General features: G+C 47.9%; 48 protein-coding genes. 15 read left to right on the top strand and 33 right to left on the bottom strand.

Annotated features, from left to right (window positions below):
* Positions 1 to 221: 221 nt before the first annotated feature.
* From OM95_RS14200 to OM95_RS14215, 4 genes are read right to left on the bottom strand one after another with little or no spacing between them, the layout of a single operon-like run.
* Entirely contained in the window at positions 222 to 992 is a 771-nt protein-coding gene (locus tag OM95_RS14200) for a TatD family hydrolase (protein ID WP_041875156.1), read from the bottom strand.
* A gap of 14 nt (positions 993 to 1006) precedes the next feature.
* The gene (locus OM95_RS14205) at positions 1007 to 1951 is read right to left on the bottom strand and encodes a DNA polymerase III subunit delta' (protein ID WP_041875158.1); all 945 of its coding nucleotides are present in this window, start codon (positions 1949 to 1951) and stop codon (positions 1007 to 1009) included.
* Positions 1952 to 1957: 6 nt separating this feature from the next.
* Positions 1958 to 2593 (bottom strand): dTMP kinase, encoded by a 636-nt coding sequence (gene tmk / locus OM95_RS14210; RefSeq protein WP_041875161.1) that lies wholly within the window; start codon positions 2591 to 2593, stop codon positions 1958 to 1960.
* 12 nt (positions 2594 to 2605) lie between these two features.
* A complete protein-coding gene (locus tag OM95_RS14215; RefSeq protein WP_041875163.1) occupies positions 2606 to 3769 on the bottom strand; it encodes a hypothetical protein in 1164 nt (387 codons plus the stop codon).
* Between the two features lie 223 nt (positions 3770 to 3992).
* On the opposite strand from OM95_RS14215, the gene OM95_RS14220 reads away from it, so the two are divergent.
* Both OM95_RS14220 and OM95_RS14225 read left to right on the top strand, forming a co-directional pair.
* The gene (locus OM95_RS14220) at positions 3993 to 4214 is read left to right on the top strand and encodes a hypothetical protein (protein ID WP_041875165.1); all 222 of its coding nucleotides are present in this window, start codon (positions 3993 to 3995) and stop codon (positions 4212 to 4214) included.
* 59 nt (positions 4215 to 4273) lie between these two features.
* Complete coding sequence (locus OM95_RS14225) at positions 4274 to 4975, top strand: hypothetical protein (protein ID WP_041875168.1); 702 nt, start codon at positions 4274 to 4276, stop codon at positions 4973 to 4975.
* Here the strand turns inward: OM95_RS14225 and OM95_RS14230 are convergent.
* Entirely contained in the window at positions 4972 to 5436 is a 465-nt protein-coding gene (locus tag OM95_RS14230) for a hypothetical protein (protein WP_291516494.1), read from the bottom strand. The two genes, OM95_RS14225 and OM95_RS14230, sit on opposite strands and share 4 nt — an antisense overlap.
* Positions 5437 to 5579: 143 nt before the next feature.
* Between OM95_RS14230 and secG the strand changes: the two genes are divergently transcribed.
* Positions 5580 to 5969 carry a preprotein translocase subunit SecG gene (gene secG, locus OM95_RS14235; RefSeq protein WP_041875171.1) on the top strand — a complete coding sequence of 130 codons (390 nt, stop codon included), beginning with the start codon at positions 5580 to 5582 and terminating at the stop codon, positions 5967 to 5969.
* Positions 5970 to 6010: 41 nt separating this feature from the next.
* Positions 6011 to 6817 (top strand): TonB family protein, encoded by an 807-nt coding sequence (locus OM95_RS14240; RefSeq protein WP_041875173.1) that lies wholly within the window; start codon positions 6011 to 6013, stop codon positions 6815 to 6817.
* 19 nt (positions 6818 to 6836) lie between these two features.
* Here OM95_RS14240 and OM95_RS14245 read toward each other — a convergent pair whose 3' ends face one another.
* The 3 genes from OM95_RS14245 to OM95_RS14255 are packed head-to-tail and all read right to left on the bottom strand — an operon-like array spanning position 6837 to position 10387.
* A complete protein-coding gene (locus tag OM95_RS14245; RefSeq protein WP_041875175.1) occupies positions 6837 to 7913 on the bottom strand; it encodes a phosphatase domain-containing protein in 1077 nt (358 codons plus the stop codon).
* Between the two features lie 32 nt (positions 7914 to 7945).
* The gene (locus tag OM95_RS14250; RefSeq protein ID WP_041875177.1) at positions 7946 to 9472 is read right to left on the bottom strand and encodes a penicillin-insensitive murein endopeptidase; all 1527 of its coding nucleotides are present in this window, start codon (positions 9470 to 9472) and stop codon (positions 7946 to 7948) included.
* A gap of 57 nt (positions 9473 to 9529) precedes the next feature.
* Entirely contained in the window at positions 9530 to 10387 is an 858-nt protein-coding gene (locus OM95_RS14255) for an alpha/beta hydrolase (RefSeq protein WP_041875254.1), read from the bottom strand.
* Between the two features lie 9 nt (positions 10388 to 10396).
* Here OM95_RS14255 and OM95_RS14260 point away from each other — a divergent pair, with 9 nt between their 5' ends.
* Positions 10397 to 11323, top strand: a complete 927-nt coding sequence (locus tag OM95_RS14260; protein ID WP_041875180.1) for a CorA family divalent cation transporter — start codon at positions 10397 to 10399, stop codon at positions 11321 to 11323.
* On the opposite strand, the gene OM95_RS14265 is transcribed toward OM95_RS14260, so the two are convergent.
* The 10 genes from OM95_RS14265 to OM95_RS14310 form a co-directional block, all read right to left on the bottom strand.
* Positions 11320 to 12141, bottom strand: a complete 822-nt coding sequence (locus OM95_RS14265; RefSeq protein WP_041875183.1) for a class I SAM-dependent methyltransferase — start codon at positions 12139 to 12141, stop codon at positions 11320 to 11322. The two genes, OM95_RS14260 and OM95_RS14265, sit on opposite strands and share 4 nt — an antisense overlap.
* 33 nt (positions 12142 to 12174) lie before the next feature.
* The gene (locus OM95_RS14270) at positions 12175 to 14097 is read right to left on the bottom strand and encodes a DUF4105 domain-containing protein (protein ID WP_291516496.1); all 1923 of its coding nucleotides are present in this window, start codon (positions 14095 to 14097) and stop codon (positions 12175 to 12177) included.
* Positions 14098 to 14227: 130 nt separating this feature from the next.
* Complete coding sequence (locus OM95_RS14275) at positions 14228 to 14719, bottom strand: DUF3015 family protein (RefSeq protein ID WP_291516498.1); 492 nt, start codon at positions 14717 to 14719, stop codon at positions 14228 to 14230.
* Positions 14720 to 14835: 116 nt separating this feature from the next.
* Positions 14836 to 15777 (bottom strand): DUF429 domain-containing protein, encoded by a 942-nt coding sequence (locus OM95_RS14280; protein ID WP_041875185.1) that lies wholly within the window; start codon positions 15775 to 15777, stop codon positions 14836 to 14838.
* The gene (locus tag OM95_RS14285) at positions 15723 to 16715 is read right to left on the bottom strand and encodes a galactokinase (RefSeq protein WP_041875188.1); all 993 of its coding nucleotides are present in this window, start codon (positions 16713 to 16715) and stop codon (positions 15723 to 15725) included. Before OM95_RS14285 ends, OM95_RS14280 begins: the two co-directional genes overlap by 55 nt.
* Positions 16715 to 17707, bottom strand: coding sequence for a DUF4340 domain-containing protein (locus OM95_RS14290; RefSeq protein ID WP_041875190.1), 993 nt, complete (start codon positions 17705 to 17707; stop codon positions 16715 to 16717). The genes OM95_RS14285 and OM95_RS14290 overlap by 1 nt, the downstream gene beginning before the upstream one ends.
* Complete coding sequence (locus OM95_RS14295) at positions 17707 to 19245, bottom strand: Gldg family protein (protein ID WP_041875192.1); 1539 nt, start codon at positions 19243 to 19245, stop codon at positions 17707 to 17709. The genes OM95_RS14290 and OM95_RS14295 overlap by 1 nt, the downstream gene beginning before the upstream one ends.
* A gap of 2 nt (positions 19246 to 19247) precedes the next feature.
* Complete coding sequence (locus OM95_RS14300; protein ID WP_041875195.1) at positions 19248 to 20021, bottom strand: ABC transporter permease subunit; 774 nt, start codon at positions 20019 to 20021, stop codon at positions 19248 to 19250.
* Positions 20018 to 20959 (bottom strand): ATP-binding cassette domain-containing protein, encoded by a 942-nt coding sequence (locus OM95_RS14305; RefSeq protein WP_041875198.1) that lies wholly within the window; start codon positions 20957 to 20959, stop codon positions 20018 to 20020. The genes OM95_RS14300 and OM95_RS14305 overlap by 4 nt, the downstream gene beginning before the upstream one ends.
* Positions 20960 to 21028: 69 nt before the next feature.
* Positions 21029 to 22291, bottom strand: coding sequence for a DUF814 domain-containing protein (locus OM95_RS14310; RefSeq protein ID WP_041875201.1), 1263 nt, complete (start codon positions 22289 to 22291; stop codon positions 21029 to 21031).
* Positions 22292 to 22372: 81 nt separating this feature from the next.
* Between OM95_RS14310 and OM95_RS14315 the strand changes: the two genes are divergently transcribed.
* Positions 22373 to 22642 carry a hypothetical protein gene (locus OM95_RS14315; RefSeq protein WP_041875204.1) on the top strand — a complete coding sequence of 90 codons (270 nt, stop codon included), beginning with the start codon at positions 22373 to 22375 and terminating at the stop codon, positions 22640 to 22642.
* Here the strand turns inward: OM95_RS14315 and OM95_RS14320 are convergent.
* The 5 genes from OM95_RS14320 to OM95_RS14340 form a co-directional block, all read right to left on the bottom strand.
* Complete coding sequence (locus OM95_RS14320; protein ID WP_041875207.1) at positions 22639 to 23517, bottom strand: RsmB/NOP family class I SAM-dependent RNA methyltransferase; 879 nt, start codon at positions 23515 to 23517, stop codon at positions 22639 to 22641. The two genes, OM95_RS14315 and OM95_RS14320, sit on opposite strands and share 4 nt — an antisense overlap.
* A 57-nt stretch (positions 23518 to 23574) precedes the next feature.
* A complete protein-coding gene (locus OM95_RS14325) occupies positions 23575 to 25005 on the bottom strand; it encodes an ATP-binding protein (RefSeq protein WP_041875210.1) in 1431 nt (476 codons plus the stop codon).
* Positions 25002 to 25703, bottom strand: a complete 702-nt coding sequence (locus OM95_RS14330) for a response regulator transcription factor (protein WP_291516500.1) — start codon at positions 25701 to 25703, stop codon at positions 25002 to 25004. The genes OM95_RS14325 and OM95_RS14330 overlap by 4 nt, the downstream gene beginning before the upstream one ends.
* The gene (gene phoU, locus OM95_RS14335; RefSeq protein WP_041875265.1) at positions 25696 to 26361 is read right to left on the bottom strand and encodes a phosphate signaling complex protein PhoU; all 666 of its coding nucleotides are present in this window, start codon (positions 26359 to 26361) and stop codon (positions 25696 to 25698) included. Before phoU ends, OM95_RS14330 begins: the two co-directional genes overlap by 8 nt.
* A 101-nt stretch (positions 26362 to 26462) precedes the next feature.
* Positions 26463 to 27518, bottom strand: coding sequence for a hypothetical protein (locus OM95_RS14340; protein WP_041875212.1), 1056 nt, complete (start codon positions 27516 to 27518; stop codon positions 26463 to 26465).
* A gap of 53 nt (positions 27519 to 27571) precedes the next feature.
* Between OM95_RS14340 and OM95_RS14345 the strand changes: the two genes are divergently transcribed.
* A complete protein-coding gene (locus OM95_RS14345) occupies positions 27572 to 28492 on the top strand; it encodes a hypothetical protein (RefSeq protein ID WP_041875213.1) in 921 nt (306 codons plus the stop codon).
* A gap of 2 nt (positions 28493 to 28494) precedes the next feature.
* Here the strand turns inward: OM95_RS14345 and sixA are convergent, their stop codons facing one another.
* Positions 28495 to 29001 carry a phosphohistidine phosphatase SixA gene (sixA, locus tag OM95_RS14350; RefSeq protein ID WP_041875215.1) on the bottom strand — a complete coding sequence of 169 codons (507 nt, stop codon included), beginning with the start codon at positions 28999 to 29001 and terminating at the stop codon, positions 28495 to 28497.
* A gap of 1 nt (position 29002) precedes the next feature.
* Positions 29003 to 31168 (bottom strand): polyphosphate kinase 1, encoded by a 2166-nt coding sequence (gene ppk1 / locus OM95_RS14355; RefSeq protein ID WP_041875218.1) that lies wholly within the window; start codon positions 31166 to 31168, stop codon positions 29003 to 29005.
* A 77-nt stretch (positions 31169 to 31245) separates the two neighbouring features.
* On the opposite strand from ppk1, the gene thiL reads away from it, so the two are divergent.
* Both thiL and OM95_RS14365 read left to right on the top strand, forming a co-directional pair.
* Entirely contained in the window at positions 31246 to 32196 is a 951-nt protein-coding gene (gene thiL, locus OM95_RS14360) for a thiamine-phosphate kinase (protein ID WP_041875221.1), read from the top strand.
* A gap of 82 nt (positions 32197 to 32278) precedes the next feature.
* Positions 32279 to 32818 carry a PilZ domain-containing protein gene (locus tag OM95_RS14365; RefSeq protein WP_041875267.1) on the top strand — a complete coding sequence of 180 codons (540 nt, stop codon included), beginning with the start codon at positions 32279 to 32281 and terminating at the stop codon, positions 32816 to 32818.
* Here the strand turns inward: OM95_RS14365 and OM95_RS14370 are convergent.
* Positions 32815 to 33714 carry a LysR family transcriptional regulator gene (locus OM95_RS14370; RefSeq protein WP_041875223.1) on the bottom strand — a complete coding sequence of 300 codons (900 nt, stop codon included), beginning with the start codon at positions 33712 to 33714 and terminating at the stop codon, positions 32815 to 32817. The two genes, OM95_RS14365 and OM95_RS14370, sit on opposite strands and share 4 nt — an antisense overlap.
* Positions 33715 to 33814: 100 nt before the next feature.
* Between OM95_RS14370 and OM95_RS14375 the strand changes: the two genes are divergently transcribed.
* Positions 33815 to 34414 carry a YceI family protein gene (locus tag OM95_RS14375; RefSeq protein WP_041875225.1) on the top strand — a complete coding sequence of 200 codons (600 nt, stop codon included), beginning with the start codon at positions 33815 to 33817 and terminating at the stop codon, positions 34412 to 34414.
* Between the two features lie 10 nt (positions 34415 to 34424).
* On the top strand, positions 34425 to 35186 hold the full coding sequence (gene ygiD / locus OM95_RS14380) for a 4,5-DOPA dioxygenase extradiol (protein WP_363228132.1): 762 nt from the start codon (positions 34425 to 34427) through the stop codon (positions 35184 to 35186).
* A gap of 46 nt (positions 35187 to 35232) precedes the next feature.
* Here ygiD and OM95_RS14385 read toward each other — a convergent pair whose 3' ends face one another.
* The gene (locus OM95_RS14385; protein ID WP_041875230.1) at positions 35233 to 38385 is read right to left on the bottom strand and encodes an efflux RND transporter permease subunit; all 3153 of its coding nucleotides are present in this window, start codon (positions 38383 to 38385) and stop codon (positions 35233 to 35235) included.
* Positions 38386 to 38588: 203 nt separating this feature from the next.
* On the opposite strand from OM95_RS14385, the gene OM95_RS14390 reads away from it, so the two are divergent.
* The 3 genes from OM95_RS14390 to OM95_RS14400 are packed head-to-tail and all read left to right on the top strand — an operon-like array spanning position 38589 to position 41722.
* Positions 38589 to 39362 (top strand): hypothetical protein, encoded by a 774-nt coding sequence (locus OM95_RS14390; protein WP_291516502.1) that lies wholly within the window; start codon positions 38589 to 38591, stop codon positions 39360 to 39362.
* Positions 39356 to 40816, top strand: coding sequence for a TolC family protein (locus tag OM95_RS14395; protein WP_041875232.1), 1461 nt, complete (start codon positions 39356 to 39358; stop codon positions 40814 to 40816). Before OM95_RS14390 ends, OM95_RS14395 begins: the two co-directional genes overlap by 7 nt.
* Positions 40817 to 40831: 15 nt before the next feature.
* Complete coding sequence (locus OM95_RS14400; RefSeq protein WP_041875235.1) at positions 40832 to 41722, top strand: hypothetical protein; 891 nt, start codon at positions 40832 to 40834, stop codon at positions 41720 to 41722.
* Between the two features lie 29 nt (positions 41723 to 41751).
* On the opposite strand, the gene OM95_RS14405 is transcribed toward OM95_RS14400, so the two are convergent.
* From OM95_RS14405 to OM95_RS14430, 6 genes are all read right to left on the bottom strand, one after another.
* Positions 41752 to 43566: an ABC-F family ATP-binding cassette domain-containing protein gene (locus tag OM95_RS14405; protein WP_041875236.1), complete on the bottom strand. Its 1815-nt coding sequence runs from the start codon at positions 43564 to 43566 to the stop codon at positions 41752 to 41754.
* 15 nt (positions 43567 to 43581) lie between these two features.
* Positions 43582 to 44445, bottom strand: a complete 864-nt coding sequence (locus tag OM95_RS14410) for a serine protease (protein WP_041875237.1) — start codon at positions 44443 to 44445, stop codon at positions 43582 to 43584.
* The gene (locus OM95_RS14415; protein ID WP_041875239.1) at positions 44445 to 46088 is read right to left on the bottom strand and encodes a hypothetical protein; all 1644 of its coding nucleotides are present in this window, start codon (positions 46086 to 46088) and stop codon (positions 44445 to 44447) included. The genes OM95_RS14410 and OM95_RS14415 overlap by 1 nt, the downstream gene beginning before the upstream one ends.
* A gap of 136 nt (positions 46089 to 46224) precedes the next feature.
* The gene (aat, locus tag OM95_RS14420) at positions 46225 to 46884 is read right to left on the bottom strand and encodes a leucyl/phenylalanyl-tRNA--protein transferase (protein ID WP_041875242.1); all 660 of its coding nucleotides are present in this window, start codon (positions 46882 to 46884) and stop codon (positions 46225 to 46227) included.
* The gene (locus OM95_RS14425) at positions 46884 to 47954 is read right to left on the bottom strand and encodes a PQQ-dependent sugar dehydrogenase (protein ID WP_041875244.1); all 1071 of its coding nucleotides are present in this window, start codon (positions 47952 to 47954) and stop codon (positions 46884 to 46886) included. The genes aat and OM95_RS14425 overlap by 1 nt, the downstream gene beginning before the upstream one ends.
* Complete coding sequence (locus tag OM95_RS14430; protein WP_041875247.1) at positions 47954 to 49399, bottom strand: RecQ family ATP-dependent DNA helicase; 1446 nt, start codon at positions 49397 to 49399, stop codon at positions 47954 to 47956. Before OM95_RS14430 ends, OM95_RS14425 begins: the two co-directional genes overlap by 1 nt.
* Positions 49400 to 49623: 224 nt before the next feature.
* On the opposite strand from OM95_RS14430, the gene OM95_RS14435 reads away from it, so the two are divergent.
* Positions 49624 to 49734 (top strand): GTP-binding protein (locus OM95_RS14435; RefSeq protein WP_041875249.1); only part of this gene is annotated, 111 nt, incomplete at its 3' end.

A 49734-nucleotide genomic window follows, 5' to 3' on the forward strand; every position in this document is an offset into this window, starting at 1 on the left:
GAATCTGTATTCATTCGTTTTGGCAATGTAGAGATAAAGATGCAGCTCGAGATGCTTTTTGATTTTGGTGGTGCACCAGCTCTTTCTGGTGAGTCTTTTGATGTGATCTCTAAGAACGGCGCACATATGATTTACGAGGAACGACCTACTTTGGTGCCCAGGATTTTATAGTCCTTATTTTGTAGAAATGGCCTCTTTTAGAGAAGTTCTTTTCTCCACAACTACCACTGAATTTTTGGGAACATCTTTAAAGCATTAAGACGTGTCTGCTCACAAAGCTGCTCTTCAGAAACACCCTTTAATTCAGCCACAAACTTCGCCGTATGAACCACATAGGCAGGGGTGTTTTTCTTGCCCCGCATAGGGATGGGCGCCAGAAACGGAGCATCGGTTTCAACGTGAATGCGATCCAAAGGCAGCATCTTCACAGTTTGACGAAGACTGTCGGCATTTTTAAAGGTCACCACACCACTGATCGAAATGTTCAGACCGACATCCAACGCTTGCTTCGCCAGCCACTCGGTTCCCGTAAAACAATGCACAACCCCGGTCACGTCGCCCTGGAATTCTTTAAGAATGGCAATCGTGTCCTCTTCCGCATCCCGGGTGTGAATTTCAATGGGCAGTTTGGTGCGTTTGGCGATTTCTAGTTGCGCCCGAAAAGCCTCTTTCTGTTGCTCTCGCGGAGATTGATCGTAGTAATAGTCCAAACCAATTTCGCCAATCGCAACGACACAAGGCTCGCTGGAATGCTGCTCGATAAAACGTCCCGCCTCTTCGCTATAGGCTTTTCCGTCATGGGGATGAACACCCAAGGTGCAGTACACATCGGGATAATATTTGCGGGCAATGTCCAAAACAATCGGATGGTCGCCAGGCTCTGTACCAATAGTAATAATTTTTCGCACGCCCGCAGCTTTGGCGTGAGCGATTGCGGCGTCAACGCCTTCTTCGAGCATATTTAAATGAGCGTGAATATCGATCCATTCCATGGGGTCAGTATACCCTAGGGACGATGGGTAATAAAGAACTCTTCCATCACCAGTTGGGGATCGCGATTGGCGCCGAAGGCCTGCTCGACCTGCAAAGACTTTTGCATCAAAGCCAAAAGAAACTCGCGGCTGTATTCGGCCAAAGTCTTAATAATCGGCGCCTGATCCAGATTGGTGATTTGAGACTTGGCACCTTCTTGAAGATATACAGCATCTTTCATGAGGCTGACCCAGTAAGAAACTAAACGCTGTCCTTGCGTCCGATCCTTAAATTCGGTGCGCCAGGTTTCATTCAAAAGAAAATCAGGGTCCGTCAAAAAAAGATTCAGCATTTCGACAGATTTTTGGCGCAGCTCCAGTTCAGGGCCTTCTTGCAACTGCGCCAGCTTTTCAAAACTTCCGCGCGCGGCTCGCAGCGCCCAGGCCGGAGCCTTCACTTTTTTCTGCAAGTCTTCGGCCGTCAACGGTTTAAACTGAACAATGCGCGAACGCGAACGAATGGTCTGCATCAACCCCGCCACACTGGGCGCGATCAAAAAGAAGAAAGTCCCCTCGGGCGGCTCTTCCAAAGTTTTTAAAAGAGAGTTCGCGGCCTGTGGGTTTAAATTCTGCGCCTGATCGATAATGATAATTCGATTTCCTGAAAGACTCTTCAGGCTTAGGAATTCAATAACCTCGCGCGCCTGTTCCATCTTGATTTGCGCGCCGGCAGGCTCCACTATTTTCAAACCTTCATGAGTTCCTTGCGCCATCCGAAAACATGATGGGCATTTGCCACACCCACGAGGACTTTGGGGGCAGGCCAAAGCTTGCGCCAGGCCGTGCGCCGTCAGTTTTTTGCCAATGCCCGCAGGTCCCACAAAGAGATACGTCTGCCCTGGCTTACCCTGTTCAAAGGAAGCCACCAGCTTTGCGATAATCTCTTGATGTCCTAAGACGAAGTCGAGCAATCGGGCCATATCAACCTATTTCAAAATATTCTTTTCGGCCAAGGCCTTCAGAAGTTGTTGAAAAAGAACTTCCGGAGTTTCTTGCGCATTCAAAACCAGCCAAGCGTCGGCTTCGGCGCGAGCTTGTTTTAAAAAGGATTGTCGCACCTTTTCGTGGAAAGAGTCCGCCTCGGATTCAATGCGATCTTCGCTTTCTCCATTGGCAGCACCACGCCCCTGTCTTCGCGCCCGCGACTCTTCAACTGACAAATCCAAAAGGACCGTCAGATGCGGCTTCAATCCGCCCGTTGCGAAATCATTCAAAGCCATCACATCTTTTTCAGAGATATCTCGACCACCGCCTTGAAAGGCGACGGAGCTGGCCGTGAAACGATCACAAAGAACCCAGGTTCCTTGCGCCAAGGCCGGACGGATCACTTGCTCGACATGCTGAGCACGACTTGCTTCGTATAAAAGAAGTTCGGTACGGGGAAGCGGTGAAGCCCCCTCGGTACGAAGAATCATATTGCGAATTTCATCCCCCAAAGGGGTGCCTCCAGGTTCACGGGTGCGACAGAAAGCAATACCCCGACGCACCAACTCTGCTTCAAGAGAGCGCATCAAGGAACTCTTTCCAGAGCCGTCCAATCCTTCAAAAACCAAAAATTTCATTAAGGCCAACTTCTAATTAAAGACTAAACCGCAGCCACGACCACGGCCGTACGAAAGAACTTTGTCAGATATAGCACGATAGACGTCAACAAAACGCATTCCGACAAGGCGCATTGAACCACGAACATCGCCAAATTCGAGTCTGACATAGCCCTTAACAAGTGGGGACACCGTGACACGAATAAGACTGTGCCTTTCAAAACGATTGGTGAAGGTCAGAAGATCTGCCAACGGCGGCGGCGGAAGCCCCAGACTGGAGCTTATTCCCGCCGAAAAATACTCGGACGAGGAGGCACTGTAACCGGGAACAGCCGGTGGATAAAACGAGTTTCCTTTTAGCACATCCGCCCCTGAACGACGCCCCAAGGTAATGCCGGCTTTGCCGACGAGGCCTAACACGGAAATTGCGGCTTTCGTGTTATCAAAGTTCTCAGAGTTATGGAAAATTTCAAATACGAAGGCGCGTTGGTTTTTATTGTAGGCCAAACTCAAACCCACTTCTTCAGCACCCCCGCCGCCCTTGCGCAAGACGCCGGTTTCAGCCAAGGCACCGACAGAAATACTCAGACCAAATTCGTTCGAATCAATCACCAAAGGAGCCTGTGACCACAACTTGTAGTCAATGCCTTTCAGAATTGATTGCACAGCCTGATGGCTGCGCACTGAGAAAGTTCTTTTCTCGGTTGGAGTCTCGTCGACTGTTTTGCCAATGATTTTTTGCGTTTTTATTTTCACAAAACTAAACGCATCGCCCACGAGGCTGCCCGCGCCGAAAACAAACTTGCTAGAATTCAGAATACGAGCTGCATTGGCCAGGAACATCATGCGAACTTCATGGAATTTTTGCTTTCTTTCCTCGGGCAGACTTTCATAGCCTAATAAGGGGTCGGCTTCTTCAACGGAACCACCACGCGCCAAGATCTGCTGCTTTACTTTTTCAGGAAGTTTAAGCCCCAAAGCCGCTTTCATTTCTTCACGATCGGGATAGCGTTCGAATTCAAAGATTTTATCATCAGCGACTTTGATAAGCGTGCGCTCTTGCTGCACTATCTGCGCCTTATCTAAGACTTTTTCCTCCACCTCTGTCTCAATACGAGACGATTCTTCAGCCCATAAGTCGACTGAAGGCAAAAGGAAGAGCAAAGCCACCATTAAGAAGCGCCATTGTGTTTTCATACTGATCGGCCTAGGATGCAAAGCCAAGACCGACCCTTTTTATTTACTAAGTCCTTGAATGGACGCAAAAGCTCATGTCAAAGCCTTCGACAGACATCCCGTCCTGGGCACATCCGTACCTAGTTCCTGGTTTTGAATTTCAACTTTACAATAATCAGGACCCTAACGATTCCCCGTCACGCCCCTCTGTTAAAATGAAAGAGATTCATCAGCGGGAGGTCTTATGGCTGACAAATACATTAACAATATTCAACCTGTCTTCACCACACCGCAAAAGCCGATCGACAGACCCAAACAATTGCACACGATGGAAGGGCCCGCCGAAGAGTTCATTAACGAATACGAGGGCAAAGGCAAAGTGCCAACTCCGGAAGAAAGCAAGTCTTCATCGGCCTTGCCGGGAGAGAATTTGACGAACGAGGAAAAGGACAACTTCTCTCACTAAAGAAAACAGCTTCGCTGCTTTTTATTTGCCATCGCCGTGGCCAAGACATAAAAAATCGTATGCGTATTTTACTCTTTATATTGCTGTTTCCAGTTGGCGTTTTGGCGCAACCCACGACCACGGGAGCAGAGCTCGATGTCCAGACAGAATCGGCACCCCGTTTAGGTTTTTTGGATGAATCACCTCTGCACCGGCAGAACAGTGACTATTTTGTCCTTGGCACCTATGCCCCCTTTGATCTGTTAATTCCCAGCAAATGGGGACTCACGGCGGGAATCAACCAGGGTCCTGACACATCCTGGGAACTGGAATTCCTACAAGGCTCTTTGGCTTTACCTTTTTACGTCGATGACCTAGGAAAAATGACGGAGCGACGCATCTCCCTTGTTCGTCGCAGCTATGGAAGTCGCAATAGTTTTTACTGGAGCTATGGCCTTACTTACTTTTCCTTCAACGCGCAATTAGGGAACGAATTCGTGAACGCGATCAGCGGCTCCTATCCCGATGCGGAAGTCGTCGGCCTGGAAGCTTGGGGATTTAATTTGGGATTGGGCAACCGCTGGACGATTCGTAAGAATTTCACAATCGGTGTTGAGTGGTTTTCCTGGGCACAGCCAGTGCACGTGTCCAAACGCGATGACGACTACCTGAACTATGCGACGAATAACAAATATAAAGACGAAGTCGATACGACTTTGAATATCGCCTCGTACTTTCCACGCTTCACCGTGTGCAAAGTGCAATTGGGATGGATGTTTTAATCTAAAATCCAGTTCTTATCTGACTTGTGAAACTTGAAAATACCCAGAGGCTGGGTTTCAACTTCGCCCTTTTCCATGCCTTGCTGAATGATGAGTCCTCGCGCCTCGCTGAAATTAAAGCGACGGCTTTTGCTGGCATCAACCCGTGCAGCAATCCCCAGAATCGTCCGACGAAATCTTGTCGGATAGGTTTCAACCACCACCGCGACAGTGGCCAAAGTATCACTTTGCATCTTGACCTCTTCCACCGAGACTTCCGAATTATTGTGAATAAACTCGGTATAGGCCTGATGCAACCAAGGCGATTGCCCCAAACTGTCGTCGGCCTCTTGCTTGATCTGCTCGGTGAACTTTTTTTCAGCCAATGCCAATGCTTTATTTTTAAGCACTTTTTCATCAGAAGTGCAGCCCCCGACAAGCAAGGAACTAAAAAGAGCTAGGAATACCAGATGTTTTTTCATAATTCTTAGTTTAACGAGGACCATTCATTTGAAAAGGCCAGTCGTTGACATGAGGCATCAATGTCTTGTATTTAGGGCACTTTGGGGTGGACGAAGACCCCTGTTTGTCCCTATATTCAGGGATCTTTGGGAGATACTAGAAAATGACTACTTTCATTGGAATCCTTCATATCATCGTAGCTTTGGTCTTGATCGTTCTTGTTTTGATTCAAGATTCTAAAAGTGATGGCGCTCTTGGCATGGGTGGCGCAAGCGGTTCGAACTCATTGTTGGGTGCAACTGGCGCTCAATCTTTGGCTGGTAAAATGACAGTGTGGGCGGCGATCCTTTTTGCGGTGAGCTGTTTGACATTGTCTATTTTGACTTCTTCTAAAACAAAATCCGTTGTTGATTCTTTGCCATTGCCTTCAGCTCCGGCAACTGCGCCCGCAGCAACAGAAGCCAACGGTGCTGCCGCTATTCCTGCGGAAACTCCAGCTGCAACTGCAACACCTGCGGCGTCTCCTGCAGCGACTGCAACTCCTGCTAAGTAATTTTAGTACATCTTCAAAAAGTTCTTCGCTATAGTTTCTCTATGGCGAAGAACAACTGGTTGATTTCCACTCTGATTATTTTAGGTCTTGTAAGCGTAGGCCTTTCTCTTTTCGTAGCAACACAAACTGAAAAGCAAAAACCAGGCGCCCGTCCTTTAGCCCGTATTGAACTGAATCTGGGTAAGGTCTTTGTCTTACGCAAAAATCTGACACAAAAAGAAACTCTGACCCGCAAATCCACTCTTTTTGCACTGGACTCTGTCGAGACCGGAGTCGACGGCGATGCGACCATGGAGTTCGATTCGGCCTATCGAATCCGTATTCCTGAAAACTCTTTGATCACAATCGACGAAGAAAGCGATCGGATCGTCCTGATTATTAAGCGCGGGGATCTTCAAGTTGAAAACTTCGGTCGCGAAGGCAGTGTCTACATTTCCCGAGACGGTGTGCGCTGGAATGCCACCGACTATGAAATGAACTACAAAAAGCAGACGCCGGCAGAAACCTTGCCTGATCTGGCCCCTGCAGAGCCCCCCACGACTCAGCCAACACCGAATATTCAGGAAGGCCTGACGTCCGAATTTATTCAGGACACTTTAAAAACTCATCGTGGCTCGTTCTTTAAATGCTACACTCAACTTCTTCAGAAAACGCCGGGCGTGACAGGCCAAGCCTCGATCACTTTCACCATCGAACGCACCGGAAAAGTGAATCAGGCGGAAATCGCTTCTTCAAGCATCAACGACGCCGGTTTCAAAAAATGTTTGTTGGAGGCCACCCGTCGGGTCGAATTCAAATCGTTCAATGGCGATCCCATTTCAACCGTCTTCCCTTTGCGCTTCGAATAGCGCAAGCCGCACGGGTCCGCTAGCGGTAGTCGTGAAGATAGTCGATACGATCAGGAATCCAGGGCTCATGCACGCCTTCCATTTCATAGACGCGCCCCTCTTGCACAGTTTTTTCCTTAAGAGGACTGACCGAGGGTTCGTAAGAGATGTGCAATAAACCTTTTTCGTTGAAGAATGGTTTTACTTCCTGAAAAGCTCGTTCACCTAAGACACCACGCCGGATGAATTCATCAAAACTTTTCATCAGTTCTTCGGGCGTATAGCCGTAGTTGTAAATCATGTCCTGAATAACGGAATAGATACCCTCAAGTCCTAGGCGGTGATCTTGATACAGGTCCAAAGCGACTTGGAACGTGTTGTAGGTTGCAAGAGTGCGACGACCGAACTTTAAGTAGTAATCAGGATCGGTGTCGGTCGCTAGATTGATATAGATCTTTTCAACCGGATCTTGTTCAGGAATATCAGCTTGTAAATCCAAAATCGTATTCACCTGCTCACCTGTGACATTCAGACCTTCCAATGTTGTACGAATGTCGTGAGCTCCCATGCGACGGGAACAAATGTCTGAATATAAATTGTAAATGATGGCGTCAGTCTCGCTATCATCGCCCCAACAGATTTGGCGGACGTTTTCAGAAAGACGAGTTCTTAATTGCATCAGGGCCTGAAGTTTATAACCCACCTGCTTAGTCAGCCGCCAAAAGCGCCCTGGACGAAGATTGGCAAGATTGTCCTTATAGAAGCAGCCAAAAGGGCGGATATTATCCAAAGCGAATTTTTCAGAGATACGTTCTTCCATCTGCGGCGGCGAAGCCGTGATGAAGTAAATCGGAAAATACATGTAGCCTTTTTGCTGCTTGCGATATTCCGACAAGGACTGCATCAGAACATTGGTGCCCGGAATGTTTTTTTTATTCAATGCTCGTTCAAGAATGGTGGTCATCAAGCCGGAAAGAGAATCGATGGTGGTGTCCAAATAAGTCTTATCCAAATCCCAGATAAAAACTTCTTCGTGGCTTTTTTCCATTCCTTCCGAAACATAGCGGAAAAACACCACGTCGCCATTCATTTCACTTCGATCACGCCAATCAGCCATGCTTTAAAGTGTGACAGTCTTCCGAGGATTCGTCAAAAACAACCCGACCCCGAGGCAGGCTCTGCCATTTGGCGGCAACGCACCTGAGCACTTGAGCATTTCACCCGCAAATGGAAATGGTTGTGGTGATCAGTATCGGCGACCAGACGGCGCAGTGTCTCGTACGCCAATCCTTCATTTTTACCTTTTTGCAGCTCCCCATTCTTGATCGCAATATTACAAAGTGATTTTTTTAAAACCTTGTGAATAAAAATTCGATCAATCAGTTGCGTCTTTACCACGTGTTTAAAAAGCTTCCACTGCTCTTCCGCCATCCAGTTGGCGTGGGGTTTATCCACGGTCACGGCCGAAGCAAAAAAGCCCTGGAAAGATTTGTTATTAAAGAAAAGGGCTACATCCGCATCTAAACCATTCTGATGCGATTTGTGTGATCCCAACTTCCCGCCTTTTTCACGCGACAAATCGCCAACGGATAAAACATAACCGGGCATTTCCTGTTTCGTGAAAAGGCCCATTTGGGCGATGATGTACCCCAATTCGTTCGTTGCAAAATGAGTGAGCCTTGCCGGACGCATGATACTGAATCCCGCCGGAGAATGATTTTCCTGAAAGCGCAGCATGTTCATCGCATTTTCCAGACGGCCTTGATTCACCGGTCCGATGGCCTGACTGGCTTTCTTTATTTCAGGTCGAGAGTCCGCCTTAGGCTCCTGCCGCTGAGGCTCATCCTTCTTAGGGTCCTCTTTTTTGGGCTCATCCTTAGGGCGAGGCGTAGGAATAGGAACTTTGGAATCTTCCATTTTGCCATCGTCTTTTTTCGGATCGTCTTTTTTGGGTTCTTCCTTCTTCGGCTCTTCTTTCTTCGGTTCTTCTTTCTTGGGGTCCTCTTTTTTGGGCGTTTCCGAGCTCTGGGCTGGAGCTTTAGGTTCTTCTTTTTTTGGCTCGGGCTTTACTTCGAGAAGAGTCTCAATATCTTCCTTAATACTTCCCACGTATTGTCCAGGATCGCCTTCGACGTCATCGGCGCCACCTTCAGATTCCAATTCCTCTTCGGGAGTTACTTCCGGACCGGTTTGTGGTGGTTGTTCTTGTTGAGATTCGATCTGATGGTGGTATACCACGCCGTCAGCATAAAGATAAACGTCGATAAAGGAAGATTGGCAACTTCCTTCTTCACTGAGACACGTGGCTTTGGCTGCCAACTGAAGCCCCTGGGGCAGACTTAAATCTTTGCGATGATTTCTTAGTTGAATAAATCCATCCGAATCCAATATACCCGACAGATCCACTTCAATGGTTTGTAAGGACGTTGCACGCATGGGCAGATATTCGATTTTACCTTTAAGGGCCATGGCCTTAGTCGTTGCATCGAAAACCACCTTCATGTCGATAAGACGAGTGGCCCCGCGTGCGATCCTATAACCATCTTGTTCTGTGACGGTGGGCCGAGGTGGCTCGTAAGTTGTAACCGGTGTAGAACCTTGATCACGCTGATCCGGAGCACAAGCACTCAGTACTAAGGGGAACGAAAAAATAAGAGTTAGAAAGCGGTTCTTCATCCTGCAGGCTCCTCTTGCAGGAAACATGCTTTCTGAAATGCAATAAAGGCGCTTTTATTACTTTGTGACTGTCAAAGTTTTAGATAGATAGGCCAATAATTGGTCGCGAAGCTCGCCGTTACGAAGTTCATAAAGATCCCCATGATGGCCTCCGGGAACCACCCAAAATTCTTTCGGACTGCGGGCCGCTGCAAACATCTTTTCTGAATTTTTAAGCTCAACCGCTTGATCATCACTGCCATGAATGAACAATAACGGAACGGGCGAAATCTCACTCAAGGATTTTGGTGCGTAACTATCGCTGATAACCAGGTAACTGATGGGTTGCAAGGGCCACGTCCACCAACGACGACTTAAGACGTTGCGGGCCATTTGCTGATAAGAAGAAAAGCTGGCTTCAACAATCACATTCCGAATCGGAACTTGATTTTTTATTTCCTCGACAGTTTTCAGCGCGACAATCCCGCCAAGGCTGTGACCATAAATGATCAACGGGCGCGAGTCCTTTTTTAAATACAACCATTCGGCTGCGGCCATACCGGCTTCCACCGTACTTTCTGGAGTTGGCGCCCCCGTAGACAAGCCATAACCGGGGTAATCAAAAATGAAATAGTTGTATCCCTTGGCGGGAAGCCAATGGAACATTAAAAAATGGGACGTCAGGTTTTCGGCATTACCGTGAAAGAAAAGCAACGTGCCTTTGCTTTCCGCCAAAGTCGTCGCCGGAAAATACCAGCCATGAATCGTATTCCCACTTTGAGTTTTCAAAAAAACATCTTCAGGCTGCATTTTTATCTTCGCCGGATCAAAAAGCTTTTCCTTCATTGGAAAATAGAAATAAGACTGGCAGCCCGTTAAAAATAGCAACGCAATGCATTTGAAAAAGGTACGGCGAAGCCCAAAAAACTTTGTCATACTGGGATCATGAAACGGTTTGAGCATCAATGGCAAGACTTTAAGTGGGTCGACTGTGAAGCACCTTCACAAGAAAATTTCGTGCAACTGGCGGAAGAGTTTTCCATACCTTTACAGGTGTTATCCAGCTCATTAGATCCTGAGCACTTACCGACGGCCGAGTTCTTCGAAAGATGTCTGATGTTGATTTTGCGACATCAGGATCTTCATGCCAAAGCCAAAGCAGCGACGATGCAGGAACTGACGACAAAACTGGTGGTTTTTATCGGCAAAGATTTTGTGCTGACCATTCACCGTGCCGCCCTGCCTTGCACTTCGGAAAAAATCGAAAAGGCGGCTTTTGAACAACACACTTTGAATTCGTTGGTAAAAGCGCTTGTCTTGCAAACCATCAAAAGTTTCGACGCCCCTTTGGATCAACTGGATTCCAAGACGGATGTCATCGAAGAGCGGGTTTTTGCCTTAAAAAGACGAAACATTCTGCGTGAAGGTTACACCATAAAACGCAAAATCTCGTCTTATCGCAAAGTTTTTAAATTCACCGCCGATATCCTGAATAAGGTCAGTCGCGAAGTGACTATTCCTTTGCGCGATCTGACCCATGTCCGCGAGCCTTTGGATAAACTGATTTTTTACGCTGACGGAATCCATGAAGAAATCACAGGGTTATTAAATCTGCATTTATCCCTGATGTCACAAAAGACCAACGAAGCCTCCTATCGCACCAACGAAGTGATGCGCGTTCTGACTGTTTTTTCGATCTTCTTTTTGCCTTTGAATTTTATCGCCGGAATTTATGGGATGAATTTCGAAAATATGCCCGAGCTGCACACTCAGAATGGCTACTATATCATTCTGGGAGTGATGTTGGTTGTGGTTCTGACGATCACCTACTGGATCTTCAAAAAAGGTTGGCTTAAAAAAGACAACCTTTAGGTGTAGGCTTTGGCTTGCACAAAGGAATAATAGAAAACGGCATTGGGATCACCAGCGACTTTTGCCATTTCATCCTTCATTCCCTGCACCACCTCTTCCGACACATATTGAGCTTGCACCAACTGCTCACTGGCGCTCAATAAAAGCTCCGTCCAATATTCGATGCAATCTTTGCGAGCCTGCGGCAAGCGGTTGTCCAAGAACCAGGTTTTTACTTCGGTTTGAATATCTTTGTAACCCAATTGCATAAGAAAATTTCCCAGCTTGGCACCAACGAAAGGGTCTCCTTTTTGCGTCAACTGATATTCGTTAAAGGCCATCCAATATTTGGAGACATTCGGAGAATACGGGTCCAAAAAGAACGAGGCGTTCATCACTTCTGTAATGTAGATCACTGATCCCGGGCGCAAGACCCGTCGGACCTCTGACAGCACCCGAATGGGATCGGGCACATGTTCCAAGATCCAGCATAAAAAGGCCCCGTCAAACGAGTTTGCCGAAAACTTCATCGCAGTCGCATCCATCTCTTGCAACTGAAATCGCTCGCGGGCAAAGGGCAATTGCGAGAGATGGTGGCGAGCCGATTCTAGCTGCTTCGTACTGCGATCGATTCCCGTCAACTGCAAATCGGGAAAGCGGCGTAAGATGATCTCGCTTTGCGCTCCCACCCCACAGCCGACTTCTAAAAGATTTTGGACAGCAGACAAATTTATATTCTGATAAACGGTGAATTCCCCGAACCGCGCCTGCTTACGCAAGCGCTCTTGTTCATCTTTTGAAAAACCATGCAGGTAAGGAAAGGCGGATGACTGCGACATACCAAGCTCCCTGGATCGTGAACATTGAAATCGTCAGTAATAATTAAACAGCTGCAAACTTGTTTCCTCAAGAAATCTCTCGTTCCGATAGCTGGCTCTAACTCCCCACGTCTTGGAAAAGCTGTATTGCGTTTCGATTTGGGTTCTAAAATAGTCCTGCCGATCCCACGCCGAGTCACGACGATAGAAAAGTCCCGCTTGCCATAACCACCAAGAATTCCAGCGATAGTGCAATTCCACCAAAGGCCCAGCACCACCCCAAAGTTTGTTGTCTGACAAAGTGGGACCGTAATGCACTTCGCCTTGGACCTGCGCGGAAATGTCAAAAGACCCGTAGTCGAAAGTCCATCCACCACCCAGTCGTAAAATTCCTTCGTGGGTTGGAAGAAAGTTTTCATTGCGAGTTCTTTCCACGCCCAGTTTGAACCTCCAGGAATGATCGGGAATCAAAGTGGACCAGGGACTCGCAGAGACAAGTTCAAAGGCCGCAAAGTTTTCCAACTCAAATTTTTTTTCACCGGGGTCACCGAATGAATCACCGTAAGAAAAACCCAAATCAAAAAAAGTGATTTGTGAATAAGTGGGATAACCCCAGGCAGGGTCCAAACGATCATGCAAGGCAAATCGATGCGTTAGCAACGTCCAACTTCTATCCGCAGTATCCTGTGAATAGCCCATCCCCCAGCGTCCTGAGGAATGCGCCAGATGCGGCCGTTCTTCCGGAACCGGATCAATGCGAATGTCTTGAGGCTGCACAGAAATTTCACTGCGCTTACCCAGAACACGCATTTTGAGCTGAGCTTCGCGGCCCGCCTCCTGCACTTCTTTAGAGTATTGAAAGTCAATAAAGTCGATAAAAGCATCTAAGATACGAGCCTGAGATTCTGAAGATCTTTTCTGAAAAGAGGGACCATAATAAATTTCATCCTGAGTGCGAATCTGGTGAACCAGCTCGGCAAACTCGTTTTTTTCCTCTTCATTCAAAAGTTTGCCGCGTTCAAAATAAACCTGACGAATCGAAGGTCGATATTTATATCTCTTCACCAAAGATGTCTTAGTCCATAGAACGCGAATCGTATCCGCGGGTATCACATAGTGATCCAAGTGCGCCAGCACATCCACTTGGGGGTCGGCGGCTTCAAGAATCGAAAGCATGTGATAAGAGCAATTTTCCGTAAGATACCAGTAGTCAATTTGCGCAGGTCCAAGTTCCCAGACATGGGCAATCAACATTTCAACAGCCGCAGGTTTGATATCCAGTTCGTACTCCCACAGATCGCGTGATTCGGCGTTGTTGTATTCACGCACCTTGTAGTAATAAGGGATCGAGCGGAACTGACCTGGAAACAAACCGAAAAGCCCCTTGAATCCATACAAGAAAGCATTGTTGGTGTCGGACTCGGCCGCGTAGTTCAAACCATAGTCCAACAATTCATGACGTTGACCGTCTGCTCCCGCCGACTTATTCACGCGCAAGAAGGTGTGGCCAAACGCAGAAGACGGATTATTCAGATAGTAACTGGAGAAAACCAAAGACACAGACTCGCCTTGCAGACCTTTGGCAAAAGCCAGATAGCGGTCACAGACCAGATCTTTCCAGGGAACATTTTGATTTTTTAGTTTTTCCTTCAACCAACGATAGCGGGCGGGAAATTTACATTGGGCGTGTTCGTTGATATCTGTTGGCGGCGCCTGAAAAAAAGCCACGATTGTCGCCTCTAGTTCGGCAGCAGGGTCTTTTTTTCCGCCCTTCGAAAAAAAGAAGCCGGGGCTGTCGATCTGACTTTCCTGCACAAAAAAAGTGTCACGCTCAAAATGCAAAAGTTTGCGCCATTGACGATCTTCAGAAAGCTTTTGTGAGCGTGAAATTTGCAAAACACGATCTTGCGCAGACGCTTCTGTCGCGAGGGAAACACCGGGGATTAAAAAAAGAAAAGTAAGGACTGAAAAACGCATAGAACCATCTTTCTGGCTCTCTGGACTTTTGACAAGAACTATCCCTTTGCGAGATTCGTTTTAAAAATAAAAAACGCAGGGGCCGAAGCCACTGCGTTTTAAGATTTCTTTTTAAAAGAAAATCTAACGATTAAGCACCACAAACGTTGTTTTGAAGAACAACTGCGTTGATGTTAGCTTCGATAGCTGCAGGTTGCATGTTTGTTTCAACAAAGATTTTGTTGTAATTCTTTTTCATCGCAGGAGCCAATGCAGAAGATTTGCAACCCATCAAGTTCGCAAGACCCGCCAAAGTTTCACCTTGTCCACGAGCTGCATCGTTAGCCAAAGCCAACTTGTTCACTTCGATGAAAGCAGGAACTTCACGGCCTGATTTGAAGATACCGTCTTGTTGGCAATTCAATGTCCCAGTAGAGATACCGAATGTTTGCGAACCAGAAGTACCGTTTGTAGTTGCAGCAAGAACTTGGTTGCCATCAGAACCCATAACGATTGAACCGAAACCACAACCCGCTGAGCCATAACCTTGGCCAGAAACTTGTGATAAAAGACCGCTCTTCTTTTGCGCATGAGCGACACCAGCTACCAACATTGCTACTAGAACTACATTTACCAATTTCACTGAAAACCTCCGTGTGTGATTTGGTTAGACATCCAAAATTGTGAAGGCACTTTGCCACAGAGGCAAACAAAAATCGAGCTAGCTTTAGCGAAGGACCTGATTGCAAGAATTATGTTTCAAAAAGAGTCCCACTTAATGGATATCTGGGGAAAGGCGATCCAATCTTCCCGGCGAGGAAAGTCCAGAGGTCGAGGTTCCGTCAAGCCTTTGAACTGAAGAAAGGCCGTGAGCGCACAGATGAAGGATTCGAAAGCATGGTTATTTTCAATCATCAGCTTCACGTCCTGATCATACACGAAGGCGACGTTATGAGTGCTCAGGGCATTCAGAATCTCTCGGCGACTTTCATCACCACCAATGGAGTGCTTATGAAAACGCAAATGACTTTTCATAACATTTAAAGAGCGCCCCACCCGCCAAACAGAAAGTTTCGGAAACACCTCGAGACAAGGCATCTTAAGACGCCGACGCAGGAACATCGCGCGCGCCAAAAGAGGCGCGGTATTAGCGCCCATGGCGTGCTGAATATTGAAAGGCTCTTCCAATTCGGTGGAAAGGAACAACTCCACGCAGCGCTGAGTGTAAGGCGTAAACAGCTTGCGCGGCTTCTTTTTTTTATGCAGCTTGCGGGTGTATTCCCACATCCATTTCACGTGCTCTTCGGGACAGCCTTCGATGCCCGGGCAATGCGGAACACAGTTCAGGCAAAAGGGTGGATTAAAAGGGACATCGAAAGCCACGCTTTCGACTTCCTGATGATACTGCTGAATGATTTCCAGAATTTTAAAATCGGCAGAGTGAACTTCATCGCTTTTAATCTTCTCGACCAGGCGGGATAGAAAAACTTTTTTGTGCTTGGGATAGTACTCTAAAACTGAAATGCAGGCTTTGTCGGATTTCCCGCCGCCTAACGAAATGCCAATAAAACGATGCACTTCACCTGCATGCGATGCACTGGTCGCCGCCGTTTTTTTTACAGCGGCTTTCTTCGTCGTTTTTTTCTTTACAGTGGATCGACGGGTTTTGCGTCCATCACCTGAAAGCCGGCTTCTTGGCATGCTTGAGAGACCCCTTTGCGTTTTTCAGGAGGACACCAGACTAGAACACAGCCGCCGCCCCCTGCTCCACAAATTTTAACAGCCTCGGCCCCATTCTGCAAAGAGACTTCCGCAAGCTTTGAGATCTCAGGACTTGAAAACTCCGGGGCCAAGCGCACTCGGGCTTCGAATTCCCGTTTAAAAAGTGTGCCAAGTTCATTCCAATTGCCTGAGCGCACGGCATGCTCTGTCTCTATTGCAATGACTTTGAGGTCACGCAAAGCCTGAAGAGTGGTCGCGTCTTTCGCCACAGAATCTTTCATCACTTCAAAGTTGTTGAGGCCTGAATGATGCGCTTTGCCCGTATACACCAACATAAACTTGTCAGCCAACGGCGTGTGCGCCACCTTCAAAACATCTTGTTCAATACCGTCATATCCGTAACGAAGAACATTGATCCCCCCGGAAGCTGCAGGATAATAGTCTTGCGTTCCTGTGGGCGTGTTCAAAATCTCGGCCTCGATATTGTGAGCGGCATGCACCATTTGATGAATGTCTTTAAAAGGCCGGCCGCAGAATAAAGAAAAAGCTTTCATCAAACTGATGGTCAAGCTGGAACTTCCCCCCAAGCCGCCACCAACGGGACTCTCGGAAGACGTCTTCAAAGTGAAGCCTTTGGTCGGCATCCAATAGCGAAGCTGCGTTTGCAAAAGTACCATGCGCGGATCGGTGTCAGACAGAGCATCCACTAAATTAGAATAACTCTTTTTTAGCTTAAGATCCGCCGATTCCAGAACAATGCTTGCATCCGCATGAGGAGTCAGTTCCGCCACCGTATATATATCTATCGCGACATTCACCGTAGATGCCCCGTTGATGAACAGATAAAGAGGCCACAAATCCAGTGTACCTCCGGCTAAATCCACGCGTGTCGGCGATTTGACTACAATCTTTTGCATTATTTTGTTTCTTTCTTACCGGCCCCGGCTTGTTGCTGATCCGCACCCTCTTTAGTTTCCGGTTTGGCCGGAGGAGTTTCTTTAAGATCATCTGGTGATATTTTAATAAACTTGTCCAAGGCACCTGGTTCCATTTTCAGTTGCAATGAGGGCTCGGTCACCTTCGCATAAATCGCAAGATCTGCGGCCTGGGTGACTTCTGCCTTCCAGGATTTTTCCGCAAGCTGCAAGTTCATCGTGAATAAGGATTTTCCCGCGGGAATTTTGGCATCACTTCTCAAAATATCCGCTGCCTTTGCTTCTGAAATCGCCGTCAGGGCTTCACGAACTTTATTTTGATCCAGCTTATAGTCTTTGGGTGCGCCCACCCATTGCCACAGGCCTTCGACTCTTTTTAACTGGAAGCTCCCCTTCGAGTTCTTAAGCTGGATTGCATCCACGCTGGCAATTTTATGGCGAAAGAACCGGCGGTCGCGAAAATCCAATGCTGTTTTATTCGCACGCGATTGCCAAATCGAGTTCACCACCAACACCCGGTTTTCATTTCCGCGACGGGCAAAGGTATTGTCTTCGAAATTCTTTTTGTCAGAGATCTGAAAAACATTTTCCTGACCATCCGAGGTTTTGAAGGTGATTTGCGCTAAAGGCTTATCTAAGCCGTACATCGACCAATCAATGTCACCGCCTTCGCGCGCCACTTCGATCACACGCTCAGGAAAAACATTCTTAACGAAATCATCCGCCACGACATTGTCCGCCAGATCCTTGTAAGGTTCGCTCAGTTCCCAGCCATCCACACTGCGTTTTAGGACAATCTTTTGTTCGCCTTTTTTAATCTCAAAGGAATCGACATGTTCAAAATTCAAGGTCATCAGACGGGCTTGTTCCATGTTCTTTTCTTCGCTCTTTTTATCGCGAAGATAATCCCAATAGGCATAACCACCAAAAACCAAAAGACAAAGAACTAGAATCGTACGACCTTTGAGCTTCATTAGGCGTTTCTCCTTCTAAAGTACAGCCCGACACTTGCTCCCAAGAGCAAAAGAGGCAGGGGAATAATGAATGCGAACAAAAAGACACCGAACTTGGTTTCCGTCAGCAACATCTGCGTCGCCGCTGGATCTTTCGGAGTGATGCTAATCAGATTCTCTTCTTTGGCCAGGGCGGCGATCGAATTGAGTACCAAATCACGATTCAAATTTTGATAAAGCATCTGATTGGACATAAAATCCACATCACCAGCGACGATGACGGAAAAAGACTTCGCGTCTTCCGGAGTGCCAGGGAAACGTCCCACCACTTCGTCAACCAGGGCAAAGCTGCCCTCGGGACCGTCACCTGTGATTTTCATGCTTGGAAAAGCCATGCTGTTCACGGGCGTCTTCACTATTTCTTCCACAATCATAGTCTCAGGCACTTTGGTCTTTTTCAAAGACTGTGGATAACGGAATAAAGTGACTTCACTGCGCGCAAAACTTTTTGTGATTTGATTCGTCTGCGAGAACACCCCACCCACCGTAGGGCCTTGGTTAATCCCGCGCCCCATCACTGTGTCAACGATGGTCATCACGTAGTTGTTTTCAAGTTGAACGCCCAACTTAGCGGCCAAACCCTCAAGTCCCGCAGGGTTCTGGGATTCAAGCGCCAAAAACAGACTGCCGCCTTTTTTCAGGTAGTCTTCAAGAGCCGTGACTTCATAAGCCTGGAAACCTTGAATCGGGCCTGCGATAACTATCACAGCCGCGTCTTCGGGAATTTTAGGATTTTGAATCAGCGGCAGTTCCTTCACAAGGTAGCGATTGTTTTCCAGCATCAGCTTCAGGGAACCCAAACCCAAACCCTCTTTAGCGTCATTCAGGTCTTTCTCGCCATGTCCCACGGTGAAATAGATGGTCTTCGTCTTTTCGCGCGTGACCTTAACAAGAGCGCTTGTAAACTCCTGCTCGTCAATTCTTTCCACACGGTTGCGTCGACCCTTGTAGTCCAAGAACACCACACCGCTGCCTTTGTCGACACCATAGTCTTTGGCAAGATCGGGACGTTCATTCACCTCGACAAAGTCCAATTGAACTTTGGCGCTTTGGTCCTGATACTTTTTAATGAGTTCCCGGAACAAACGGCGGTTTTCTTCGTTTCCTTCTACGCCTTTTTTGTAAAAGAAAAGCACCTTTAAATCCGAGTCCAAAGATTTAACAAGCTTCACCGACTGCTCAGACAAAGTGTTCGCTTGCGCGGAAGAAAAGTCCCAGGTTTTATAGTGTTTGACGCCCAAATAGTTCACCACGGCTAGCACCGCCAGCATCAGGACGATCAACACCCCCATGCTCATGCCCTCTTTCGTGGTCTTCATCACAAAGAACTCTTTGAAGAAGACGCGATCCTTGATCAGCCCCAAGGCCAGGAAGAAGATAGCCAACCCTAAAGCCAACCAGCAAAACGGCACCCAATCACCCAAAAGGTAACGAGTGATCGACATAGACACCAGGGAAATACCAGCAAAGAGAAATGAAATTTTACCAAGTTTGCTCATACTTATCTCCAACGTGATGATTCAACAACGCGTTCCGCAAGGAAGCAGAACAACACAATGATGCTTAGGAAGAAGACCAAACCATTGGTGCGAACCGTGCCTTCCACCAAACTTGAAAGATGGCTGCTTAACGAAACATGCTCAAACACTTTTCGCGCCATTTCACCGTCGACGACTTCCGCGCCAATACCGATAAACCAGATCGAAACATTGAAGATCACCGAGGTCACGTAAGCAACGATGCTGTTTTCTGTTAACGAAGACGAAAACAAGTCCATCGCTGCGTAAACTCCGCCAACAAGGAAGATACCAAAGAAAGCAATGATCAAGGGCATCCAGTTGATTGTTGCCAGTGTCGAGGTCGCCAAAGGATAAAGCATTGCCAAAATGACAATTCCCAACACCGCACCTAGGGCCGCAAAATATTTCCCTAAGACGATTTGCAAAGATGTCACCGGCGAGGTTAACAGCAAATCAAACGTGCGCAGCTTTTTTTCTTCCGCAAAGAGTTTCATCGTCAACGCCGGCACGACGAAGATCAGAAGCAGATTCAAATAGGAAAGCTGCCTTAGGAAAACTCCATAGTGGATATTCAGTTGATTGGACGGGACACCCTGTTGCATCACGTAGTTGGTCAAGAGCTGCGCAAACAAGTTCAACTGAATAGGATACACCCAGCTAAAAACCAAACTGACCAAAAAACAAATCACCCAAAAAGTGGGGTTGGCATAGAAGCCTTTGAGTTCTTTTTTAAGGATTGTCAAAGTTCCATTCATACTTCACGTCCTTGTTCTTTTCCGTAAGTCAATTTCAAGAACACGTCTTCCAGATCCACTTTGGAAGGACTGAGTTCCAGCAAGCCATAACCATTCGTCACCAAGCGAGAAGAAATGGCTTCCACCACGTCCTCGCCGCCCTTGACATCGATATTCCATTCTTTTTGTGAAGTTCCCGAATTGACAGAGACCACTTGTTGAATGTCCCCCAAAACCGACTTCATATCCGACACTTCTTTGCGCAAGCGAATGTGCAAACGGCTTTGGCCTTTTTCCATCGTCGCCAGATTATGAATGCTGTCTTCCACGACGATCTGGCCTTTGTTGATAATGATGACTTTTTCACACGTCGCTTCCACTTCCGAAAGGATGTGCGTGGAAAGAATAATCGTGTGCTGTCCCTTAAGAGCCTTGATCAGATCACGGATCTCAGCCACTTGTTTTGGGTCCAAGCCGACAGTCGGCTCATCCAGGATCAAAACCTCAGGATCAGAGACAATCGCCTGAGCAATGCCCACACGTTGCTTAAAACCTTTGGAAAGATGTTGAATCAGACGCTTTTGCACTTCATGCAAATTCGTCTTTTCGATCGCCATGTCCACGGCACTTTCAATTTTATTTTTGGGAACCTGCTTAAGAGCGGCCACATAACGCAAATAATCGCGCACATACATGTCGCCATACACGGGCGGGGTTTCCGGCAGATAACCGATGCGCTTTTTAACTTCTAGTGGATTCTCGAAAACATCATAGCCTGCAACGGATGCCGTTCCGTGGCTGGGAGCCATAAAACCCGTGATGATTTTCATGGTTGTGGATTTTCCAGCTCCATTAGGTCCTAAGAAACCAACAACGTCTCCTTTTGAAATGGAAAAGTTGAGCTTATTGATGGCACGTCTTGGGCCGTAATCCTTCGTGAGATCTCTGACTTCAATCATGGTGAATCTCCTCTGCTGCAAAATGAACTTTAGAAATTTTAGACTCAGCAGAGAACCAGTCAAGAGGCCTTAAGTATGACGCAAGGTAAAACTCAGCGTTCTTTCAGAATGATAGGTCACCCGGCCCAGCTTGTCTCCCTTGATGGGGCGAACAAAGCGGCATTCCACAATCACCACAGCGACCTTTTGCCCCACCATCAGGGTCTTCGCCGAAAGAGACTCCTTGGCCACCCATTCGGCCACCTCCTGAATCTCTTTTTCCGAGATTAATTGGTCGCGCTGACGGTGAATAATGGCGTGCGCGCCTGGATAATCTCGAAGATGCATCCAATAATCCCAGGCTTTCGCCTGTCGAAGCAGGGCAAGATTGTCGGCCGCTGATTTCCCGCAATAGGCCAAGGCTCCGTTTTCTAGATGCAGTTTGCGGCCACGCGCCTCTGCCTTTTGCATCAAATCCACAAGCGCGGGCTTCTTGACCTTGTCCTGATAGCGGGACTTTTCAAGCTGCGCAATTTCGACGACAAGCTCGTCAAATCTTTCCCGCGCCCCGTCCTTTTTCCCGGCGAGTTGTTTGGCCTTGGCAAAACACTGTTCGATATTCCAGCTTAAAGACTCTTTTTCATTGATGCATGACTTAAGATGGTCGGGCACCTGCAAAGTCCCGTGCGTCTTCAGATAAAGACCCGCCTCATACCACAAATCTTCTTTATCACTCTCAATTTGCTTTTGAATTTCGGAAAGGGCTTTGCGCTTTTTCGCCAGATCCTTTTCTTTTTGCTTTTCCCACTGCGCTACCGGATCTAAAGACGACTTTTTCTGCGAGCCCTGTTCCTGCAACCACTCTTCATGAATCTCTTCAATAGAGCGGGGAACCGGCGGCTGTTCCACCTTTGGCGGCGGCGTCAGCGCCAACGGTTTTTCCCAGGCGATCTGCTTACCCTGAGCTTTGACGATCAGATTGCACTGTTTGGGAATCAGGCGCACTTCCAATTCGCAATCCGAAGAGGAATTACGTAACTCCAATTTCACAACCCGACCGTACTCTTCTTGCACCGTCATCTTTGTCAGATAAAGATTTTTCGCGTGCGAATTTAAAAACAGACTGACCGGCTTTGTCTTGGGACCCTTTTTAAAGGGACATTCTTCCTCAAAAAGCAGCAACATCGGGGCATTGGGCACAAGGTCCAGAATCATCCAAAAATGCACATCCTTGCGAAACCCCAAAGCCAGACCTCGGTCATTGACCAGGACATCCTGCAACTGGGCACCGTCCAATATTGGTGCGAAGTAGTGAACAAATTGCTGCAATTCTTGCTGGGTCAGGGCTTTCATCAGTCTATTGAAACATCCTTTGGACCAAATTTCTATGGGTGATGCTCAGGTTCGTAAAAGGAAATCCGATAGTTGTTTTGTATGAACACAGATTTACTGCTTAAAATTATCGAGACCCAGCTAAAAGAAACAAAGAACATGCGGGAAAAGACCCCCGACTTTATCAATAAGGTCGTGCATCTTTACACCCTTCAACTGATGAAGCTGGGAAACATTCCTCTGGATTTTATGGAAGACGTTCTGGCTGATGTGGAAGCCGAAACCATCGAGATCTACCGCAAAAAAACGTATGGGTATCTGACTCTCGAAGAATATCGCCGCCACAAGTTTCGCCAAAAGAACGACAACTAAGTTTTTTCGATAATGGAAAAATAAAGGGGTCCGAAGCCACAACGGTCCGGCAAATAGATTACGCCATAGTCTGTGCGCTCTCCCCCGACACCTAAAGACGCCTCCACTAATTTCACGGCGTCTTTTTTCTTTTTTAAAAGCTTACGGATCACTTCATCATTTTCACTGGGGCTGATGGAACACGTTGAATACACGATGCGACCGCCCGGCTTCACCGCCAAAAGGGCTGCCGCCAACAGCGAGTACTGCCGCGCTGCCAGGTGTTCGGTACGACGCGGACTCCACTCTTGCTGAGCCGCCTTGTTTTCCAGGATATGGCGTTCTCCCGAACAGGGGGCGTCCAGCAAAATCCGATCAAAGCTGTTGGCTTCCTTCAGACCGAATTGCACGCCGTCTTTTCCCGTGACCCACACCCGGTCCCGCACATGGCGAGGCACATACTGTTGAATCACTTTTTTTAAGCGCTCCCGCCGCTCTGGCGAAAGGTCATTGCAAAAGATTTCGCCCTCGTCCTGCAAAGACTCAATCAAGACCAAACTTTTTCCACCAGGGGCCGCGCACATATCTAAAACCCGATCCCCCGGCTGAACTTGCAGGGCGCGTGCGACCATAACACTTGCGGGGTCCATAATGTAAACGTCCAAAAGGTCGTCGGCGTTTCTTTCCGGCTGCAAAGACTGGCCTGCGGGAATCCAATAGCAGCCGGGAAGCTCGGGCTTTTCGGCCAACGAGCTCCATTTTTTCACGGAAAGATCTTCCACGGGACTTAAAATATTTCGGCGCGCGACCTGCTGCTCGCTGTTCACCAGCGATTCATAAAGTGTCGGCCAGCGTTCTCCGTAGATTTTTTGAAAGTGGTCGTAAAATGACTGCATCGACGCATTATAAGACGCGCCGATGTGGATGGCAAGATCGGGTCCAAAGGGAAGGACTTAGGTTTTTAAAGGGAACGTGCAGATAAACTCGCACCCTTTATCCGGCGCGCTCTTCACCATCACCGTCCCACCGTGGCTTTGCATAATATGCTTCACAATTGCCAAGCCTAAACCGGTTCCCCCGGCGTCTCGCGTACGTCCTTTGTCCACGCGGTAGAAGCGCTCAAAAAGACGATCCAGATGTTCTTGAGGGATACCAGGCCCGTCATCAATAACACGTAAAACTACGGTTTCTTTGCCAGCACCTTCCCAGCGAATTTGCACTGTTTTGCCTGACGGAATGAATTTAATGGCGTTGGAAACAAGATTGCGCAGAACTTGTTCAACTTTATGGGCATCCGCCATAAACGGCGGCACTTCACCGATCACACGAATCGCAATATTCTTTTCCGCCGCCAAAACAGCCAGCTCTGCCAGAATCTGCTCGGAAATCTGCAAAGGATGGATCAACTCCAATTTTAGCGCGGCGTGGGACTCTAAGGTGCTAAGACTGAGAAGGTCGTTCACCAGATCCATCAGACGATCGATGTTGCGAGACACGATATCAAGAAATTTACCTGCCTGTTGAATTTGCCCTGTGCGCACATCTTCTTTCAACGTATCGACATAACCTTTAATGGAAGTCAGCGGTGTGCGCAGTTCGTGAGAAGCATTCCCCACAAAGTCGATGCGGATCTGCTCGACTTTTTTAAGTTCGGTGATGTCATGAAAGATTCCCACGACACCATAGATGTTTTTGGTTTTTTCGTTGCGAATCGGATTCACCGAAACGGCAAAATAACGGGGCTGATTGTCCACCAAAGTGGGCAGCTTGACAGTGAAACGCTGAACTTTCCCCTCTTGAATTGTCTTCGCAAAACCTTCCAACACATCGGACGAACGAATCGCATCTTTAAGCCGCAGAACCGAAGAATTCACCAGACTCGGCGGAATAAACTGCGCCGCAAACTGAGAATTGAAATAAAGAATCTTTTCATCCAGACTGACGCTGACCAAGCCTTCTGCCACCGCACTCATGAAGGCCTGAGATTCCTCTTGCGCCTGAAGAAATTGAGCTTTGCGTTTTTTCATCTTGCGATGAATGTGGTTCAGCGCCACATCAAGCTCAGAAATATCGTCAACCTCATCGTCCAACAGATCATCTTCCTGAGGATCAACAAGGTCGCCGTAAGTGCGTTTGCTGGAAATTCTTAAAGCTTTCAGGATCATCCTATGAATCGGTCGCGCAAAGCGGTACGACGTCAGAGCCGCCACGAATAAACTGAACAGAAAGAAATTTAAAAGGGCTTCATTATAGACAAAGGGACGAACCCGATAACGAATATCAATGACCGAGATGACACCTACAAATAGAACATTGAAGGCCACCAGTTGAATAAAAAAGAATTTCCAATATACGCGCCAAGGGAATCTTACAAATCGCTTCATGCGAAATCTACTTTAACCCTATAACCCACACCTCGGATAGTCTCAATTCGATCGCCCCACTCGCCTAACTTCTTGCGTAATCCAAAAACGTGGGTGTCGATAGTGCGTCCAACGACGTTGATGCCTTCGCCCTGAATATTCTCAATCAACTGTTCCCGGGTAAGAACCACACCCTGATTCTGTACCAAAGTCCCTAAAAGCTTGAATTCGGACGGAGTTAAATGAAGAGGCTCGCCATTATAGGAGATCTCATAAGTTTTAAAATTAATACGCAATCCAGACAACACGACGTCATTTTGGTCTGAAGCAGGGGCCGCCGCCACTTGAGTTCTTCTTAAAAGGGCCTTCACCCGAGCCAAAAATACAGAAGGGTTAAAAGGCTTCGTCAGATAGTCATCCGCGCCTTTTTCCAGTCCCGCCACAATATCCTGAGGTTCCGCTTTCGCCGTGACCATCAGAACTGAAGTTTGAGAATTTTGGCTTTTGATTTTTTCTACGATTTCAACGCCGCTAAGCCCAGGCAGCATCCAGTCCAGAACATAGACGTGAAAGTTTTGGCGATTCATTTCGTTCAGTGCTTCTTCAGCCGACGAACATTCGGTGACGCGATAACCTTGTCTTAAAAGATGCAAGGCCATGAGCTCGCGGATTTCCTGCTCATCTTCCACCACTAGCACTTGAATCGAATTGTCAGCCAAACTTGCCCCCGTGTCGCACGTCTTTACCTGTAAATGCAAAAATCACGTCTTCAGCGATGTTCGTTGCATGGTCGCCTAAACGCTCTAAATTTCTTGCGATTAAAATCAAATCCAAACCCGCCTCGACATCTTCTGAGTGGGCTTTCATATGAGCCAGGCAGTCTTTAAAAACTTTGTTCTTCAGATGATCGACTTCATCATCCATCATCAAAATCTGCTTCGCTTGCTCAATGTCCCCGCGAACAAAGCTATCCAGTGAACCCTTGACCATGCGCCCGGCAATCTCGGACATTTTTTGAATGTCGCCCAATTGTGCCGGAATAGGTCTGCGGCCTAAATAATCTTTGCCCGTGTATGAAATGTTCACTGCCTGATCGCCCATTCTTTCAAGGTCGTTATTAATTTTAATAACTGATAGAATCAGACGCAGATCCTTCGCTACCGGACCTTGCTTCGCTAAAAGCTGCATACAGGCATTATCGACCTTGACGTGATCTTCGTTGACGAGTTTTTCAATGGCGTGAACGCCGTCAAACATTGAAAGGTCTTTCGACAGCAAGGCTGCCGTCGCCTGGGCCAAAGATTTCTCCACATGACCACCCATAAGAAGAATCATCTTTTTTAGGTCTTCAATAAGAGTATCAATCGCTCTTTCCATGGCATTCCAATCCAGCACTTGGCTTTGGTTATAGTTATTTACAAAATAAAAGCACCGCTTAACACGGCATCTCTTTGGATTCTAACAGAATCCTAACACATCTAAAAGAGAACTTGCGCCGCCAACTCAACTTTGGAGCGATCCCGCACTCCTGGCGCATAGTTTTCAGCATAACGAGTGTGGTCGACCGCCAAGGCCGCCTTGATATCCTCGGTCACCTGATATCCTAAAGACACTATGACGGTCTGCAAATCCTTGCCGTCCTCAGAGGCCAGCGCATCCAAGTAGTCATAACGAAGCAGAACCTCTGCCTTAGGCCCGGTACTGATGACGGTATAAAAGCTGGCACCACGACCGTCGACAGATTGGCCCAGAAAATCCGTGACGTCCACGCCTTCGGCCATTTTGTAATCACTCAAAGCATCCGCGGGATCTTTCGTCAGCAAAAGCTCCAGACCAGCCAACCAGCTTTCCTCTTTTTGATATTCCAGCAAAGCCTGGATACGTTCTTTCAAAGCCATGCTGCCAGAATATTTGTCGTAACTTCCTCGGACGTAATTAAATGAAACACTTAAAGGCGACCACAAGGTGAAGCGGGCAAATAAGGCCGCTTCTTTGTGAGAACCTTTTTCTTTTTCGTTAGCACCTTCCCCATTGGCAAGATTAAAAGCCCATTCGCCCCAATCCTGAGGAAGTTGCGACATGAAGGAAAATCCCAAGTCAGAATAATTCAGGTACTTCCATTTTTCTGTCGGCGCCCAGGCATCCGTCCCTAAAAAACGATAACCATACTGCTCATATTGCGCCTCTTGCCAGGTCTGCGGGATCAACCCGACGCGCAGGGCGTGCATTCCTGAAAATTCGCTCACTAAATCCAGATAAGCCTCACGAACACGCATTTCGAAACGCTCTTCCGAATTTACTTCCTGCTCAGAACCTTCCAAAGTCAAAACCAACAAATTGTCGTCTTTTAAAGGCGCTTCAAGATCCAAAAACAGGCTGGGAACATTGAAGGCGCTGTTACCGCGCTCGCCGGTAGGAAGCTGCCAAACCGAAGCGGTGACGTCGACCTCCCCTGAGATCTCTATGTCCGACAAGGCCTTTGCCTGCAAAGAGGCAAAAAGCAAAAATAATAAGGCTCCGCTGTATTTTTTCATGCCTCTTATGCTGCCAGTTTTATATACTAATGCCAAGGATGGAGAAGCTTACTGTGTCACGTCGTTTATCTGCCATAGATATTGGGTCTAACGCTATTCGCATGATGATTGCGGATGTTTCTTCTGACTCCCCGACATTGCATGTAGTAAAAAAATTCCGGGCTGCCGTTCGTCTGGGCCATGATGTTTTTACGGAAGGCCTTATCACCCCGGGCACGATTGAAAGTGCCAAAGCCGCCTTTCATCAATATGCCGAAACCAATCACAAAGAAGGTGTTCAGCGCTGCCGGGCTGTGGCGACAAGTGCCTGCCGAGAAGCCAAAAACCGACAACACTTTGTGGATGAAATCTTCCGCAGCTCTGGAGTTAAAATTGAAATTATCGATGGTGCCGAAGAAGGGCGCCTGATTCATCAGGCGGTTCGCAACGAAATCGACCTGGACCATAAAAAAAGCATGCTTATCGATATCGGCGGAGGAAGCGTCGAAGTCACTTTTTCCAAAGGTGATAAAATGATGGCAACAAAATCTTTCCCGATGGGCACCGTGCGGGTTTTAGAAAACCTCACCAAAAGAAAACTCGACGAAAGCCATCTGAATATTGTCCTGGGCGAATTTTTGGCCGACCTTGGCGAGCATATTTATAAAAACTGTGACCACGACCCTGTGGACTTTGCAATTGGAACCGGCGGAAACCTCGAGTGCCTGGGAAAGCTGAAAGTGGACCTGTTGAAAAAAAGCCCTCATACTTTTTTAACCCTGCAAGAACTTTCCGAGATCATCACCAAGCTGCGCGCTCTTAAAGTCAAAGAACGCATCGAGAAGTTAAAGCTGCGTCCTGATCGGGCCGATGTCATCGTCCCGGCAGCAATGTTGGTGGAAACCATCATGCGCCAGGCGGAAACCCAAAAAATTCTTATCCCCAGCGTCGGTCTGCGTGACGGTCTTATTTGGGATATGGCTAAATCCAACTGAAATTAATCGATAAGAAATTTGGGCGGAATTGAATACAGTAATTGAGCGGCACCCGCTTCTGCGTGGGCAAACGACTCCAGCTCTAAGGCAATGACGCCACTTTTTTTCAGATCAATGAAACTTTCCGTTTTCCCCGTCAACATATAGCTGGCAAAAGAACTCAAGTGAGGCTCGTGCCCCACGATCGCAATACGCTTTTGCTGGCGGACTTGCGTCCGCAGCCATTTCAAAAAGGCCTGTGGAGGACTGTGAGGCACAAGTTCTGGTGCTTCGACAACTTTGGTTTCAAAATAAATTTGCGAAATGATCTCGGCCGTCTGCCGAGCCCGCGTGAGCGGACTTGAAACAATCAGATCCAGCTCTTTAACGTGATCTCTTAAATCGACGCAGACTTTTTGCATCTTCTTGCGGCCTTTTAAAGTCAAAGGACGCAAGTGATCCTCCAAGCCTTTCTTTTTGAATTCTTCGCGCTCTACTGCTATGGCATGTCGAATGATGATAAGTTCCACGTTAATCGGCCCCTGAGTGACTTTCCTCAACCAATGTAACGCGTGCTTTCGCCATTTGCATCAAAGTTTGATGAATTCCCACGTCCGTAGAGTTGCGTCGTGTGTAGGTGCCATCCGAGTTCATCTGCCAAGACTGACGTTGTTCTTTCACGCAGAGATTCAAAATCTCCCAGCACTTTTCCTTCAAATTCCGATCCAAAATCGGCACAATGGCTTCGACCCGCGCATGCAGATTGCGATACATCCAATCCGCCGACCCCAGATAAAACTCGCCGTCGATCGGGTCCTTTGCGCCGTTACGGAAGTAAAAAAGTCGCGAATGCTCTAAGAATCGACCGATAATGGAGCTCACACGAATGCGTTCACTCATCCCGGGGACGCCGGGACGAAGGCAGCAGAAACCGCGAACGATCATGTCAATTTCCACGCCCTTTTGCGAAGCCGCATAAAGCGCAACAGCGATGTCGTTTTCTTCAAAATTATTGAACTTCGCGATGATCTGCGCGGGCTTCCCCTGTTTGGCGTGCTCGGCCTCGCGCTCAATCATTGCCTTAAAACGCGTGAACATATTCACGGGCGCAATCAACAGATTCTGATAGTTGCTCTTTAATGAACGCCCCGTCAGATAATGAAAGAATTCGACGATGTCGCTCGTGATCTCTTCGCGCGCAGTCAGAAGTCCCAAGTCCGTGTAAAAACGTGACGTCGTGACATTGTAGTTTCCCGTTCCGATATGCGCGTAACACTTCAGTCCCTCTTGTTCCTGCCGCACGACTAAAGCCGTTTTCGCGTGCGTTTTCAAACCCACCACTCCATAGACCACGTGAACGCCAGCATTTTCCAGCTCTGTTGCCCAATAAATATTTCGCTCTTCATCAAAACGCGCTTTCAGCTCAACCAGGCAGACGACTTGTTTGCCCTGTTCGGCGGCGCGAATTAAAGCTTTAATGAAAGGGCTGTTGTCCCCGGTACGATACAAAGTCATTTTAATAGCAAGAACCTTCGGATCCTCCGAAGCCACGCGAATGAAACTTTCCACCGAGGCTTTAAAGCTCTCGTAAGGATTGTGCACCAATTGATCTGACATCTTGATCGCATTGAAAATCCCCGCGCCGTCTTCGGCAAAGGCGGGACTGACCACGGGTGTATAGGGTTCAAACTTCAACTTAGGACGATTCAAATCCGCGATAATACCCAGATCCGTAAAATCAAGCATACTGGGCAACTCGTAAATATCATCTTCCGTCAGCTCTAACTCTTCCATCAGAAACTTCAGCATCCAGGGATCTGGCTTCGGCCCGTGTTCTAATCGCACCACCTCGGCAAAACGTCGTTGGCGCAGTTCTTCTTCGATGGCCTCTAACAAATCTTCGGCATCTTCCTGATCCTGATCGGAATCCGCATTTCGTGTCAGACGAAAAGGCATGACATCTAAAACCTGCATCGATGGAAAAAGATCGGCCAAGTTTTCTTTGATCACTTCCAATAAGCTGACAAAACGATACACCGAAGACTCGGGGTCCACACGAATCCACTGCGGCAAAACCTTAGGGATTTTAACCCGCGCGAAAAGTTTTTCTTCGTTATGAGGCGGCTTTAAGGTCACCCCTAAGGAAATCGACAGATTGGAGATAAAAGGAAAAGGATGCCCCGGGTCCACCGAGAGCGGCGTCAAAACAGGGAACACATTTTTATGGTAGTACTTTTTGACCTGTTCTTTTTCCTTTTCCGACAGTTCTTTCCAGGAAAGCAAATAGATCTCTTCTTTTTCCAGAGCAGGCTTCAGGTTTTTACTAAAGCACTGCGCCTGATCTTGCAGCATCGGAATGACAACTTGTCGAATCTCCTGCAACTGATGCAGCGGCGTTTTTCCATCGGCAGACTTGGGGGAAATTCCATAAGCCACGTGGCGCTTTAAGCCGCCCACACGTTTCATGAAAAACTCATCCAGATTGGAGCCGGAGATACTTAGAAAACGCACCCGCTCTAAAAGAGGGTTGCGGGCATCTTCGGCCTCGGCCAAAACGCGACGATTGAAATTCAGCCAGCCAATTTCACGACTGGAAAAAAGACTTTCAGATGACAGAGGATGTTCAACAACCTTCGGCTTGCGCGTGGACTGTTTTTTAGATGTTCTTTTCGGCGAAGCCACTTTCGGCGTGTTCAAAGAATCCTCCTTGACTCTTGCTTAGTCTATTTCACAATAAAGCCAATTTTTTGGCAATGTCTTCCCAGGAAAACGGCATGCGCAATACACCGAAAGAATGGACACTCATAGATAAAATCCGACACAGGGTCCAACGGCCTAATGAACACACTGTGGTTCCATTGGGCGATGACGCCTTTGTCTTTAAAAACTTTCCCGGCTATTCCGTGATCTGCCAGGATATGATGGTTGAAAATGTCCACTTTCGACTCGACTACTGTTCAGCTGAAGACCTCGGGTACAAGGCTCTGGCCGTGAATTTGAGCGACGTTTCTGCCATGGGAGCTCGACCTCACTTCGTCCAAGTGTCTTTGGCCTTGCCGAAGAAACTAACGGAATCTTGGCTTGACGATTTTTATAAAAGCATGGCCCAACTAGCAGACAACACACAATGTGAAATCGTCGGCGGTGACCTGACCTTTTCCGAAGATAAACTGATTATCGACGTCAGTGTCCACGGTTCTTGTGAAAAACCTCTCACGCGCAAAGGCGCCTGTGTCGGAGATCTTCTTTTAAGCAGCGGCCCCTTGGGGCTTTCCTACATAGGATTATTGGCCTTACAAAAAAATCAACCGGGCTTCTTGGCAGCCAAGATGAAACATCGGCGCCCCACACCCCGTCTGGATTTAGTGCCGGACCTTCTGGAGCGACGCTTTGAGGTTCATGCAATGATGGATTGCAGTGACGGATTGATCAACGATGGCCTGCGCATGCTTCCCGCTGACGCAGGACTGGTTCTATTCAAAGAAAACCTTCCTCTTCACGCAGACACTTTAGAGTGGGCTCGCCTGCACCACCAAGACGCAACGGATTTTGTACTTTGGGGTGGCGAAGACTACGAGTTGCTTATCGCCATTTCACCAGATCTGTATGGCCACTTTTCGAAATGGCATCTGGTCGGCCAGTTTACAGAGGAAAAAGGCGTGTTTTTAAGTGATAAACATTCGAAAAAAGAAATTAGCGAATTTAAAGGCTGGAAGCACTTCTAGTTGAGTGTTTCAGTTTGAGAATCACCTGCGAAATACGCGAAAGCTTCTTCAGACGTCGAGTGATTTTTCCGAAAAGTCAGATATGACCAGTCTAGCTCGCTATCATGGCAGATCTCCGCGATACATTCTCGACACCGAGGACGAAAGTCTGATTCGTGTCGCGGGTCCCAAACAGGTTCCTTGGGAAGAAGGGACCGAGATCAAAAATGTCTCGTTAACCGGCCTGGCATTCACCGCGCCCGATGATCTTTGTCCTTTGTTAGGAGAAGTCGTTAAAATTCAATTTGTTCCGCCCGGAGCAAAACAAATGGCGTGTTATGGCATCGTCACGCGATTGGAAAACATCTCGGACTCGCGCACGCTGGTGGGAGTCCACTTCTATAAGCTGGAAATGTCTCAACGAATTGTTCTGGCTCAGGGCCTGGCTCGGAAGTTTAAAGAAAACCAGGAACGCAGTGAAATCGACGGCCTTTTAAATCGCACCCGTCCCAATATCAGTCTGGCCAACTTGCCCCAACTGGTGATGATGGGACTGTTGGCGACGCTATGGTGTGGCACCGTCTGGAGCCTTTTGCGCTTCGAATATGTCGGCCTTTACAAAATGCTTTTGGCTCTTTTTTAAGATGGCGCCAACGTCTCTTTAAATCTCTTAGCAATAAACTCCGTGAATTTTTTGATTTTTAGCGGAACCTCTTTTTGATCCGGCGTCACGATGTTGATCGGCACTTCGGGCCCGCGAAGGTTTCTATGAATATGCACTAGGCGCCCCGATCGCAAGTGATCCATACACAAAAATTCAGGAACAAAGGCGATCCCCTTCCCTAACAGCGCGAACTCCACCAGCGCCCCGGGATTATTTGCGCGAAAGATATAATTCGGTTTAATGTCCACTTTCTTCGAATCCGACGCACGCAGCACCTCGATGCCTTTGCCTGACATTCCCACAAACGGCAAAGAGCTGAGCTGTGAAAGTTCCTCCCAGCCGCGATAACGCTCTAAAAAACCCGGAGTCGCGACAAAGATGTTTTTGACCGAGCCCACCTTGCGCGCCTTCAAGGAACTGTCTTTCAAGACGCCCACGCGAATCGCCACATCCACAGACTCTTTCACCAGATCGACATAAGCCTGACTTAGATGCAGCTCAAAATAAACCAACGGATAGATTTTCGAAAACTCATCCAAAAGCGGGGGCAGATTTTTTACGCCCATGTCATCCGGAGCCGTCACCTTGATCAGACCCGAAACTTCGGCGGTCGCTTCACTGACTTCGTTGGATAAATTTTCGAGCCCTTCGATCAGGCCTTGGGCCCGCTCATAGAATTGGCGTCCCGTCTCGGTCAGTTGGAATTGCCGCGTCGTTCGATAAATCAACTGCACGCCCAAATCCTTTTCTAAGGCCGCCAGCTTGCGACTGATCCGGGATTTAGGTTGGCGCATTAACTGCGCGGTTTTCGTGAAGCTTCCGGTTTTAACTAGTCTCACAAAGGTACGGATTTGGTTTAAATCTAATTGTTCCATATGTGCAACAGTCTATCGCGATACTGTCACCTTACGCAATAATCAAAATCACACGATACTAAACAGGTCTTAACGGACTTAAATAAAAGGAGAACACATTATGAAAAAGTTAGTACTCAGCGCGTTTGTAACCTTGATCAGCGCCACATCTTTCGCCAAAACAATCCCTGCGGGAACTTACGCCATTGACGCCGCCCACTCTAAGATCGGATTTGAAATTCCTCACTTGGTGATTGCCACAGTGGAAGGACGTTTTACCAAATTCGATGGCTCTATCGTCATTGATCCTAAGCTGGAAAAATCCAAGGCCAATTTGAACGTGGACGTTGCCACCATCAACACGGACAACAAAGACCGTGACGATCACTTAAAAAGCCCTGACTTCTTTGACGTTGCCAAGAATCCAAAAATGACATTTGTCACAAAGAAAATTGTCGGAACCGCTGACAATTTGAAATTGATTGGCGATTTGACTTTAAAAGGAAAAACTAAGGAAGTGACCTTGGATGTAAAATATCTGGGTGATGTGAACGATCCGTTTGGAAATCACAAAGTGGCGTTTTCAGCCAGCGGCCTGATCAACCGTAAAGATTTCGGTTTGACCTGGAGCAAAGCTGTCGAAGCCGGCCCTGTAGTTGGTGATGAAGTGACTTTGATTATTAAGATTGAAGCCAATAAACCGATCGAAAAGAAAGGTTAATCTTATGAAAATGCCTGTGGTGTTTGTAGGTCACGGGTCTCCGATGAACGCCCTCGACTTGAATCCCTTCACGGAGTCCTTAAAGGAGCTTGGGAATAAACTTCCCAAGCCACAGGCTATTTTATCTATCTCGGCTCACTGGGAAACCCGCGGCACGCAGGTGCTCTACCATGAAACTCCTCCGACAATTCACGACTTCTATGGGTTTCCTAAGGCCTTGTTTGACATGCAATACCCGGCGCGCGGCCCTTTGGCTTTAGCGAAAGAAACACAGGCTCTGGTTCCACATTCTGAGCTGACGGTAAAGTGGGGCCTTGATCACGGCACGTGGTCTGTTCTGGTGCACATGTTTCCTGAAGCAGACATTCCCGTCTATCAACTTAGTCTGGATGTGACAAAAACTGCGCAGGAACACCTGGAAATCGGTCGTCAATTGCGAAGTCTGCGCGAAAAAGGCGTACTTATTCTGGGAAGTGGAAACATCGTTCACAATTTACGCGTGATCAACTGGAGAGAGCTCAATGCCGCTTACCCCTGGGCCCAAGAGTTTGATCTGGCCATTAAGAAAGCCCTGGAAGAAAAAGACGAAACTCTGTTAACTCAATACGAAAAAAAGTTAGGCGAAGTGGCTTCGATGTCCGTGCCCACGCCCGAACACTATCTGCCACTTCTTTACTGTTACGGAGCCACAGTCCCCGAAGATCGAATCTCTTACCCCTTTGAAGGCTACCAGATGGGCAGCCTTTCTATGCGCTCCGTACTGTGGTCCTAGAAACTGATCCAGGAGTCTGGTTGTAGCGCGGGGCAAGTGGTCCAGTTTAAACGTCCAAAGCCTCATTGCCGACCGCCGCAAATGCCTGCTTGGTCTTTTCACGAACTTCATCGCGGGTTTTAAACTTATCCATTAAAGAGTAAACCACCGGAACAACAAACAAAGTCAACGCGGTCGAAACAAGGACACCACCGATCAAACAGATCGCCATAGGTCGCATGGTTTCAGAACCCGCTCCCGTCGCCGTCGCCGATGGAATCGCCGCTGCAATCGTCGCAATCGACGTCATCAAAATAGGACGCAGACGAATCGGACAAGCTTCAATCAACGCCGCCTTCGCATCACTGGTTCCGCGATCCCGCACGGTGTTGGTAAATTCAATCAAAAGAATCGAGTTCTTCTTCACGATCCCCATCAAAAGAAGCAAACCAATCATCGAGAACATGTTCAACGACTGCCCCGTCAAAAGAAGCGCGAAGAAAGCTCCACTGAAACTGAATGGCAAGGCCATCAGGATCGTGACTGGATCAATAAATGAATTGAACTGACTTGCCAAAACCATGTAGGCAATAATCAAGCCCAAGACCAACGCAAAGATCAAACTTTGGAAAGACTCTTTAAAGGTCTTCGAGCTTCCACCCTGATCAATCATATAGCCGGGCTCTAACATTTTTTTCGCGGCAGCTTCCACGAAATTCATGGCCGCCTGTTGGGAAACGCCCGGTTTCATATTCGCGGTGATCGTGATCGCCCGTTGACGATTAGAACGCGAAATCGACTGCAGACTGGAACCTTCCACCTCTTTAGTCACACGTGGAAGCGGAATCAGATTTCCGCGACTGTTACCCACGAATAAAGTTTTGATTTCATCCATGGGCTTGCCCTGATCCAAAAGCTTCACTTTGATATCATAGCGATGGCCACCTTGCGGATATTCGCCGACTTTCACGCCGCCGATCAGCGCATTCACGGTAGAACCAATCGAATTGATGCTCACGCCGTGCTGAGCCGCTGCCACGCGGTCTGGCTGTACTTGAATTTCCGGCATCCCCAAAAGATAGTTGGAATCCACGTCGACCATCAGGCCGCTGTTTTCCATCTCTTTCATCATTTGTTCGGTGTATTTTGCAAGCTTGCCCCAGTCTGATCCTAAAAGAGTAAACTCGATCGGATAACCTCGGCCTCCAGAAAACCCTTGCTGTGATAAATCCATCAGGACCGGGCGCACATCAGGAATTTTCGCCAGCTCTTTACGGGCAACTTGCATGAACTCCTGTTGCGACAGAACTTTGCCCGAAGCCGGATCTTTTCCACGAAGATGTTTTTCTTTCAAGGTCACGAACATCATGGTCGTATTGGCGTCGGAAACACCTCCGCCAAAGCCGCCGATGGCCGCATAGACTTTTTCAACTTCGGGACGGGCCATCAACCACTTTTCTGCCTGAAGCGTCTGGGCATTAGTATAAGCCAGAGAGGTTCCCACGGGCAGCATCAGACGAGCGATGAAAATACTTTGATCTTGCGCCGGAGACATTTCCTTATTCAAGAATTTAATCGAAACGAATGAGACCGCCACAAACACCAAAGATCCGACAAGAACCTTCCAGCGATGTTCAAGACACACGCGCAACCATTTGTCATAACCGACTTTTAAAGACTCCATAAAGGCTTCAAAGGCCCGACCGATTTTTGTGGTTCTTTCACCATGATGAACAAAACCCGCACAACGCATCGGAGTGATCGTCAAAGATTCCACCAAAGACAAGAACACGGCGATAGAAATCGTCACCCCGAACTGCATGAAGAACTTTCCGATGATACCTTTCATGAAGGCCACAGGCAGGAAAATCGCGATCACGGCGGCGGTTGCTGCCATCGCTGCGAAAGAAATCTCGCGCGCGCCCAGAATCGCGGACTCGATACGTCCACGGCCATTTTCATTGTAGCGGAAGATGTTTTCCAGAACCATGATGGCATCGTCAACAACGATACCGATCGCCAAGGTCAAGCCCAACAAAGTGAAGGTGTTTAACGTATAACCCAAGAAATAAAGACCGATGAACGCCCCTAACAATGATGTTGGGATGGACAAAAGAACGTTGAAGGTCGCCGACCAACTGCCCAAGAAGAGCCAGCAGACAAGTGATGTTAATACGACCGCCAACATCAAGTGCTTATTCAATTCGTGCACCGACTGTTCGATAAATTTGGTGCTGTCAAAGTTCACATGAATCTTCATACCCTCGGGCAACTGGGGCTGAATCTCTTCAATTTTCAATTTCACTGCTGTCGCGACGGCCACCGCATTGGTTCCACGCTGTTTGCGAATCCCCACCCCCAGGGCCGGCTGCCCGTTGAAGCGGGACATGCGAGTGATTTTATCAAGGCCCATGCTGGCGTCCGCCACCTGATGGATTTTCACCATATTGGTAGGATCTGCCACCGTAAGACCGGCACGACGACTGATCACGATGGAACGGAACTCTTCTTCCGTTTTTGCCTCCCCCATCGTTCGCACGTTGAAAGTTTTTTTGTCCGTCTCAATGTAGCCGCCGGGCAGCTCTGAGTGCTCGTTTCTGACTGCATCCATCACGTCGTTGACAGAGATATTGTAACGCAAAAGATCTTTAGGGCGCACATGCACACGCATGACCGGGTCCGTGTATCCCCCTAAGAAAATATCCCCGACCCCTTCGACCGTGGTGAAGCGATCGCGCAGATAATCACGGGCGTAGCTCATCATGAACTCGGGATCGTTTTTATCGTAAGTCAAAGCCAGCCACAAAATCGGCTGATCATCCGGATTTGTTTTTGATAAGGTCGGGGGATCTACGTCGTCAGGTAACAGGCGCTGAGTTGCCGCCACCTTGGCCTGAACATCCTGCAAAGCGACGTCAATATTACGATCCAAGTCAAACTCGACAGTGATGGTTGCATTGCCCGTTTTACTGCTGGACTTGATGGATTGAATCCCTTCCACCGTCATCAAGGCACTTTCAATAGGATCGACGACCTGGGTTTCCATGACCTCCGGTGCCGCGCCGTCCAATGTAACGCTCACGTTCACCGTCGGGAAATCGACGTCAGGCATTTGGCTCACGCCCATTCTTGAGAACGAGATCAGCCCGAACATCATCAGACCAAACATCAACATCCAGGCAAAAACGGGATTCTTAATCGAAATATCAGAAAGCTTCATTCAGACCTCACCAAAAAGGAATCTAGGGAATTAATGTAAAATAGTCATTACGAAATTCACGACAGGACGCCCTGCAAAGCCTTGAAATCAAATAAAAATTTGGCCCCCTTAGGAGGCTAATGGAAGTGTTGACAGCGCGGGGGACGGCGGCTATTCCTGACGCCGCATTTAAACTAAGTTCAGTAGTATCAAGGGGTGGGATCATGAAACTATCGCTTCTTTTGGCTCTTACACTTTCAGCAGGTGTGTGCGCGGCTCAAAGCACATCAAAAATCAAAGCCCCCCTTGCTCCGGAACCCACTTTGCGCGAAAAGGCCATTCAAGAAGCACAATCTGAAAGTAAAAACCAGGTTTCAGCCAGCGACGCGCAAGTTTCTGGAATGCTGACACTTAAAGATCCGCGCCCAGAAGTGGTGACACGCCCCTGGTCTTATTTCGCCGCTTTTACTGGCCAGACTTTTCAGGCCGAGGGCAACGTCACAAAAGAGGGCGCCGGCACCTTCAACCTTGCCAATAACAGCCAAACCTTCATGCCTGGTATCGAGTTGGGAGTCCTCAGTCACCCGCTGCAAACAAAGGCTCTTCTTTGGAAGTTCGGTCTGCGCGCCAAAGCGGGTTTCAGCTCACAGGAAACCGACGTTCAACTGCAGTCAGGCTATGACATTGACGACGCTCGTTTGAACACGATGATTTTCAGCGGCGGTCCCCTGTTGACCCTCTCCTGGGAGCAGTTGCAATGGTTGTCTTTGACGGTGTCGCCGCAATTTGGCAGCGTGAACTACACACAATCCAGCTCTAACGACTTTGCGGCCTTTTCAAAACAGGCGGGCTTTGAGTCTTGGGGTTACGGATTGGACTTCGCATTTTCAAAAAAATGGTCGGTATTTACAGAATGGTCTCAAAAGAATCTTAAAGGCAGCAACGAAATCGCACTTCAACGCGACAACTTCGAGTTAGGAACAAAAGTCACATGGTAAAAACATTTCTTGCTCTTCTTAGTACGACAGCTATGCAAGGAGCTTACGCCCAAGCTCCCAAGGAAATCACTTTATCGCAAAAAAACGTGGCCGAACTGGTTTTAAAGCAAGGCTCTAAAACCAAAGAGGTGAATCTTCGCTATCAAACATTGCGTTTGACCCCGGTTCAGGCCTTGTCTGCATATGACTGGAATTTGACTGTTGAAACCGGCTTTGAGTACGACAAATCCGTGGGCCTGTTACAGTCATCCACGGCCGCGAATACTAAGTATGAGCGCTACAAAACCACCGCCAGTCTGCAAAAGAATTTCACCTCCGGAACACTTCTGGGTGTGGAACTTAGCCGTCTTTCGCAAAAAGCCGATACGGATGGTTTTGCTACCAATCCTCCTCCCGCGCAGCAGACTCTGGACAGTGCGGGGCTCATTCTTGAGCAGGCGCTTTTAGGCAATTTCTTCGGGGTTGCGGACCGTGGCAATGTGAATGCCGCCGAATTGACTTATGAATCGCAAACTGTCGCGCGAGCGAATGAATTGGAAGATGTCGTCTTGGATGCTATCCGCCAATTTTGGAACGCCTATGTTGCGCAAGAAAGCTTCAAGGAAGCTGTGAATTCCCGCGACCGCTATAAAAAGCTGGTTGATGCGGTAAAAAGAAAAACCTCTTTGGGTTATTCAAATCCCGGGGACTTGCCCCAGGTGCAGGCCGAGTTTGAAACCCGCGAACAAAGAGTCAAAACCACATCGCGCGACTACTTAAGCTCCGTTGAAAATCTTTTGACGCTTTTAAATCTAGAGCCGGGAACGGACATCAAGTTTGAAATTCCAAATGAGATCCCTCCGGTTCCCAAGCTTATCGAAAAAAAGATTGAAGAACTGCGCATGATCCGCGCGCAAAAGCTGAAAGTGGAAGCGGCCAAAGAATCTTTGGCGGCAGCGGAATCTCTTTCCTATCCAGAGTTGGATTTTGTCGGTCGCGTTTACACCACTGGTGTCGACGAAGATGCCGGCAACTCTTACTCGGAAGTGGTTTCAGGAACTCAGCCGAAATACTATATGGGACTTCGTTTCCGTTATTACTTCGGATCTGATTTGCAAAACGAAACGGTCATCAATCGCAAAATGACCAAAGATCTGGAAGAAACCCGTCTGCACCGTGCGCTTTTGGAAGCGAAGGATCTTGAGTTTCAATCGGAACGCAAAGTGCATGCGGCTTATGCGATTGCAACAAGCTCGAAGAAGCAGCGTGAATTCCGCGAGCGTGCCTCTCAAGAGCTGAACCGCTCTTACAATCAGGGCCGCACGGATATTCAAATTTTAATTACAGCGATGAATAATTATTTCGATTCTGAAGTCCAGTACTACCGTTCCTTGGGTGATTACGCGATTGCCCTGAACGAATGGGCCGCGACCAGAGACGAACTCATTCCTGACGAACCAGCGACGGGAAAGTAAAACTTGGGGGGAACTATGTTGAAAAAACTAATCCTGGCAACAGCGCTTTTAGGAGTCGTGGGTTGTGCTTTTAATAAAGACAATCCAAATAACAACGCGACGGAAGTTGCTGACAGACAAAACCAATTGAGCACGTACAACCGTGTCGTTGGATTTTACACTGGCAAGCTGACTACCACGGTGACCCAACAAGATGTTGAACTCAGACTTTTCACTTTGGAAAACGAGTCCGGCACAAATGCCAATGGTGAAGAACGCTACCGCATTGTTTTACGCGGTAAATTTCAGTTCAATAGCAACAAGTTGCAATTGTTCAATATGAAGGCTCGTTACATTCCCGAGACTTCCGAACTGATCTTAAGAAACGAAGCCGCGTCCCCCGGCATCGATGATGTTCATACGATTAACGCTAAGGTTGTCGGACAAAAGATCGTCGGAGAAGTAAAATCCATTTCAGGCGTGATCGGCGTTTTGGATTTAACTCTTTCTTCCAATCAGTCATCCGCCCCCGGCAACACAGAGGAAAACGAGTTCTACGAAAGACTTCGTCGTCAATATGAGTCTTTCGCGGGCGTCTATTCGGGCACCAACGTTAAAGACGGCAAAGCCGCTTTCCAATTCCAGATTCGTTTGCAAGTTGTGAAAGAAGGCCTTGTTCCTAAAATCATTGGTGAACTGACTCGTGCCGATGATCCTAAAAATACGGCGACTTTGACTTTGACAGGTTTGTTCCGTGGCGAGACGACTCCTCCAGGCCTGGTCCTGACGGGAACTCCTCGTCTTTTCCCGTCCTCACCTTACAAAGCGACCATAGACGGCGTTCTTGACGGTGACACTTTTAAAGGAACCTGGGTTTCCAATGTGAATGGGCTTGAAGGCGAATTTATTCTAAATAAAATCAAATAAGAAAAAAGGGAGCTGCAAGCTCCCTTTTTTTATGTTCCTGAACTTTTCTTTTCCAGTTCCGCCCAGCGTGCGTAAAGTCTTTCCAACTCGACCTGGATCTTGGAAATCTCTGCGTAGAGTTCCTGAACTTTCGAAGCCTGACTAACGACTTCGGGCTTGCCTGCCTCGGCCTGCAACTGCCCGAGTTTTTCTTCCAAACCCAGGATTGTGCTTTCCATGTTTTCCAGCTCGAACTTTTCTTTGAAAGACAATTTTCCCGGTTTACTGGAAGCTTTAACTTCTGTTTCGGCTTTGGCCTTCTTTTGTTCTAAAGCTTCCAATTCTTTTTGTTCTTCATACCACTCTTCCCACTGCAAGTAGCCCGCGAAATTTTCCAGACTTGTTGTCCCGTCAGATTTTTTGTGGAAAGCCAAGATTGTGGACGCGACCTGATCCATAAAGTAACGATCATGTGTCACCAAAATGACAGCGCCGTTAAATTCCTTCAAAGAATCTTCTAGCACCGTCAAGGTACCGACATCTAAATCGTTAGTCGGCTCATCCAGAATAAGAACCTGCGCTTCATTCAACATCAGTTGCGCCAAACGCAGACGGCTTTGTTCACCGCCCGAAAGTTTTTCGACCGGTAGATCCATTTGCTGGCGATTGAACAAGAACCTTTCCAGATAACTGCGCGCAAAGACATATTGTCCCTGATAATGAACATAGTCGCCTTCCGGGCAGATATTCTTTAACACAGACTCTTTAGGCTTTAAGGTTTCCCGGTTCTGTTCAAAGTAGGCCACCTTCAACTTATCAGCGCGCGCCACGCGGCCCGTGTCAGGAAGCTCCTCACCCAGAAGAATGCGGATCAACGTGGATTTACCCGAGCCGTTATCCCCCAACAATGCCAGGCGTGTTTTCGGGTTTACAAGATAAGAAAAATCCTTAAAGAGCACTCGGCCATTGTAAGCTTTGGTGACGTGATCCACTTCAATCAACTTTTGCGGATTTCTTTCCGCGTCTTTGAATTCGATCCTGGCTACACGTGCTGCATTTTTCGCCGACAATTCCTGCACGTCATCTTTCAAATCACCGGCTCTTTCAATACGCGCTTTTTGTTTCGTCTGACGAGCCTTGGCGCCCCGACGCAACCACTCGGTCTCGCGACGAAGGGTGTTTTTTAAAACGACCTCGCGCTGCTCTTGTGCCTGTAGAAGCTGGTCTTTTGCCTCAAGATATTCAAGGTAACCGCCCTTGACAGACAAAAGGTAGTTGGGATTTTTAGGATCAAGATCAAAAATTTTATTGGTGGCCCTTTGTAAAAACAATCGATCATGCGTGATAATCAGGGTTGCAAAAGGGGCCCGAGATAAAAATTCTTCAAGCCACAGAATGCTGGTTACATCCAGATGATTCGTTGGTTCATCCAACATCAGAAGCTCAGGGTCCAAGACCAGCTCGCGCGCCAAAGCCACGCGCTTACGCCAACCTCCGGATAGATCCTTGACCAAAAAACTCTCACCAAACTGCGACAACTCTAGGCGCGCCATCCACTCATAGGCCGCCGCCAATGATTCATGATGATCAACACACTTGCTTAAGATCGCATCCAAAATTGTTTCATTTTCACTGAACAAAGGCGTCTGCTCCAAAAATCCCAGACGCAAGCCTTTCTTCGCTGTGACGTCGCCGGCGTCAGCTTCCATTTTTCCGGCCAGGATGCGCAAAAGCGTGGACTTCCCCGCCCCATTGGGACCGACAAGACCGACTCGCTCACCTTCTTCAATGCCAAGGCTGACATTTTTAAAAAGAGTTTTTCCGGCAAAGGCTTTTTCTAATTTATAGGTACTGATCAGAAGCATGGACTTAAAGTACGTCTATTTAGGCAGGTCCGCTAGGACTTTTTCGATAGGAACAATAAATTCGCCTGTACAACCATGATCGTCACAGACTTTCAGATTGTCTTGAGAGGGCTCCGACTCGTCCGCCTCAAAATCTCTTTCGCCAGAGGAAAGAAGCCCGATCAATTCGTGCGTTTGCGCATCAAACACCGGCGAACCCGAGTTGCCTTCGAAAACATCCAAATTCGAAATGATCACGGAAGGACTGCTCCAAAGTTCTCGCACGTTCCCTTCCGCATATTTTTTTAAGCTTCCCAAAGGATAGCCTAGTGAATAAATTTTTTGACCTGCCAGCAAAGTCTTCTTTGAAAACTTGACGGAAGCGGTCGCGACCTTCTGACTTAAGCGGATCAGCGCGTAGTCTAATCCTTCATGCAAGGCATTTTTCGCCGCCACGACTTCTTGGCAATCCACAACGACACGCTTTTGCGATTGGGAGTCTTTTTGGTAGTTGAATACGAACGCTAGGTCCTCACATTTTATGCGCTCCAGGCAATGTCCCGCCGTCAACACCAGATCAGAAGATACCAAAACACCCGAACAGAACGCCAGCGAAGGCTGATCCATCCACGTCAAGCCCAAGGCCCCAAACACGTCTTGAACCGTTTGTAAGTTTTCATTCTTTTGCCAGCGGGCCGCCGAGGCTTTAGTCATTAGAGCCACACTGGAATCCACATTCATATTTCCGGAAACAACGTCTTTGATAGAGTCTGCACCATAAATAACATGCGCTTGATTGTTAGGACTTGAAGTAAAAGAAGATGTGGGTGCGGCATCAAACCCGCACCCTGCCATCTGAATTAAAAAGATTCCCAGAAAGGCTTTCGCCCACTTGTTCATTAATGTCCTCGTGTAAAGTCCAAGTCGCCCTGATGAGCTTCCGGCAAGTGACCTTGTGTCCAACGCTCTTCAATATTTTCTTCGCTGACAAACTCATCCTTAGTTCCAACATTCAACACCTTATAAGTCGCCGTCGCCACTTCTTTGCCGCTGAAATCATAGATGGCCATACGCACATCCGCGGACTCACCTTTCGGGGTGACACGACGAACTTCAGACAATTTCGTCTCTAAACTGTTGGAAACCACCTGACCATTCACCGTCGTCAATTGCGTCAAACCACGACGGGAAGCATCTCTTCCGTCCAAAGAAAACTTCAAACTATCGCGATCCGACGTCATGGAAACCTCAAGATTCCAATGGCGGGCGATCGTCAAAGATTTAGGACGAGGCAACTTGGCGAAATTTCCTTTCTTATATGCTTCAATCTCAGAAGAAGATTTAGAATTCATGAAGCTCATAAGTTCTGCATAAGTCACACATCTGACTTCGGGTTTGCGGCATACCTCATTGGCAAATTCAAAGAAGGTTTCGAAGTAAGCTCCCCCCATCCACTGAGAGAAATGGTGTCCGATATGCAAGGGGGCACGGTTTCCATAGTAGTTACGGTCGAAATAGGCACGATATAAAGCCATCATGTTATTCTTGGCTTTAGTCTTTTGTTTGGACGATACCATGTTCAGACAGTCGCGAGCCTTATTGGCTTTCACTTGCTGTCCATGCGCATCGCGCTTCAAAATATTCATCGTCTCGGGTTCTTCACTTAAAACCCGTGCGGAATCGCGCACACAGAAATTGTAGTCCATCGAAATCCAGCGGCGCGCGCCACCGGGCTCAAGAATTTCCGCTAAAGGAAAATTCCAGGTCCCGAATTCGTTACGCTGAGGCCAATAGTTTTCGAAGTTTGTTTTCGAAGTGTCATATTGAATTCCGAATTTGGGTAAGTTCGGCCACAACCCATCACTGATACCAAGAACGGGAGCTCTGAAGCCTTTGATCTCTTGACGGAATAAAAGACCGCGGCTTTGTTTCGCCGTCGGACGAAGATGATTGAAAGAAAACACATTGTCCAAGATACGATAGAACTGTTCAAATTCAGACTTCCAGTCTGCCTCAGACCAACGCAGGTCCCACTTCCATACAATCTTATTGTTTGCATCGCGGTCGCATTTACGAGTGAACGGATTCATCGCGCACTGAGAATAACCCGCATCAAAATGTCCCACAGCATGCGAGCCAATTTCATGCCCTTCAAGATAAGCATCATTCATGTGATCAATACGGGTAGACACATCCTGGTTGTCATCGCCCCAACCAATGGCGGAACCCCGATTTTTCACCGCCACGGTTTTGCCATTGCGGGTTTCCAAACGCTGACCTGGCGGCTGGTAGTTTCCTTTCGAATCCGGAGTCAAAAAATAAACAGGATTAATAAAATAAGTGAAGCGACTATCGACGCCCTGATTCTTTTGATGTTTGGAAAAGTCGCGTGAATATTGCCACACTTCATTATTGTAGGAACCATCGAATGCCAACAGGACAAATTGGGGAGGTCTTTGCGTACCCTGAGACTGCGCAAAGGCGAACTCCTGACCAAGCATGGATAAAGCCATTAAACTCTTGGTAATCCAACTTTTACGCATCCGGTGACCTCCTTAAATTGCACTTAGAACAATTGTGCAACCGGTGTGCCGCAGGAAAATCACTTTGCGCTAGCTTAAGATGTCGAGAATTTAATCAAGGAACAATTAAGGCCCTACACTGTCTCGGATTGAGACACTAGGGAATACCCAATTCATGGTGACGCTCTTCGAGCATTTTTAAATAAGTCTCGCGATCCACGTACTTACCACCCATGCTGGCCACGACCGGAGTCACCATCTGAACATCAATCCACTGATGCCCTTGTTGCTGCAGAAGCTCCACCAAAGCCCACAAGGCGATCTTAGAAGCGTTGGGCTTTTTATAAAACATGCTTTCACCACTGAACACCCCTTGAACCAGAACGCCATAGATGCCACCGATCATAATGTTGTTTTCGCGAACCTCGACACAAAAACAAAAACCTTCTTTAAAGAAATCCACATAGGCCCGTCTCATCGCTGGGATGATCCAAGTGCCATCCTGGCCCGGGCGCGGCTGCTTTGAACATTCTTCGATCACCTGGTGAAAATCCGTATTGACGGTGATATGGATCTGCGGATTTTTGCGACGAAAACGACGAAGACTTTCGGGAACTTTAAAATCTTTAAATTCTAAAATGCCGCGTTTTTCCGGCGAAAACCACAGCATCGGCAGCCCCGGTTGAGGCCACGGAAAAATTCCCCGCGAATAAGCGGCAAACAAGGTGCCGACATCAAGGCGCCCACCAACGGCGATAATACCTTCCGCCAAAGTATCACGAGGATCAGGAAATTCGACTGATGACCGCCGGTGCATTATTTCCCCTGATAGGTGATCTGATAGATCACCCCCGCTTTATCATCAGACACCAAGAGCGAACCGTCCTTAAGAACTTCCACATCCACGGGACGTCCCCAGGCCGAATCCCCTTGCAACCAACCCTCTACAAAGGTTTCGGTCTTTTGTACATTTGATCCATCCACCTTCACAAAGGTCAGGCGATAACCCTGCGGCGTCGAACGATTCCAAGAGCCGTGCTCGGCCAAGATGATGCTGTTTTGATATTCGGCCGGAAACCTTTTGCCGGTGTAAAAACGCATTCCCAAGGGCGCGACATGGGCACGCAACTCTACCACGGGAGCGGTGTAGTTTGCGCAGTTTTTTCCTTTGCCAAACTCAGGGTCTAAAGTGTCTTTTCCGTGGCAATAAGGAAAACCAAAGTTCTCGCCGACCTTCGTCAGACGATTGACCTCACAGGGCGGACGATCATCGCCCATCCAATCGCGACCATTATCAGTGAACCACAGCTCTTTGGTTGTTGGGTGAAAGTCAAACCCCACCGTATTACGCACTCCCTGGGCCACTTCTTCCTTGCTGGTGCCATTCACGTCGATACGATAAATACGGGCATAATCTTTTTGGGGATCACAGATATTGCAGTTCGCTCCGACAGGGACATACAGTTTACCGTCAGGGCCAAAACGAATAAATTTCCAACCATGATGAGTATCGCTGGGAAATTTCTGAGCTAGAACGCGAAGAGGTTTTAACGGTTTGGTGATCGGCTTTGCGACATCGTATTCCTTGATCTGACTGACTTCGGCTACGTAGAGCTTGCCCTCACGGTAAGCGACGCCATTGGGAGTATCCAGGCCTTCCGCCACCACAGAGACTTTACCATTTTGCACCACATAGACCTTATCGCCAGTGCGCGAGCCCACAAAGATCCGGCCATCCTCTGCCTGCGCCAAAGAACGAGCGCCAGGCACCGTCGCCCATACGGAGATTTTAAAACCTTTCGGCATTTTTAATTTTTCAAGAGGCGGCTTCACCGCAAACGAATTCAGTGAAATCAGCAATACCGCCGCAAAAATAAAAGATCCCATCAACTTCCTCGATTCCGACACACGTCGCATTTTCCACAAGGCTCTGTATGAATATGTCCAAAATAGGCGTAAATAAGATTCATCCGGCACGTCGAATCCTGGGACGCCCATTGCACCATCTTCAAAAGTTTGGTGTTCTGAGCTTTCAAGATTTCGACACCGTTTTCAGTCTGAAACTGCTCATCCGTCGGCGCGCTCACACAGGCATACGGGAAGGGATCATCGGATTTCGTCAAACATCCCCAGCGCTCCAAAATACTGACGGCCGCTTCCGAGCGAAAATCCCGGCGATTGCGAAAGTTCATTTGTTCTCGCAGAAAATCAAAACCGCCCTGATCCACCTGAAGACGTTTTTCTTCGATCAGCTGATAGATCTTCCGAATGAACTCCGGCTCCGGATGGGACCATTTTAAAAATTCCATCTGAATGGTGACATCGTCCTGATCATAGAGCAAATGGCAAGACGATTCTTTGCCATCTCTGCCGGCGCGTCCCACCTCTTGGAAATAAGATTCCAACGCATTGGGTGTTTCCACATGGATAAGAAGGCGCACATTTTCTTTGTCAATCCCCAAGCCAAAAGCCGGCGTGGCAATCATAAGCGGATTTTCTTCGCTGATGAAACGGGTTTGATTGCGTTTCCTATCCTGGGGCGACAGATCGCCATGATAGACCAGATGGGGAATATTCATTCTGTACAAAGCCGCCGAAATTTTTTTCAAAGTCTGAATCAGCGAGCAGTAAATGATACTCGCGCCCGGTGTCTGATGGCGCAAGCCCACGATCGCGCGAATCTTTTCGTCGATTCCATAAATGTCGTGAACATGAAGCCCCAGATTTGTTCTTTCAATCCCCGCCGAAATGAGGGTCGCCTCGGGTATAAAAAGTTTTGCGAGAATATCTTTTTGCACCTCGGGCGTTGCCGTGGCTGTTAAAGCTAGCGTGGGCGGATTTCCCAGAATTTTTCGAAACTCCCCCACCCGTGAATAATCAGGCCGGAAATCATGCCCCCACTGTGAAATACAGTGCGCTTCATCCACCGCCAGAAGTTGAATTTTTCTGCCTTCGATGGCCTTTAAAAATTCGGGTTTGCGAAAACGCTCGGGGGTCACGTAAAGAAGTTTATACTCGCCCTGGGCCAGGCGTTTTTGCCGGGCCTCCCTTTCGTCCTTGCCTAAAGTGGAGCTAAGAAATGTTGCCGGGATGCCGAAAGCCTCGGCCTTGAAAACCTGATCCTGCATCAGGGCAATCAAAGGCGAAATGACCACCACCAATCCATCCCGGATCTTAGCCGGGAACTGAAAGCAGAGACTTTTTCCCATTCCGGTTGGCATTAATGCGAGTAAGTCTTCGTTTGCCCAGACTTTTTGCAGGATATGTTCTTGCTCGCCCCGAAATGAATCAAAGGGGAAGGCGGTTTTCAAAAGGCTTTTTAAATCGGTCATGTTTTGAGGTTATCATAGGGGGCATTTAGGAGAAGGTTTTACCCCCCGCCAAAGGAATTTTGTAGCATTGCGTCAGAAGGGGCCCTAGAATCTTCTTTTGCACTTATTTGTAATTGATGGTACTTCGAATACTTTCATAAAAGTTAACAAAATCAGTGGCTAAAATCGACTCCGAAGCGGAGTTTGGATAAATCACTTAACGACCAAATACGAAGGGTAAAGATATGTCCAAAAAGTGGAATATTGATATGGTCAGAAACATCGGTATCTCGGCTCACATCGACTCGGGAAAAACGACGACTTCTGAGCGTATTCTGTTCTATGGAGGCAGAATC

Origin of the sequence: Bdellovibrio sp. ArHS, assembly GCF_000786105.1 — a bacterium.
Taxonomy (GTDB): Bacteria; Bdellovibrionota; Bdellovibrionia; order Bdellovibrionales; family Bdellovibrionaceae; genus Bdellovibrio.

Bases quoted from the DNA above. Each gene is read 5' to 3' on its own strand.
- OM95_RS14285 (WP_041875188.1), bottom strand. From the start codon at position 16,715: ATGCAAAAGATTGTAGTCAAATCGCCGACACGCGTGGATTTAGCCGGA.
- OM95_RS14390 (WP_291516502.1), top strand. From the start codon at position 38,589: ATGAAACTATCGCTTCTTTTGGCTCTTACACTTTCAGCAGGTGTGTGC.
- OM95_RS14400 (WP_041875235.1), top strand. From the start codon at position 40,832: ATGTTGAAAAAACTAATCCTGGCAACAGCGCTTTTAGGAGTCGTGGGT.
- OM95_RS14300 (WP_041875195.1), bottom strand. From the start codon at position 20,021: ATGAATGGAACTTTGACAATCCTTAAAAAAGAACTCAAAGGCTTCTAT.
- OM95_RS14395 (WP_041875232.1), top strand. From the start codon at position 39,356: ATGGTAAAAACATTTCTTGCTCTTCTTAGTACGACAGCTATGCAAGGA.
- OM95_RS14325 (WP_041875210.1), bottom strand. From the start codon at position 25,005: ATGAAGCGATTTGTAAGATTCCCTTGGCGCGTATATTGGAAATTCTTT.
- OM95_RS14205 (WP_041875158.1), bottom strand. From the start codon at position 1,951: ATGGCCCGATTGCTCGACTTCGTCTTAGGACATCAAGAGATTATCGCA.
- OM95_RS14305 (WP_041875198.1), bottom strand. From the start codon at position 20,959: ATGATTGAAGTCAGAGATCTCACGAAGGATTACGGCCCAAGACGTGCC.
- OM95_RS14365 (WP_041875267.1), top strand. From the start codon at position 32,279: ATGACCAGTCTAGCTCGCTATCATGGCAGATCTCCGCGATACATTCTC.
- aat (WP_041875242.1), bottom strand. From the start codon at position 46,884: ATGCACCGGCGGTCATCAGTCGAATTTCCTGATCCTCGTGATACTTTG.
- OM95_RS14290 (WP_041875190.1), bottom strand. From the start codon at position 17,707: ATGAAGCTCAAAGGTCGTACGATTCTAGTTCTTTGTCTTTTGGTTTTT.
- OM95_RS14265 (WP_041875183.1), bottom strand. From the start codon at position 12,141: ATGTCGCAGTCATCCGCCTTTCCTTACCTGCATGGTTTTTCAAAAGAT.
- OM95_RS14260 (WP_041875180.1), top strand. From the start codon at position 10,397: ATGAAACGGTTTGAGCATCAATGGCAAGACTTTAAGTGGGTCGACTGT.
- OM95_RS14270 (WP_291516496.1), bottom strand. From the start codon at position 14,097: ATGCGTTTTTCAGTCCTTACTTTTCTTTTTTTAATCCCCGGTGTTTCC.
- OM95_RS14405 (WP_041875236.1), bottom strand. From the start codon at position 43,566: ATGCTTCTGATCAGTACCTATAAATTAGAAAAAGCCTTTGCCGGAAAA.
- OM95_RS14295 (WP_041875192.1), bottom strand. From the start codon at position 19,245: ATGAGCAAACTTGGTAAAATTTCATTTCTCTTTGCTGGTATTTCCCTG.
- OM95_RS14220 (WP_041875165.1), top strand. From the start codon at position 3,993: ATGGCTGACAAATACATTAACAATATTCAACCTGTCTTCACCACACCG.
- OM95_RS14415 (WP_041875239.1), bottom strand. From the start codon at position 46,088: ATGCGTAAAAGTTGGATTACCAAGAGTTTAATGGCTTTATCCATGCTT.
- OM95_RS14425 (WP_041875244.1), bottom strand. From the start codon at position 47,954: ATGGGATCTTTTATTTTTGCGGCGGTATTGCTGATTTCACTGAATTCG.
- OM95_RS14280 (WP_041875185.1), bottom strand. From the start codon at position 15,777: ATGCCAAGAAGCCGGCTTTCAGGTGATGGACGCAAAACCCGTCGATCC.
- OM95_RS14320 (WP_041875207.1), bottom strand. From the start codon at position 23,517: ATGCAGTCATTTTACGACCACTTTCAAAAAATCTACGGAGAACGCTGG.
- OM95_RS14370 (WP_041875223.1), bottom strand. From the start codon at position 33,714: ATGGAACAATTAGATTTAAACCAAATCCGTACCTTTGTGAGACTAGTT.
- OM95_RS14315 (WP_041875204.1), top strand. From the start codon at position 22,373: ATGAACACAGATTTACTGCTTAAAATTATCGAGACCCAGCTAAAAGAA.
- thiL (WP_041875221.1), top strand. From the start codon at position 31,246: ATGCGCAATACACCGAAAGAATGGACACTCATAGATAAAATCCGACAC.
- phoU (WP_041875265.1), bottom strand. From the start codon at position 26,361: ATGGAAAGAGCGATTGATACTCTTATTGAAGACCTAAAAAAGATGATT.
- OM95_RS14245 (WP_041875175.1), bottom strand. From the start codon at position 7,913: ATGGCTGATTGGCGTGATCGAAGTGAAATGAATGGCGACGTGGTGTTT.
- OM95_RS14410 (WP_041875237.1), bottom strand. From the start codon at position 44,445: ATGAACAAGTGGGCGAAAGCCTTTCTGGGAATCTTTTTAATTCAGATG.
- OM95_RS14430 (WP_041875247.1), bottom strand. From the start codon at position 49,399: ATGACCGATTTAAAAAGCCTTTTGAAAACCGCCTTCCCCTTTGATTCA.
- OM95_RS14310 (WP_041875201.1), bottom strand. From the start codon at position 22,291: ATGAAAGCCCTGACCCAGCAAGAATTGCAGCAATTTGTTCACTACTTC.
- OM95_RS14200 (WP_041875156.1), bottom strand. From the start codon at position 992: ATGGAATGGATCGATATTCACGCTCATTTAAATATGCTCGAAGAAGGC.
- secG (WP_041875171.1), top strand. From the start codon at position 5,580: ATGACTACTTTCATTGGAATCCTTCATATCATCGTAGCTTTGGTCTTG.
- ygiD (WP_363228132.1), top strand. From the start codon at position 34,425: ATGCCTGTGGTGTTTGTAGGTCACGGGTCTCCGATGAACGCCCTCGAC.
- tmk (WP_041875161.1), bottom strand. From the start codon at position 2,593: ATGAAATTTTTGGTTTTTGAAGGATTGGACGGCTCTGGAAAGAGTTCC.
- OM95_RS14225 (WP_041875168.1), top strand. From the start codon at position 4,274: ATGCGTATTTTACTCTTTATATTGCTGTTTCCAGTTGGCGTTTTGGCG.
- OM95_RS14375 (WP_041875225.1), top strand. From the start codon at position 33,815: ATGAAAAAGTTAGTACTCAGCGCGTTTGTAACCTTGATCAGCGCCACA.
- OM95_RS14255 (WP_041875254.1), bottom strand. From the start codon at position 10,387: ATGACAAAGTTTTTTGGGCTTCGCCGTACCTTTTTCAAATGCATTGCG.
- OM95_RS14340 (WP_041875212.1), bottom strand. From the start codon at position 27,518: ATGAAAAAATACAGCGGAGCCTTATTATTTTTGCTTTTTGCCTCTTTG.
- OM95_RS14385 (WP_041875230.1), bottom strand. From the start codon at position 38,385: ATGAAGCTTTCTGATATTTCGATTAAGAATCCCGTTTTTGCCTGGATG.
- OM95_RS14230 (WP_291516494.1), bottom strand. From the start codon at position 5,436: ATGAAAAAACATCTGGTATTCCTAGCTCTTTTTAGTTCCTTGCTTGTC.
- OM95_RS14215 (WP_041875163.1), bottom strand. From the start codon at position 3,769: ATGAAAACACAATGGCGCTTCTTAATGGTGGCTTTGCTCTTCCTTTTG.
- OM95_RS14250 (WP_041875177.1), bottom strand. From the start codon at position 9,472: ATGAAGAACCGCTTTCTAACTCTTATTTTTTCGTTCCCCTTAGTACTG.
- OM95_RS14240 (WP_041875173.1), top strand. From the start codon at position 6,011: ATGGCGAAGAACAACTGGTTGATTTCCACTCTGATTATTTTAGGTCTT.